Origin of the sequence: Niallia taxi (assembly GCF_032818155.1) — a bacterium.
GTDB classification, from domain to species: domain Bacteria; phylum Bacillota; class Bacilli; order Bacillales; family Cytobacillaceae; genus Niallia; species Niallia taxi_A.
Map to the genome: position 1 here is coordinate 633,533 of NZ_CP102590.1, position 57,671 is coordinate 691,203.

Sequence of the window (57,671 nt, forward strand, 5' to 3'; positions counted from 1 at the left end):
ACAATTGTATATACATTAGTATCTGTTTTCGGTAATATCGGGAAAGGTGTCGCCATCATCTTCCTTGTATTACAGTTATCAGGGGCAGGTGGGACATTCCCAATCCAAGTTGCTCCACCATTCTTTCAAGCGATAAATCCATTCCTTCCGTTTACGTATGCGATTAACCTATTACGTGAAACAGTTGGTGGAATGGTAAATGAAGCAGTTTATCATGCAGTGAGCATGCTGCTGTTATTCGGTGTGATTGCGATAATAGCAGCCGTATTCCTTAAAAAACCACTAGCTAATGCCACGAGAAAAACGGCAGAAAAAGCTAGATCAAGCGAGATTATTCATTAAATAAAGGAAAGTAGCATACTGGACTGTAGATGAAACATTAATTAATGTTTCATCTACAGTTTTTTATTTTAAGTAATCCCCCTATTCTTATTTTATAGTCATGGTAATTGGACGAGCCTATATCACTTCTTTTTTTTCCTTTACTTTGCCTCTTTCACCAAAATAGTTGGTTCCAACAACACCGATGACAATCATAATTGCACCTGCTAAATGGTATAAATGAAATTCCTCTTTTAAGAAAATAACACCTGCTAAAATCGTGATAAGTGTAGCTACATTACTGAAAACACTCATTTTTGATGCAGCTATTTTTGATAAGGCATAGTTGGAAAGATAGGATGATCCTAATGAAGACAATATCCCTAAATAAAGGATGGCTAGAACAAAATCACCATGTTTAAAAGGTTCCGCAAATTGCCTGACTGTTCCATCCAATAGGTGGTTTGTCAGTGCGATGCCGTTAAAGGCTATAAATCCAAACAATGTCATGAAATAAGTGATTGTGAATATGGAATAGCGTTGAGTTAGCTTCCTGGCAAATACGTTGTAGAGTGAAGACGTTATGGCTGAAATTAAAATAAGGCCAGTTCCAAGAAAACTTGTATTTGTGCTCCCTGAGCTGTTCATTAACATAATAAAAATCACACCGGCTACAGATAAACCTATTGCTATTTTTTGACTATTTGTGGAAGTTTCCTTTAAAATGATACTTGCAAAAACCAACGTAAAGATAGGGATTGTTGCTTGAATAATACCAGCCTCCGAAGAGGAAGTATGCACTAACCCAAACACTTGAAAAGCAAAGAAGCATGTCGGATAAAGTATAGCTAACAATGAAATCCGCAGTACATCTTTTTTTGTTATTTTAATTGCTTCTTTTCTTATCACCAACAACACGGTGGCAACAAGCCAAGCAGTGGTAAAGCGATGCGCTAATGTATCTAACGGTGTAGCAGCAGTTAATGTAATTTTCACAAACATAAATGACAACCCAATGATGAATGCATAAATAGTTGCTGCAATATATGCCTTTCGTTTTTCAATCATGTTTATTCCCCCATAAATTAATCCGGCCGGTATACTTTAATCTTAAGAGATAATAGTACCTAGCACGATCTAAAAATCACAGATCTGTACCGATACAGATTTGAAAGGAGGTTTATGATGCTTAAATATGAATCAATTTATCAATCACTATTAATGCAAATTCAATCTGGTATTTTTGCAACAGGTGCGAAGCTACCTTCTATTCGAAATTTAACAGAGCAATACCATTGTAGTAAGAGTACGGTATTAACAGCATTAAAAAAACTGGAGGAACAACATATTATTTACGCCTTACCTAAAAGTGGATATTATGTTGTCGATAATTATGTGTTCAAACCCTCAATGTCCACAGATATTATTGATTTTGCAAGCTCTTCTCCCACTTGGCATGCATTTCCTTATAAAGAATTTCAGCACTGTATAAACAAAGCAATTGATACCTATCAAGAAGAACTATTTCGTTATGGAACGCCAAAAGGTTGGCCGCCACTGATTGCAGAAGCGAAAAAATTACTAGAATCCTACCAAGTATTTACGCAAGAGAAACAGATTTTCATAACTACAGGTGTACAACAGGCTCTTTCCTTACTGAGTATAATGCCCTTTCCAAACAACCGATCTACCATTCTAGTTGAACAACCTAGTTATCATTTATACATGGATATGCTGAAAACCTTTCAGCTTCCAGCAATCGGAATTCAACGTACTGCCAATGGTATTGATTTAGCCCTGTTAGAGCAACTATTCCAGGAGAAAAATATTAAATTTTTTTATACAATGCCACGCTTTCATAATCCTTTAGGAGCTTCATACAATAAAAAGGAAAAAGAGGCCATTTTACAATTAGCTGAAAAATATAATGTATACATAATAGAGGATGATTATATAGCTGATTTTGAAACCAACTCGAAAAATGACCCGCTTTTCACCGAGGATTACCACGAAAAGGTGATCTATTTAAAAAGTTTTTCAAAAGTACTATTCCCTGGATTACGGGTTGGATTGGCGGTTCTTCCTCCTGCACTTATCGACGTTTTCCAAAAATACAAAATGACAACTGACATCGACAGCTCGATGATTTCACAAGCTGCCTTATATCTTTATTTGAAAAATGGGATGTTTGAACATAATAAAACAAAAGTTAGAGACATCTACCAAGCACGTGCGAAGGTTTTGCATCAATCCATACAGGATCATTTATCTATGTGCGAATCTTCAGATGAAATCGTCATGCATAGTCATATTTTATTGCCCAAGCGTGTAAATTTACCATCATTTATTTCTAATTTACATAAAGATGGTATCCTTCTAGATCCAGTTAACAGAAATTATTTAGACAACTTTTACAATGAACGAATTTTGAAGTTGAATGTTTCCAATGTTGATGTCCAACGGATTGACGAAGGAGTTAGGAAAGTGGCCAGCGCACTGAAAAATCCGCAGCACTACTTTTTGTAGCTGCTTTCGTCACGACAAGCCTATCCTTATTTGACAGCATAATGGTGAGAAAGTTAAACTTCACCATTATGTATTCGACTTAAAATTGTTGTTCCCTAAGAGTCCAATAATTCTCCTAAAAAAAAACCAACCTCAGAAAATGAGGTTGACCTCTATGTATTCATGGATTAGCTTGGTTCAAAGTCCTTTGCGATTGCATCTACATATAACTTATTTAATGCCTGCTCTGCCAAATCGGCAAAATAATAGGCTGCTGGCAATATTGCCTCTTCATTAAGCGTATACTTCGGATGATGCAGACCGTATTCTCCGGAAACGCCGATATTAACAAATGCACCTCGTATGCTCTGTTGATAAAAGGCGAAATCTTCTCCTCCTGATGTTGGTTCCACTTCAACTACTTTATAGCCATTGTTTTCGGCAATATGTCTGGCAAAGTTGGTCCAATCTGAATCATTATTAACAGATGGCGGTCCTGCATGCCAAACTAATTCGCCTTCTGCTCCATAGGTATCTGTTATCCCTTTAATTACCCGTTCAATTTTCCCTTGTATCGTTTGCCGGATTTCTTCCTTTAATGTTCTGACAGTTCCTTCTAAATAAGCTGTTTCAGGAATGACATTCCATGTGTTGCCACCATGCATTTGTGTAACACTGATTACGACACTTTCACTTGGTTTTGTTTGCCTGCTTACAATCGACTGTAATCTTGAAATGATTTCAGCAGAAATAACGATAGGGTCTATTCCTTCTTGCGGTCGTGCCGCATGGCTGCCTTTGCCCTTGATGTTAATCTCGAAGCGGTCAACACCTGCTGTTAGGACACCTTCCTTTACTCCGAAGACGCCTACTTCGCTTAAAGGGTCATTATGAAGACCAAATATAGCCTCGACTCCTTCCAATCCCCCTGAAGCAATGATAGATTTAGCACCATGACCAGTCTCTTCTGCTGGTTGAAATACAAGTCTGACTGTCCCCTTTATCCTGTTTTGTCTGTTTTTCAACAAATAAGCAGCACCAATAATGACGGCAGTATGGAAATCATGACCACATGCATGCATAACACCAGGAATGCTTGATTGAAAAGGACTCACCGCTTCTTCATGAATTGGCAAGGCATCAATATCTGCTCTGATCGCGATGACAGGCCCATCAGGCTCACCAATCACCTCTCCAATAACACCTGTAGCTAATGGCACATCAAGAATGGCAATCCCTGCATTCTCAAGCCACTGTCTGATTTTCTTTGTTGTTTCTACTTCTTGGTTGGATAATTCAGGCTCATTATGGAGATTCCTTCGTACATCAATCAAATGATTTTCTAATTCATTCTTATTATCTGTCACAATATTTAAGCCCAAAGCTATCCTTCCCTTCCTCTAATTCAACTTACAAAATCGAATTTGTCTCTGCAAGAAATTCATTTAAGGATTTAACTAGCCCGCCGCTTCCAAATTTCACGTATTTACTATCTGTTTGGAACTGATCTTGTGTCAACAGATATTCTAGATACGCAATCACATGGATACGTCTGCTGATGATATTGTTAATTCCATTTGTATAGAACCATTCATCAATTGTATGGTAAATCCCTTTATTTATTTTATATTTTTCGTTGCACCATTGAAAAAAACGAACCTCTGGAAAATGAAGATATTCACATTGAGCAAATGCTTCCTTTTTCTTCATCCGAAAAACTTTTTTTGAGACGACAAGCCCGTAGTCAATCAGCATGTGAAACACTTCCTCCCCATTTTTATTAATTAGTACTTAGTTTTGATTAAGCGGCTGTTTTTCGTATTGACTGTGCTTGTATGCTAAGCCTAAATTCTCCCTGAGTGTAGCACCAGTATATGCTTTATTGTAATAACCCTTGTTTTCCAAAATAGGCAAAACATGTTCGATCCAATCAGATAATCCGTTACCAAGTACAGGTGCACCGTAAATGAAGCCATCTGCCGCTCCGCCGTCTATCCATTCAATCAACTGGTCTGCCACTTGTTCATATGTTCCAAAGAACGCACTTTTCGGTGTTGTCACCTGCAGTGCAACCTCTCTTAAAGTCAGGTTGTTTTCTTTCGCCAATTTTTTGATGCTGTCTGTTGTGGAACGGAAGCTGTTCGCTCCAACATCCCCGATTTCTGGAAAAGGCTCATCAAGTGGAAAAGCACTGAAATCAAAATGGTCAAAGAATCTTCCTAAATAGTTTAATGCATCTTCAATTGATACAAGGTTTTGAATTGCCGCATACTTTTCTTCTGCCTCTTCCATTGTTCTGCCTGCAATCGGGTGAATGCCAGGAAAAATTTTTATTTCATCCCTGCTTCTGCCGAGCTGGTCTGCGCGATTTTTCACATCATCGTAAAATGCCTTTGCTTGATCAAAGGAACTCGAATTTGTAAAAACAGCATCAGCATCCTTTGCGGCAAGGTTTTTTCCTGCTTCCGATGACCCAGCTTGGAAGATAACCGGCTGACCTTGTTTAGAGCGTTCAATATTTAACGGTCCTTTAACGGAGAAATGCTTGCCAGTATGGTTTAATGTATGCAGCTTTTCTGGATCGAAGAATTGCCCTGTTTTGCGGTTTCTTACAAATGCGTCATCGTCCCAAGAATCCCACAAGCCTTTTGCCACTTGCAGATACTCTTCGGCAATTTCATATCTCAACGCATGGTGTGGGTGATCTCCCTTACTATAATTTTCAGCAGAGCCTTCTAATGGAGATGTCACAACATTCCAGCCTGCTCTGCCACCGCTGAGCTTATCTAATGAAGCAAACTGGCGGGCAATCGTAAATGGTTCACTATAAGAAGTAGATACCGTCCCAACTAAACCAATATTTTTCGTAATTGTCGCAAGAGCCGATAATATGGTTAGCGGCTCAAATCTGTTTAAGAAATGAGGAATTGATTTTTCATTTATAAATAAACCGTCTGCCACAAATGCGAACGTAAAGCCTGCTTCCTCTGCCTGCTTTATGATCGATTGATAATATTCAATATTGACACTTGCATCTGCAGGTACAGATTCATCCTTCCATGCGTTCATATGTCCCCCAGGGCCGTGCAGCATAACACCAAATTCAATTTGTTTTTTCTTTGTCATGATTTTCATCCTCCATTTGCTTATTTTAAATACCAACAAAACTTGTAGGAATAGTTTAGATTATCATAAACCAAAGCTTTAAGAATGTATAATTAGTATTTTTAAAGTCACGCATTACTTTTATTAATACATTTAGCCAGGCGGGAATTAATTCCAAAAATCAGTATTATTAAATTAATCTATCAGTTTTTTTAATTTAACAAATCTTCTGGCAGATGTTAGCATAAGCACTAATCCTACAAAACAAAGTTAATTAGTAGGAATTAAATTACATACTTTGGGGGTATTACTTTGAAAAAAACAAAGTACAAATGGCTGTCACTATTACTTGTTCTATTCGTAATTGCAGGCTGCAGCAGCAATACCGGCACAACAAGCAGCTCTAGTAATACGAAGGATGCTGTTCAAGATGGAGGAACCTTAAATATCGCTTTTCAAAGTGAGCCTACAACACTTGATCCGCAAATAACAGGAAACTCTAGTGTTAAGGACGCAACTCGCAGCATTTATGAAAAGCTCGTCATTCTCGATGACAGTGGCAATGTTGTTCCTGACTTAGCGGAAAAGATTGATTTAAGCGATGACAAGAAGGTATATACATTCCAATTGCGAAAAGGCGTGAAGTTTCATAATGGCAAGGAAATGACTGCTGATGATGTGGAAGCCTCTATTAATAGATGGATTAAGCTTTCATCGCTTGGTAAAACAAACTTTATTGGCGCAGAAGTGAAAAAAACAGACGACTATTCAGTTGAACTCCATTTAAAAACACCTAATGTTAATACACTTGCACTGCTTGCAGACCCAATTCCAGCTGCTGCAGTAATGCCGAAAGAAATTATCGAAAAAGCTCCTGACGAGGGGGCAACAGAGTATGTCGGTACAGGACCATACAAGGTGAAGGAATGGAAGCAAAATCAATACTTAACTTTAGAGAAGTTTGCTGACTATTCCTCTGAAGGCCGTGAGCTCAAGAAAGAACCTCATGTAGATGAAATCAAAATCAGCTTTATTACAGATGAATCTACAAGAATATCCGGATTAACAACAGGCCAATTTGACATTGCATTAGGAATATCCAGTGATAATGCACAACAAGTGGAAGGAGCACAAACTGCCTCTATTAAAAAGGCTCCTGGTGGATTTCTTGGTCTTTTCTACAATTCCCAAAAAGGTTTCTTTAAGGAGTTGAATGCAAGAAAAGCTGTCAATGCGGTTATAAATTCTGAGGATATCCTTTCCAGCTCTTATGGCAGCGCTGATTTCTATGAGTTGACTTCTTCGATTGTTAATAAGCAATTCCCTAACTATTACAGTGAAGCAGGCAGCGCGGAATATAACCAGCATGATCCAGATAAAGCGAAGGAATATTTAAAGGAAGCCGGCTATAACGGACAAGAAATTAAAATTTTAACTTCCCGTGACTATCAGGATCAATACAATACTGCTGTTGTTGTTCAGCAAGAATTAGAGGATATCGGTGTCAAGGTGAAACTGGAAGTATATGATTGGGCTACATTTGGTGAAAAGTTAACCGACACAAGCAGTTGGGATCTTTATCCTGTAGACTGGGCAGCACGTTCGACAATCTTCCAAGGCTTCTGGACATCATACGGAGCGCCAGTTGAGGAATCTACTAAATACTTAGATGCTATTAAGGCCTCAGCTGATGTGGAGGATGCAAGACCTGCAATTGATGCTGCTCAGCAGTATGTGTGGGATACTCTTCCATTCACTTTAATTGGCCATAAGGTTGCACTAAATGCTGTTGCCAATAAAGTAGAAGGCTATGAATTCAACTTAGGACCAGTCTTCTATAATATCAGTCTTAAAAACAATTAATACACCTAAAGAAGCAAGGCTTGCAGTTTTCGCTGTCTTGCTTCTTTCATCCAAATTTTCAAATTCGAAAGGAAGATTTCATGGGCGGATATATTATAAGACGGCTTTTGTCGCTCATCCCCGTATTGTTAGTCGTTGCTGTAGTCGTTTTTCTAATCATTCATATTACGCCTGGTAACCCTGCCATGATTATCTTGGGCGAAGGGGCAACTCCTGAACAAATCGAAGAGCTTAATCAAAAACTTGGTCTTGATAAACCATTAATAGCGCAGTTTTTTATTTGGCTGGCTAATATCGCACAAGGTGACTTCGGCGATTCCTATTTTCTTGGAAAACCTGTCCTCATAGCCTTTTTGGAAAATGCAGGACCGACTCTTTCACTTGCTGTCCTTGCACAGCTAATCGGTGTCACAATTGCCCTTTTGTTCGGTATTGTTGCAGCAAAAAATCAAGGTCGTATGAAGGATGATCTTATTTCTGGAACAAGCTTAATCGGTATTTCGATTCCCAGCTTTTTATTAGGCTCCTTTCTCATCATGATTTTTGCTGTGCAACTGAAGGTTCTGCCAGTCTCAGGCTATGCTCCTCTTAGTCAAGGTATCTGGGAGCATTTAAAGTATCTTATTTTGCCTGCTATCACTCTCGGCACAATCCAAGCCGCTCTTATTACAAGGATGACAAGGTCCTCCCTGCTTGATACCCTTTCGGAAAATTTTATTAAAACAGCAAAGGCAAAAGGTGTTAGTGAAAGAGCAATTCTGCTCAAACATACATTAAGAGTTGCCTTCCTTCCAATTTTAACTGTTATTGGTGAGTCATTTGCAGGTCTTATCACTGGTGCGGCTGTGACGGAATCATTATTTAATATCCCTGGACTTGGCCAATTGATTGTTGCTTCCATTAATCGCCGTGATTACGCAGTCATTCAAGGAGCTGTTTTAATGATTACCGTTGTTTATGTGCTGATGAACCTGCTGGTTGATTTGTTATATGCAGTAATTGATCCGCGTGTTCGAAACTCATATCAAGCTTAAGAAAGGAGAAAACAATGTCAGAAAGCACGAAAGTACTTGTTAATAAACCAATAGACTTAAAAAAAACAATCAAAAAAAATAGCCGCTTTTTTTCGAACAGATTGCTGCTTACTGGTAGTATTTTATTAGTTATCACCACCTTTATAGGAGTGTTCGCCTCCTTTCTTTCTCCATATGAGATATTAGAAATTGACCCAAAAAACCGCTTGGCTGCACCATCTAATGCCCATTGGTTTGGTACAGACAACTTTGGGAGAGATGTATTTAGCAGAACGATGTACGGTGTTCGCATCTCCTTGCTGATTGGAGTTACTGTAACCTTAGTTGCATCTGTTATCGGGCTGACTGTTGGGCTGCTGGCTTCTTATTATAAATTGCTGGATCATATTTTTATGCGGATATGTGACGGCCTGTTCGCTTTTCCGTCGATTCTGCTGGCAATTGCGATTATGTCTGCACTTGGTCCAAAATCAATTAACGTTATCATCGCGCTAGTTCTTGTTTTCATTCCTTCTATAGCAAGAATTGTCCGTTCCGCTGCATTAGTTGTGAAAGAAAAGGTATTTATCGAGGCACTACAGGCACAAGGTGCGAGTTCATTCCGAATACTCTTTTTGCATATTGCCCCAAATATTCTTGCTCCGCTTATTGTCCAAGTGACATTTGTCTTTGCAGTCACCATTTTGACAGAAGCATCGCTCAGCTTTCTTGGAGCCGGCATCCCTGCTCCCCTTCCAAGCCTTGGGAATATGCTTTATGACGGGAAGCTTGCGATTTATAACGCTTGGTGGATGACCGTTTTTCCTGGCCTTTTCATCATTTTAATCGTGCTTGGACTTAACCTGTTCGGCGATGGCTTAAGAGATCATCTCGATCCGAAAAGCAAACTTTCAGTGAAAAGGAGAAAAAGAAGATGAGCCACGTTGTTCCATTACTTAAAATAGAAGATTTACAAGTAGACTTTGCCACACATAAGGGAACGGTTTCTGCTTTAGATGGGGTCTCCTTCGAACTGCAGGAAGGCGAGATATTAGGTGTTGTTGGAGAATCCGGCTGTGGAAAAAGCGTTACAGCAGAAGCAATCCTGCAATTGCTCGATGAAGATAGCACCTTTTATGATGGAAAGATTATGTTTAATGGGGAAAATCTTTTGGAGTATAACAAGAAAAAGCTGGAGAAATTACGCGGCAATGATATTGCCATGATCTTTCAAGATCCAATGTCTTCTCTCAATCCCGTTATGCCGATTGGCAAACAAATCGCAGAATCGATTCATATTCATCAATCGACATCAAAAAAAGAATCCATTAGGAAAGCAGTCGAGCTTCTTAGGCTTACCGGAATCCCTTCGCCTGAACAAAGGGCAAAGGAATATCCTCATGAGCTTTCCGGAGGGATGCGGCAGCGGGTTATGATCGCGATGGCTTTGTCGTGTCAGCCTAAGCTGCTGATTGCGGATGAACCAACAACTGCATTAGATGTGACAATCCAGGCGCAAATATTAGAATTAATTACCTCCTTTCAAAAGCAATTAAATATGGGGATTATCCTTATCACACACGACTTTGGCGTAATTGCTAATATGTGCACAAAAGTAGCTGTCATGTATTTAGGGCAAGTAATTGAAGAAACAGATGTCAAAACCCTCTTTAAACGGCCATTTCATCCATACACAATTGGTTTAATGAAGTCTGTGCCGCAAATAGAAGGCGAGCGTGTTGAGCAGTTACCAAGCATTGCAGGCACTGTTCCTTCCCTCTTTCAAATTCCAACCGGCTGCCGGTTCGCACCGAGATGTAAGTATGCAAGCAGCACATGTGAAAGTAGCATGCCTTCATTGGAAACAGTCGAAAACAACCATCGTGTTCGTTGCTGGCACTATGATGAAGTGTTGAAAGGAGAAACAATCTATGCAGACTGAACAAACTTTAAACAAAGGAAAACCGATTTTACAGGTGAAAAATCTGCAGAAATATTATCCTGTCAGAACATCACTAGGGAAAACAAAAGCCTATATTAAAGCAGTGGAGGACCTGTCCTTTGACATATATGAGGGCGAAACCTTTGGATTGGTTGGCGAGTCGGGCTGTGGAAAAAGTACTGCTGGAAGAACACTTTTAAAGCTTGTAGAGCCGACAAATGGCGAGGTCATTTATCGGGATGAAGATATTTTTAAGTTGAAGAAATCATCGCTAAAGCATGTTCGCAAGGAGCTGCAAATGATTTTTCAGGATCCTCATACATCATTGGACCCACGTAAAAAAGTCGGCTATTCGATTGAAGAATCACTTGCTATCCATAAAATAGGCTCTAAACAAAAACGCAAAAGCCTTGCATTAGACATTTTGAAAAAGGTCGGCTTTAACGAGGAACATTATTACCGGTATCCTCATGAATTTTCCGGCGGACAAAGGCAGCGGATCGGTATCGCCCGCTCTCTCGTTCTACAACCGAAACTGATTATTTGTGATGAACCTGTATCGGCACTTGATGTTTCCATCCAAGCACAAATTGTTAATCTGCTGAAAAGTCTGCAAAAGGAACTGAACTTGTCCTATGTTTTTATATCTCATGACCTAAGTGTTGTCAGACATATTGCGGATAAAGTTGGAGTCATGTATTTAGGCAATCTTGTCGAACAAGCTTCAACAGAGGATTTATTTTCAGACCCGTTGCATCCATATACGAAATCCTTAATTTCTGCAGTTCCATTGCTAAACCCCGAGAGCAAACGGGAAAAAATAGCGATACAAGGAGAAATCCCCTCTCCTCTTAACCCTCCATCAGGATGTGTATTTCACACTAGATGTCCGTTCGCCTTCGAGCGCTGCAAAACCGAAGTGCCAAAAAACAACCATATACATAATAAACGGACCGTTAAATGCCATTTATATGATGAATAAATTTCTGAATGTCTTGCTGCTTTTAGCAAGGCTTTTTTTTTGCACTTTAAATATTTTTAATTATAAGTTGACAGGTAGGAATTATATGTTTTATAATCATCTTAATTTAGAAAATTGAAAAATTGGCAAGCTGATCGGAACACCGAAGGCGTAACCCTTACTGCATTTACTGCATATAAAGGATTACGCCTTTTTTCTATACTTTTATACTTTTATTAAGACTAAGGGGTATTGTACATGAAAAAATTAATCATCTTTGCATTTATCGGACTGTTAGCACAATTAATCGATGGATCCTTAGGAATGGCCTATGGCGTAACATCTTCTTCGCTCTTGCTTACATTTGGAATTGCCCCTGCTGTAGCATCTGCTTCTGTTCATTTGGCTGAAGTCGTCACTACTGCCGCATCTGGTGCATCTCATATTAAGTTTGGCAATGTTGATAAGCAAACAGTCTATCGTTTGATTATTCCAGGTTCAATCGGAGCATTCTTAGGGGCAACTTTTTTAAGCAATCTTCCAGGTGATATAGCAAAGCCTTATATCTCCATGTTCCTATTAATATTAGGACTATATGTGTTAGTGCGCTTTTTGTTCAACTTCCGTCCATCAGAAGAGAAAAAGAGTCTGTCATTAAGCCGTAAACAATCTATTCCTTTAGGACTAATTGCCGGATTTGCCGACGCCACAGGAGGCGGCGGCTGGGGACCGATTGCAACTCCGGTTTTGTTATCAAAAAAAGGCATTAGCCCGCGAAAAGTCGTTGGTACTGTTGATACAAGTGAGTTCGCAATTGCAGTATCTGCAACGCTGGGTTTCTTTATATCACTTGGTTGGGAACAGGTAAACTGGCTGTGGGTTGGCGCGTTGATGATCGGCGGCATTATCGCAGCACCTATTGCAGCATGGCTTGTCCGAAAGCTGCATGCACAGCTAATGGGTGTGCTGGTCGGCGGATTTATTATCTTAGTGAATGCTCGCACACTTGTGACTTCATGGATAGATAATGAAGCAGCATATCCATATGTTTATGCAATCATCATTGTCGTTTGGATTATCTCCATTATCTATGCTGTTAATAAAGTTAAGTCTTATAAGAAACAAAGCAATCCTAATATTTCTGCATAACTTGAAAAACCTTTGCAGGAAAAACACCCCCTGAATCGTATTAATATAATATGATTTCTAGGAGGGTGTTTTTTTAGTTTTTTTCAAACGTCTATTGTGAACGTTAACATTTTTATTCTATTTCTTTTTCTTTTTTTAATACATGTAATGCATTGGACCTTGAGATAAATCCTAGCTGTTCAAATGCGTTGTCTGTGGACCATGGTTTTTGCGGATTATCAGAAACCCCATAGTAAGTCCCGTACCTTACTGTTGACTCAAGAGCAAGGTCAAAAAGCTGAACCGTATCCTCATGTGTCAGCAATGTTCTATGCAAACGGTCGTCTTCCTTTACAGCCTCCATTTCGTTCGGGTGAACACTTCCAATTCGCAAATTTATTAGCGATAGATTGTTTTCGGTTTGATGGGAAAGAATATGGCCGATATTTTCGGAAGCAAGCTTTAACACACCATATAAGCCGTTAGAGTAAGGATAATCCTCTGTCGTAACTTCTCTTCCTAACGTCGAAAAACCATCTTTCTCGTAATAATCAGTAGTATGATTGCTGCTCGCATAGACAATCTTAGGAATTCCTAACGTAATGGCGGCATGCATTGCATAAAATGAAGCCATAAAATGAAGCTGTGTCATGTTTTGAAATTCTTGTATATCCTGTAAGTCGTTATGAGATTTCATTGTTAGTAAATTAATTAATGCATCTGAATCTTTTGGGATGCTGTGGCGGAGCGAGTCATAATCTGTTGCATTTACCTCTATAAATTCTTCAGCCTGTTCAGGGGCTTTTTTATCAAGGATAACAATATGGTATTTACTGCTGAGACCCTGATATAAAATTGATCCAATCGTGCCGGCACCGCCAATAATGGTAACTTTCTTTTTCATTATTTCCTCCATTAAGTAAGCTTTGTAACGTTTTTAAGTAGTTACTCTTATTTAAAAAGATAACCATCAAGCGGAATATTAAACCTTGTAATTAAAAAAAGAGGCTGAGACAAGTCAAAATATAATCTATCTGAACACAAACATAAATAATTTCATCTAATATGGAAACAATGGAGCTTCAGATTATCAATAGAAAAGGACTTCAGAATTTATCACTTCGGTCACTCCCTTCCGCCTACTCGTCTTCACCTTGAGGGGTCTCATCCTTTCCTCAGTTGCGAGTACCCTATTCTTGTTTTAAACAGAAAGCACCAAATGAAAAAAAACTGAACTATTAATCGGTAATCGATAAAATAGTTCAGTTTCAATCTAGACTTAAATACTATTGTGCCAACCTTATTTCTATTATCTATTATCAAATCCATAATACTCAAAGTAATCAAAATCTGCATACGAATTAGCTTTTTTGTCCAAATCATGGACAGCAATTCCAACAAAGTTACCTGTAAATCCTCCAGATAGGAACATGACATCCTGAGCATACCCAATTTCTTGCCAAGCAGTGCTATCTCCCGTTTGATAATAAAAATTCGCAACAGGGCCATTGACTTCTACCTTAAACTTCACCTCTCCTTCTCCCATCTTTATACATACTGGACTTAATGTAAATTCCCCTTCCGCGCATTTCATTAGGCGTATGACACGTCCAGCTTCTTCATCATAGGTTAAGTAGGCATAAAGATAGTTATTATCGTTGAGATATAGTAGTAAACCAGCCATTTGGTTGAATGTTTTTGGTGTGTAGTCTAGCTTTGTTTCAGCAATGAAATGGAAATCCTTTTGGCGGACTGCAAGAAGATGGTGCTCAAATAAAGATTGGATGGATTCACCTGAGTGCATGCGTAAATAGCTGTTACGACTCTTTAAATCGCACCATGCCTCATCTGCTAAAATCCGTAATGTATTCCACTCTTTTTCAAGAGCATCGTTAAAATCATCTTTAAAATCGGTATGTTTTCTTTGCTCTGTCTTGTTGGTAGTGATAATGTCTGTTTCTAACAATGGACCATTGCCGCCCAATACTAATCGCAGCCAGCCGTCTTCTGTCCAATATACCTCCTGAATGGCGGTTTCTCGTCCTAAAATAGCAGCATTTCCTTGCAATGGCCGTGTACATAAATACACCATATACCAATGTCCTGTTGATGTTTGCACAATGCTGCCGTGACCAGAGCATTGTAAAGGAGAAGCTGGTTTATCCTTTGCAGTCAGCATCGGATAATGGGGGTCCAGCTCATATGGACCTGTTATCTCTTTTGACCTGCATACTGTCACAGCATGACCCGACCCAGTACCACCTTCTGCCGTAATTAAATAGTAATAATCACCGTGGCGGTAAAGATGAGGCGCTTCTGTTTTGGCTAATTCTGTGCCATCGAAAATCTTGTAGACAGGTCCGATTAAAGCTTCGTTCTCTCCGTCAAATTCTTGCATAACAATTCCTGCTGATTTATTACCGGTTGTCAGCCGATAATCCCAAATTTCATTTAACAACCACTTGCGTCCGTCCGCATCATGGAATAAAGATGGATCAAAACCACTGCTATTTAAATAGACCGGTTTTGACCAAGGACCATTAATACTTGGTGCTGTAATTAAGTAATTGTGTGAATCCTTAAACGGTCGTTTCGTACTTTTCACATCTGTGTAGATTAGATAAAACAGCCCATTAGAATAACTAATTTGCGGAGCCCAAATACTGCCATTCTGTGGATTTCCCCGTAAATCTACTTGATCTGTTAGGATATCTGTTTCATGCTCCCAATTGACTAAATCGTTTGATTGATAGATTCGTACTCCTGGCAGCCATTCAAAGGAAGAAACAGCAATATAATAAGTCTCCTCTACCTTCAGGACATTAGGATCTGGATTAAATCCGGGCAATATTGGATTTTTGACTTTTGTTCGATACATAATTTGCTCCTTCCCTTTTCGTTATTTTTCTAAATAAACATAAGCTTCCAGTAATAAAAAAGAAAAAAGCTAATGGGAAAGCAAGCATTTGGGTGCCAATTAAAGTAGTCAGACCTGCAGCTAAATAAAGAAAAGCCGCCCATTTAGGATATCTGTTTCTCCAGATGCATACTGTCGCTGGTAAAGTGAGGCTAAGCACAATCAACAAGGTAACACCGAACCATACAGCCAGTGCTTTCACTGCTAAGAAACTTTCAGAAACATAGTCTTTTGAAACATCCTCCTGCAGAATCGGAAAAACAGTTTCTGCAAAAGTTTTTTCCTCCATTGTGGTGATGGTTAACGAAAATCCTCCCAATAGCACTACACAGAGAATGACACCTACAAATCCAATGATTACTTCCCTTTTTCGCTTCATTCTCGTAATTCCTTTCTATTCAATGAAAGTGATCCAATCCAACATAACTAGCTCATTTTTAGCGTGATAGCTATTTTTATATTCCTTATACGTGGCTGTTTTTCTATTGTGCTGATTATCCCAATCATCCCATCTTGCAGGATGAATATGCTTGCCAATTCGACAATTGGCAAAGGTCGTTTTTGCAAACGAACGCCACGGTCTTCCTAAATAAACATTCGTAACGTCTTTTTCTGCTGTTAAATAACAATGTACAAAATACAAGCCATTTTTGCCTTCAGGAGTGGAGGCTGCCGTTATATATCCTTCGTCATTGTTTGGCCTTTTTAATGATTTGATTTCACAGCCTTGAAAGACTGCTTCTCCACCTCCGAAAATAAAATCGACCGTGCCCTCAATGTAGCAATAACTAAAATGACAGCTGTGCTCTTTAAAAGAGGTTTTTAGTTCAGGAGTAGAAAATAACTGACCGTTCTTTTGCAATTCTGGTAATGGTCCAAGACAAATTGTGTCCTGATAACCTTTAAAGGAACAATTCTTGAACGTAATATTGGTTCCTTCATTATAAAGAGCTACTGCCTGACCTACCTTCTCGCCTGGTCCAGCATTATTAATAATCTCAATATTTTCGATTGCTATATTTGATCCATTGATAAAAAATGTAGCTGTTTGAAATGTCCCGATTTCTTGCTGCTGCTCATTTTTCTGAAGTGCATACCGATTGCCTATTATCTGTACTGTCCCAACACCAATTATGGAAATGTCCGATTGATACAAAAGTATGTTTTCATGATATTCCCCACTCAAAATTGTTAGCTTTAATGGACCTCTTTCATTCTGCCAATAGTCTAATGCAGCTTGAATACTTGAAAAATCACATATTTCGTCTCTACCAACAATTAAACTCTTTAAAGATGTTTTACTAAGAATTTTTTCCATAGCGCCCGCATCTCCCTTGTTTCTTGATGCCCTCCTGTAAGCACAAAGCCTTCAAAGTTTTGAGGAGCATGTTGGTTCGTGTATGTTTTTTGCAATTGCGTGTTCAAGTATTGAACCCCTTCAATCGGGCACATCCTGTCATCCTTTCCTGCCAAGCTAAGGCGCGGCTTTGGCGCTATCAGTTCCTGAACCGCTAAAGTAGAGAAGTGTTTTAAAAATCCTGGCACATAATAGTAGAAACCGTGATGGTCCAAGCCGCGTTTTTTTATCAGTGACTCAATATGAACTTGACCAGCTATATCAACAGACACTTTAATCCGCTCATCTAGTGCCGCTAACCACCAGCTCATCAATCCGCCCATTGACATACCGATTGTTGCTAGTCTGGTAGAATCTACATCAGGGCGTGTTTCTAGATAATCCGACAGCGACAAGCTATCGAATAATCGCATTCCCCAAAGCGTCTGCCCATTTAAAAGCATTTCTTTAACAAGTTCACTTTCCTGTTTTCCTTTACGTTCATTAAAGCCCCACATATCTATAGAGCAAACAGCATAGCCAAGCCCTGTAAGCTCTTCTACAAATGAGGGATTTTGTAAATAAGAACTGCTAAGTAGGAGTTCTTCTTTTCCTTGCTCAAAATTGCCGCCATGGGAGTGATTAAAGATTACTGTTGGCAGTGCGCCATCTGCGTCTAGCGGTTTAGCAAAATAAGCTGGCACCTTTTCCAGACCATTTAAATCCAATAATAAACTTTCTAGTAAATAACCATTTTGTTTCTCTCTGCTAATTACCTGTGCAGATAAGGTTTTTGGTTTTGAACGATCTCCTAGGAGAGCAAATAATTGCCTTAGTCGTTTGTCTTTCATTTCACCTCTACTTCTTTAAGCAGTGCTTCTGCGGCTTTTGTATTCTTGGACTTGCAGTGAGTTACCTCGATGTCCTCTGAATATTCAATATGGAAGGCCGGTCCTTCATGGTTTTCAACTGTTACACGATTAAACAGGACGTCTTTGGCAAAGCCAACATAAAAGCCTCGATTATTCATATCCTCGATTCCGGCCATCATTGCTGGCTTTCCAGGAATAGCATTTTCAGCCATTGAGATATCAATGTGATTAAAGCTAATTTCCGACACATACTGTTCTGCTAAGCCATAAATAAATCCTGCTGCTGCATGAACATTGCGGGCAGTAATATGAGAGAAGTGGATGCGTCTGAACATCGGTGTCTCCGCTGTTATTGGGTAAGGATTTTTATCCCACACATATTTATCCTTGCCGCGAGGTCCACAGAAATAATATAGATTTAAGATAAATGGACATATGACACGTTCCATCACAATATTATCAACGCGAATGTCCTCTACTACTCCGCCACGTCCTCGCCTTGATTTGAGGCGAATTCCTCTATCTGTATCTTGGAAAACACAGTTACTTATTGTCACATTTCGAATATCGCCACTCATTTCACTGCCAAATACAACAGCTCCATGCCCATGAATCATTGTACAATTTGAAATCGTGATATTTTCACAAGCAACACGTTCAGCTGTATCTTCTGTTCCGGATTTAATGGCGATACAGTCATCGCCTACATCAATGTGGCAATTGCTGATCCTTACATTTGAACAGGATTCCGGATCAATTCCGTCTGTATTCGGTGAGTCAGCCGGATTGAAAATCGCCACATTATCAATGGTCACATTGTTGCAACAAATGGGATTAACGGTCCAGCTCGGCGAGTTAATTAGTGTCACATCTTTAATCGTGATATTTTCACAACTATCAAAACTGATTAGCTTTGGACGCGGGTAAGCGAGCTTCTCCTGGTGATTTCGGAATATATCCCACCATTGCTTTCCATTTCCATCAATCGTGCCAAATCCAGTTACGGAAATGTTATTTGCATTTTCTGCATACAAGCAAGAGGCATAAACCTCTCTTTTCACACCCTCCCACCGAGATGTAACCACAGGGTAATCATGCTGAGAATTGGAAAATTTCAAAACAGCTCCTCTAGACAAATTCAGTTCAATATTATCTTTTAAAAATAACGCTCCAGTTAAGAATTCACCTGCTGGAATAATAATCGTGCCACCGCCGTTTTCATAGGCTTCATCAATGGCTTTTTGGATAGATTCCGTACATAATTCACCATCATTAAGAGCTTCCAGATCTCGAATTAAATAGGCTGTCATTTCAACACCTCTTTCATTACTTCTTCAAATTCTGCTAAAGCCTGCAAAAATGCTCCCAATCCCTTTTGGTCATTACAAATAATTGGTTCACTTATATAATAAGTATAGGAACCATCCCTATTATCAGCACCGCCCAGTCCAGCAACCTGACAAGTTTTATTTAAATTTACAAAGCCTTCCTTCGTTAACAAAACAAATTCATCCAGTAAGCCTTGATATGATTTCGTTAACTGTGCTTCCCATAATTCTCGATCCAAAACACCCAAACGGATTCCTTTTGCTATCGCACACACATACATGCTGCTGCATGAAGCCTCTAAGTAATTTCCCTTTTCATGGCCTTTATCCGTTACTTGATACCAAACACCGTTCTTTTCATCTTGGTACGACTTTAGTGCTTGCAATGTTTGCTCTAAAATTTGAATAAGAAAATCACGACCTGAAGTTTCTTCTGGTAAAATTTCTAACGTGTCGACAACTGCTAGCAAATACCAGCCAATAGAACGTCCCCAGAAATTCGGGGACAATCCTGTTTCTTTATCAGCCCATGGCTGGTGCTTTTTCTCATCCCAGGCATGATACAACAGCCCTGTCTCCTGATCTAATAAATGTTTGTAGCTTAGCTTAAACTGAAGAATGATATCCTCTAACCCTTTGCCATTAGCAAAGGTTGTTTGATATTCCGCATAAAAAGGGGATCCCATATACAGTCCATCCAGCCAGATTTGGTATGGATAAATTTGTTTATGCCAAAATGCACCTTCAGATGTTCTTGGATGTGTTTCGAACTGTTTCCGTAATAAGTCACAAGCCTTTTTATACTTTTCTTCCCGTGTTTCCTTGTAAAGGACAAACAAAAGCTTGCCGTTGTTAATATGATCAATATTATATTCCTCTAAGTGATACCCTCTAATGGAACCATCTTTTTGAATAAAATAATCCATATTATCCTTTATATAATTGAAATACTTCTGACTTTCTGTTTGTCTCCACACTTTTTCAAAGCCTTTTAATATGACTCCATAATCATAGGACCATTTTCCATTGTATCCTCTGTCTTCATATAAACGGGGCAGTCTCTCCATAATCGAGTTTGCTGTTTTCACAGACCAGTTCAATTCTTTCATCTTCTACTCCTTTTCTTTCAGAAGTTAGCTTTTTGAACAAACATCCAAGAGAATAACCAATTAATTCGTAGCTTTATAGGCTTCCTTATATTCTTCTTTTATTGTATTACCGCCTTGGTCATTCCAATTCTTAACGGCTTTCTTAAAGTCAGCTAAGGAGATATCACCTAAAATATATTGATAAGTAGCGTCTGTAATAATCTTTTGTAATTCAGACCCTTGTGTTGTAAAGGTTGGAGATTCTAATGGAACGGCAGGATTCATAACAGCGTATTCTGCATTTTCTGCTATTTTTTCATCAGCTTCTGCCTTAATTGGATTTGGATCCTTCAAATTGTATCCGGTTTCATTAGGACGTGAAGAGGCAAATGGCTGAACTTCCTGCTGCCATAAATCTTGATTGATAATTTCATAGGCACCTTCGTCATTCAGCTTATAGTGTGTTCCTTCAATTCCATAAGTCATTAATGTATAGTTCTCTGTATCTATTAAGTCATTAACGAATTTTAATAACCTTTTCAATTCCTTTTCATCTTTTACTTCTGAACGTGGAAATGCTAATAGTCCACCAATCCCATTACCTCCAGACCAAATTGCTCTTTCAGAATTAGACGCTGACGTCATATCATTAACAAGGGCAAGCTCCATATTATCCTGAATACCTGCTGCCATTGTTTCTAAATTTTTCGCGTCAAATAAGGCACCAACATAAATACCACCTTTTCCTTGAGCAAAGTTTTGCTGCTGATCTGTCTTAGCAGTTACAGCAAAATCTTTATTTATCCAGCCATTATCATATAATTTTTTCATATAATCCATTGTTTTGATATAACCCTGTGTTTCAAATTCAGGTACAAATTCTCCCTTAGAATCTACTTCCCAAGTATTTGGTGTTCCATAATAAGAACTTACCGTTTTGAATACTCCATAGATTAAATCACTGCGATCCATGAAACCAGTTGTATCATTTTTACCGTTGCCATCTGGGTCGTTTTCCGTAAATGCTTTCGCTACCTCCATTAATTCTTCTGTTGTTTTAGGAACCTCCAGACCAAGCTTATCTAACCAATCTTTACGAAGAACAACACCATTTCTTGCCAAATCCTTTTGGAATGGTACGCCATAGAGCTTTCCTTCAGTCGATGCTGATTTCAGCATTTCTTCAGGAATTGCTTTTAAATTAGGAAATTCATCTAAATAATCTTCAATATTCCAAAACATACCAGACTTCAGTGAGTTTCTAACCGAAGAATTTTCTAATATCGTTAAAGTAACAATATCTGCCAAGGAGTCTGAGGCTAACGCTGTATTGATACGTTCCTCTTTTGAAGCATCAGGAATCCACGAGAATTTAATTTCCGTATTTGTTTTCTTTTCAAGTTCATTTATGATAGTATCTGTCGGTGGAGAAGCGGTATGGAGAATATTTAGCCAGGATATTTCTGTTTTGCCATTATCCTTTTCACCATCTCCTGAATTATTGCTAGTTTTTTCACTGCATCCTGCAAGCAACAGCATGCTTGCAAGACTTACGCTAGCTAACTTTGATACCATTGTTTTTTTCATTACAATTCTCCTTTACATGTTCATTTATATTTATTTCTTTAGAATCCTCCATTTCCATTCTTGTAAACACTTGATTCGCTGTCCAAGTGATTAAGAAGAACAGGAAACTAACTCCAAAGAAGGTTAAAACTCCTGGAAAAAACGTTACAGCTGCCCAATAAAGTACACCTGCCACAAGAAAAAACAGGAGTGAATATTGCAGGCAGGCTATTCCAAATAGCAAGGACATCTTCATTTTCAGTATAATACCATTCCAATTGTAGTGGGCCATGATTGGAAAGATATATACAAGCGATAACAAATAAATGAATCCTACTATTAACAGAGCCACCCTTAAATACCAATTTGTAACGGTTAATAAGTCGACAGCTATAACAAAGCCAACAAAGAGATAAATCCAACTAATTAAGACAGATTCCTTAAAGTTTTCTTTGTAATATTTCCAATAGGTTTCAAAAACAGGTATTCTGTTTCCGCGAATCCATTGTCGGCAAATACTGACTAAGGCATAAGTAGAAGGGCCGATACCAAACACACCTAATCCTAATAAAGTAAACAAAACCCACAATGCATTTACATATACTAAGTTTAGAATACTGGTAAAAATGGAATTTAACTTTTCTACCGATTTGAGCATCGTAGCACCCTCCCTCTGAATAATTAGTACACGCCATCTTCTCCAAATTTCTTAGCGAGTTTATTAGCTAAAATAACTAATATCAACCCAACAATCCCTTTAAATAATCCCACTGCTGTACTAAAGCTTAACTGACCATTCTTCAACCCAGCTGTGTAAATATAGGTGTCGAAAATTTCAGCAACACTTCTGTTTAATGAATTAAGCAGAAGATACATATGCTCAAAGCCTAGATCCAAGGTGCTTCCGATTTTTAAGATTAATAGTGTAATAATAACTGGACGAATGGCTGGTAAAGTAACATGCCAGGTTTTTCTTAGGATGCCCGCGCCATCCATTTCCGCTGCTTCATATAATTGTGTATCAACAGCAGTAATAGCAGCAAGGTAGATAATCGTTGACCATCCTAATTCCTTCCATATTATTTGACTGATGTAAACCGTTCGAGTCCAATCAGGTGATGTTAAAAAGCTAATCTTTCCTAAACCTATTGTCGCTAAAAACTCATTAATAATCCCGCCATCTACATTTAAGAAAACATAAGTGATGGAAACAATGATAACCCATGACATAAAGTGCGGGATATAAATCAAGGTTTGAATTCCTGATTTAAAGTATTTGTTTTTCACTTCATTTAGCATGAGTGACAGGATAATCGGTAATGGAAAAAAGATAATAATATTTAAGGCAAACAATATTAACGTGTTATTCAATAACATGAAGAATGTCGGTTCAGTAAATAAACGAATGAAATGTTTAAGACCTACCCATGGACTGTCAAGAATACCTAAGTATGGTTGATAGTCCTGAAACGCAATGATAAGTCCCGCCATCGGTAAGTATTTAAAGATTAGAAAATACAGCACTCCTGGAAATATCATTAAATATAGAAGCTTATTCGTTTTTATTCCTGCCAGGATCTTTTGTCTCCGAATTCCTTTTTCTTGCTTAACAGACAAGGTTGGTAAAGTATGATTTGGCTTCACAGCACCTCCCATTTTACTCCTCCTTTAATAGTGAATTAACTTTCTGGATTAAGCATACTAAGTCTAAATAATTACGTACATAATCATTTTATGATTACGCTTACAAACCTTGTTAAAACAAGGTTTTTAAAGAAAATACTACGTTTTGATTACCGGTCATTCCCTAAATGATTATCATGTTTTATCATCTATAACCTCTCAAGAAAGCGGTTTCTGCAGCGATCTTTTCCCATGTAGGATAGTGATTATATACGTAATAAACTCTTGGATGATAAGGTAAGTGTATCTTTTATACTGTAATTGAAGGAGGCTTTATATGTTGACGATGAAAAAGAATAAAATGACTAAAGGAGGTCGTGCTTTTTCAATAATTAATGGAACCATATTAGTTATTATTGCACTCATTTGTTTCCTTCCTTTTGTGAATGTAATCGCCAGTTCCTTTGCATCCACTCAGGAAGTGGTGGAGAAAAAGTTTATCTTATTTCCACAAACCTTTTCTCTCGACGCGTACCGGTATATCCTATCGACCCCAACATTATTTAAATCCTTAGCTGTTTCCATCGGGGTTACTGGTATAGGCACACTGGTAAGTATGGTTCTCACTGCTTTAATGGCATATGGTTTATCACGTAAATATTTATTTGGAAGAAATTTCGTGAATTTTATTGTTGTTTTTTCCATGCTGTTCAGCGGCGGCATGATTCCAACCTTCCTGGTCGTTAAAGCGGTCGGATTGATTGACTCCTATTGGTCCTTAATCCTACCAGTTGCAATTAATGCCTTTAACCTGATTATTATGAGAAACTTTTTTCAGGCTCTGCCTGATAGTTTGGAAGAGTCAGCAAAAATGGATGGCTGCACCGATTTTGGCGTGTTTTTGAAAATCATGCTTCCTCTTGCATTACCGTCCATTGCAACTATTTCATTGTTTTATGCGGTGACCTACTGGAATACGTATATGACAGCAATTTTATACATCAATGATTCCTCTAAGTGGCCGATTCAAGTATTATTACGCCAGATTGTCATTGTATCGAGCGGAATGCAGGCTGAAGGATCCTCTGTAGATGTGGTTCCTCCTGCACAAACAATTAAAATGGCTGTCATTGTAATTGCAACAGTTCCAATGCTTATTGCTTACCCATTTGTCCAAAAATACTTAGTAAAAGGTGCTTTGGTTGGATCTGTCAAAGGATAATCACATATAAGAAAAAGCTTCTGGAGTGCAGAAGCTTTTTTTTATGCTCTTTTTTGCCATTTAGGAGTGCCGATATTCTTTTCGGTAGTCTCCTGGCGTGATGCCCAGCTTCTTTTTAAAAAAGCGGATAAAATTTTGAGGGTTTCGATATTTCAAACGCTCAGCGATATCCTTTATCGCCAAATCAGTGTCTTTAAGCCAGGTTTGTGCCATCTGTAAACGATAATTCATTAAATAATCTACGAAGGTTTGGCCATATTCTTTTTTGAATACATTGCTTAAATAGTTTGGATTATAATGCAATCTGTCCGCAATCAAGTCCAGGGAAATTTCTTCATCAAATTCAGTTTGGATAATATAAACCATTTTTTCTGACAGTGATTTAAACCCGCGCTCCGTCTTATCCTGCGTACTGATTATTACTGGTTTTATTAAGTCATTGATAAGCATTTGTTTAATTTTTTCCGGATGATAAGCAGTTATCGCCGCTTGGTACATTTTCTTAATATTTTCAAAGATTTTTGATTCTGCACCTAATAGCTGGCCTAGCTGTACAAGCTCATTAATGACTCTTACTAGAGTAACTCCTAAACTTATCGGGTTTTTATTTAAGCGGAAAATTTCGTCCACTAAAACTCCAACCATGCTCATGACAACCGCTTCCTCTCCTGACCGAATAGCATTCATTAACTCATTCTGCAGCTCGACAGGGAATTTTGAAATCGACGCATCATTTAGCATGGAGGCGATATCATTATAGAAAATAATTGATTCTGAGCCAACATTCACCCGGTAATGCAGGGATTCTTTGGCTAAATCCACTGCCTGTTTACTTTCTATTAAAGTATCATAAACAGGGCTGATTCCAGCGCTAATCACTATATTCAAATATTTCTTCACAGCTGTTTGAATTTCTGTGTAATACGTCATAATGCTCCGTTCCGCATCTTGGTCATCTTTATCAAGGACAAAGATGACTGCTTGCATCTCATCATTTAACACAATTGGAATTAAGCGTTCAGTTTTAGGGATCATTTCCTCCACAATATTATTAATGCCCAATAAAAATATACTTCTATCTTCCATTAGCTTATCATCTAAGTGATCAATTTGGATTAACCCAGTATAAAACACCTTATTTTCTGCTAAATGGTAACCAAACTGTTCCAAACGGTGAATAACTTCGTTTTCAGTTATGCGTTTCCTAAATAAACTCAAAACAAATAAAGTCTCTAATTGTGGTTTTTGCATCATTAAATTAGCTGTTAAAACCTCTTTTTGGCCAACGACCTTTTCAACAGATTCAGCTAACAGAGAGAGTTCGTTTTGCTTTGGATTTGCCCGTTGAATATCAAGCTTTTCTTGGATTCTTTTTATTGGACGTGAAAAGCTTTCAGCCAGCAGATACGAAATAAAGCCAATAAGCAGAATTAAAATAGCAGAAGCAATAAAAAGCCCGATTCTCGTGTTATGGATGATGCTTCCAATTTCTCCTTCATTTATCTCTACTAAATAAAGCCAATTATTATAATCTGAGCGGGTAAAAACATACTTTTTTCCGTTATTTGTAGTGATTACACTTGAATTTGCGCCATTTTCGACAGCAGCTGCTTTTAAGGAATCAAAGCTTTCCTCAGGTAGTTTTGTATCATTACCTGAAGTTGTATATATCAGCTTGTCTTTTCGATCATAAATTTGCACAAGCTGGTTATTCTCCCCAACAATGGTATCAATGCTTAATTTAGGGATATTAGCTATTCCTACTGCAAACTTTTCACTTTGGTAAATGGGTAGTGTCATAACCATTTGGATGCCGTTATTGATTGGTTCCCAAAAAAGACTTCTGCTTGTATCTGAAACATAGTCTTTTTGATAATTTTTTACTTCATCCATTGGTAAGGTTTTTAAAGAACCTTCGATAATTCCCCATTTCTGTGTTAAGCTAATCAAACTATAGTGACTGCCTTCTATTCCCATTAATTCGATATAACTCATTTCTTTTTTTATATCTCGATAAGTTGTGAAATCTTTATCAGACAGTGGATTATTAAACACTTTTTCAAAATTGGCAGTTGAACTGTATGCCGTAAATCCGTACTCGATTGTTCTTACCTTTTGTTCCACGTTTTGGAGGATTTGGTTTGTATAATTTTTCTTATCTGTTAAAAAGCTTTTCTCCACTGATTCATAGGTAGAGTTATAAATAAAGATACTGAATCCTACAACAAGACCGACTCCTACTAAGAGAAACGGAATAAAAAGACTGTGAAACACGCGCGTTTTTTGAAACAATATCATCACTCCTTCATTTGAATTTTGTTTTCTACTTGTAAGCGTTATCATTTTTTTAGTATCTTATTTCTCTGCGAAGTAGGATTTTTCCATGCACACTATGAATCCAGTATACACCTTAATGTTTAGATGCATTTCATGAATTAAGTATCTAAAATTCCATTTGTAATTCTTTACGGTAATTGACATATAAACCTATAAATTATATTATGTAAGCGTTAACACATCATTCGTATTTAGCAAAAACAATAGTCCTAATATGATTATACATAATAGTGTTAACGTGTGCATATACCTAATTGAAAAAAATGGATAATTACTATAAAGGAGTTGTTTTATATGAGGGTAAATATTACTATTTTTATCGCTGGAGATTCAACAGCTGCGATTAAAATACCCGAAAAGCGTCCAGAAACAGGCTGGGGTGAAGCTTTCCAAGCATATCTTTCAGACACCGTCATACTTGATAACAGGGCAATCAATGGCAAAAGCACGAAATCCTTCATAAAAGAAGGTCATTTAAGAGCAATTGAGAAGAGCATTAAACCAGGGGATTACCTGATTATTCAATTTGGCCATAATGATCAAAAGCTGGAGGATCCTGAAAGAGGCACACAGCCATATGGGGAGTATCAGCAAAACCTATTAAAATATGTTCAGGTTGCACAAAGTGTAAATGCCTATCCCCTATTATTAACATCTGTTTCGCGCCGTAATTTCACTGGAACTAAGATTGACGAACAATCTGTTGGAGACTATCCACGGGCAATGCTTGAATTTGCTAAACATAATAATGTACCTGTACTTGATATTCATAAAATAACAAGAGAGTTTTTGAATGAAGCAGGTGAAGAAAAATCAAAGGATTATTTTTTACATTTAGCTCCAGGCCAATCTGAAAACTATCCAGACGGTATTACGGACAATACCCATTTTAATGAAAAAGGAGCCGCAATTGTCGCTAAATTAATTGCCATGGAAATGAAAGAAAGTAATTTATCTATAAAGGACTTTATTGAACTACCCAGATAATTGACAGAAGCGATAACTATAACTAGGAATTCACCTTGCATTTCTCATACTCTCTGTTAAATTATTTGATAAAATACCTTTAAGGAATAAAAACTATTCTTAAAAAATATTTAAGGTGACAAACATGAATATAACCCAGCTTCAATATTTAGTTGATGTCGGAGAACTAGGCTCCTTTACAGATGCTGCAAAAAAGAATTTAATGACAGTCCCAGCGATCAGCCTGTCCATAACGCAATTAGAGGCAGAATTAGATGTACTGCTTTTTACTCGGTCACGCAAAGGGGTAACCCCAACAGCTGAAGGGAAAAAAGTTATCCAGCATGCCGTAACCGTTTTGAAAACAATTGACATGCTGAAATATGATATTGCTGTTTCCAAAAACAATCTGTATGGAAATATTGTTATTGCCACGATTCCTGGACTAGTGTCACAAATCATTAATAATACCCTCGAATTCCGTGAAAGCTACCCTTATATTAATGTGCAGGTGATGGAGGAAGATACGGCTGCAGTGCTGGAACAAGTAAAAAACGGCCATGCTGATATGGGCTTTGTTTCACTAGGTTCAAACAATCATGATGTGGCATTGGACTGGGAACCTATTAAAAGGGTCGAGGTCGTGCTTGCCGTTAATAAAAGCTCTGTCTTAAGATTCAACAATAAAATCTCCCTTGACCAAATCATAAACGAGATGAATGAATCAATTGTCCTGTACAATGACCCTTACTTAAAGAAAATTGCTGAGGATTTGTTTCCAGATAACTTGAGGAACAGAATTGCCTTGACAACAAATAACGGAGATGTCCTTTTGCAAATGGTGCTGCAAAGGAATGCTATTACGATTACTAACGACTATATCATTCAAGCATTACCGCCACATCTAAAGGATGAAGTCGTGACGATTTCCATTAATGAGTATCTCACCCTTTCCAATTATTTATGGCGTGTGACGCGAAAAAATGAAAAATGCCCAGAAATGATTAATCAGTTTACAGAGCACCTTTTGCGGGATTTAAAATAGCAAAAAAAGCCTTCCGAATTCGGAAGGCTTTCTCTTATGTTAATTTCCCAAGAAATCAGGGTCCATAAAACGAGGATTTGGATACTTATAGAAGCCCTCTCCTGTTGCAGCCCCGAGTTTTCCTTTGTCAATATACTCTGTTTTCAAGAGCTCTGCCAGCTTTTTGAACTCTGGATTTCCTGTCGCTTCGGCTTTTGCCTGCACGATATTGTAGGAAGTAGTGATGCCGACAACGTCAAGTATCGCAAATGGACCTTTTGGCGCTCCAGTTGCAATCATCCATGTTTTATCAATTGTCTCAACATCAGCAACCTCTTTTGATAATAATAGCTCTGCTGCGTCTAAAAGCGGTACAAGCAAGGAATTCAGTATATATCCGGGCTGCTCCTTATGAAGAGGAAGTGCCACCATTCCAATTGCTTTTGCAAATTCGACAACTTGATCAAACACGTTTATGTCTGTGCCAGGGTGCTTCATTATCTCTGCTGTATTGTTAATCCAAATTTCATTAGCAAAGTGAAGTGCCAGGAATTTCTCTGGACGTCCAGTTGCTTCGGCAAACTGGCTAGGCAATAATGTTGATGAGTTTGTGGCAAAAACTGTTTTTTCTGGTGCTACTTTGCTAAGATTTTGATAAAATTCTGTTTTAATCGGCACAATTTCTGGTATAGCTTCAATCAGCAAGTCTGCATCAGCAGCAGCTTTTGCTAAATCACTGTTATACGAAATGCGGTCAGATGCTGCTTCTACTTGTTCTTGACTCGCATTTAAATCCTTCTGATAACGTCCTTTTAATAGATTAATTTTTTCCTTTGCTGATTCAAGTACTTCATCATTAATGTCATAAACGGTTACGTTAAAACCGTGGAAGGCTGATTGGAAAGCGATTTGACTTCCTAAAACCCCGCTGCCTGCTACTGTGATATGTTTAAATTTCATGATTTATACCATCCCTTTGTATAAAACTATTTAGTTCGACAATATTATTTTAAAATAGATTAGATATAAAATAAAGTTAATAAAACTTAATTTAATTTAAGTTTTATTTAAGGATGATTACTGTCCGGTTTCTTTACGGACACCTTTGGGGTAGAAAATCTTAATATATGTATAAGCTGTTTCCCCATATATTCGGGCTCTTCTCGAAAATCACTGTGAATCCACTGCATTAGTATGCCGATAATACCATGAATTCTATAGGTGGAAAATAGATTAATATCAATATCTGCATCAACATCATCTGTGAAAAACTCGAATTCCGCTCTAAAAAGCTTATCTAGCCTGTTAATCATTTTTTCCTGAAAGGAATAATTCGTTTCTGGTGACAGCATCAGTTTATAGAACTCTTTATGGTCTAGAAAATGATCAAACAATACAATGGCATTAGCAGACAGCTCATGAAAATCAATGACAGATAAATCTTCATATGGCTTTCTATATGCTTCTTCCATCTGCTCAAACATATCATCTATTATTTCATCCAATAGCTCCTCCTTGCATTTATAGTGTGCATAAAAAGTGCCTCTATTATAATCTGCAGCATGAACAATTTCAGTAATGGTAATATCTTGAAATCTCTTCTTTTTCATTAGCTCCAACAATGCTGTCTTAAAATTCTCAACAGTTCTTTTAACCCGCTTATCTGGATAAATAGTAGACAATAAAAGGACCCCTTTAAAAATTTTACTAGACAAATGATTATCATTTGTATGTTTTCGTACATATTCATTATTATTGCATATTGAAGCCCTTTCATAAATAAACTAAGCTTTAATTGCAGATAAACATTACAATTCTAAAGATGAAGGGATCGATATAAGATGACATTTCCAGTATTAGACGGAAAAGTTGCTATAGTAACAGGAGCTGCAATGGGGATGGGCCTTGCAACGGCAAAACTATTTGCAGAAGCAAAGGCTAAAGTTGTAGTAGCAGACTTTAATGAAGAAAAAGGACAAGCAGCTGTAGCGGAGATTGAAGCTGCCGGCGGTACTGCTTACTTTGTAAAGGTTGATATTTCCAAATCAGAGCAGGTGCAAAACCTTGTAGCAAAAACAGTCGAAAAATTCGGCCGTCTTGATGTTGCTGTTAATAATGCAGCATTAACACCTGACAATGCCCCAGCGGCAGAATTCGATGAAGCATATTGGGACAGATTAATTTCTGTTGATTTGACTGGAACAGCTCTTTGCATGAAGTATGAATTACAGCAAATGATTAAGCAAGGCGAAGGCGGCAGCATCATTAACATTTCTTCTGTCAGTGGGTTCCGTCCACAGCCGAACAATATAGCATACGTTGCTGCAAAGCATGGCGTTGTTGGGATGACAAAGGTTGCTGCATTAGAAAACGGCCCTCTAAATATCCGTGTTAACACAGTCGCTCCTGGAGCGATTGACACACCAATGCTAAGAGGTTCATTAGAAGAAACAGGACAAACAGAAGAAGAATTTGCTCCACAGCTTAGCTTGTTAGGCAGATTTGGCCAACCAATCGAAATCGCCCAAGCAAGCTTGTGGTTAGCCTCAGACCAATCATCTTATGTAACGGGGACAACTATCCACGCAGATGCTGGTTATACAAGCAGATAATGACACAAAAGCAGCAGCTCCGTTCGGGCTGCTGCTTTTCCTTCATCAAAGAACATTCTTAACCTGCTTTGTATAAAAGAAGCGGACAATCGCAAAGTAAATTATTTGGATTAATGTAAATATACCTAGTACTGATAGGGATATTTTTGTTAAGTCATAATAAAAGAAATGGGACAACGCTGTTAATGCAACTGCTCCATGAATCAGTGCCACTAGGATTGGTGTAAAGAATAGAATCGCTGTTTGTCTTGTAAGAACATTCTTTAATTCCTTCTCCGTTAAGCCCATTTTAGAAATAGACCGAAACTTCTGTTTGTCTTCCTCTAAGTCTGCGTACAGCCGGAAATAAAGGAAGCTTCCTGCCGAAACAAAAAAGACAATTCCGATAAATAATCCTACAAATAATACTAAACCATATGCCTTATTTAGCTGATAGATACTATAATCCTTAGCATAAAATTCATAAGGAGGAACTACTTTTTCTATCTTTTCAGAAGCTGCGATGATATTGTCTTTCCCTTTTATTACTTGCCAAGCATGATAGCTCTCTTCACTTATTGGCGCTGGCAGTTCTTTATAGTCCTGATCAGAAACTACATAATAAGAGTCTGTTGCAGGGAGGGCTCTTGAATAGATTACTTCCTTTGGAATTAAGGATGTTCCTGAATTCAGGTTAAGCTTTTGTTTAAGTAATTCTTCTGTTTGCCCATATTCATTGCCGGTAAATTCAACTACTTTAACCTCGCCAGTTTGGATATCAATTGTATCCTCTCCCAAAAAAGCCGCAAATCTATTAAAATCCGTTTCACTAGTTATAACAATATTATCTTGACCTATCTCATAATGCGCCAGCTTCGTTTGCTTATGCTTCGCTTCCATCTGCTCTTGCTCAATTGTTTCATTTATAAAAGCTACATCATCTTTATCCTGATCAACCGTTATATAGGAAAACGTATGGGGATTATTATTTTTCAGCCCTTCCGTCAAGAAGGTTTGAAACCCAAACAATGTACCGATTGCACTAAAAGCTACTGTCGATATAATCGCAACCATAAAAAAGGTTCGTGCATTATCCTTCATCCGAAAGGATAGATCAGAAAAAAGAATCATATTTGTTTTCCACCAGAAAATGTTGTTATTCTGTTTCAATTTACGGATTATATAAACACTGAGCTGTGTAAACAACAGATATGTGCCGACAATCACGACAACCACTACGGGCAGCATCGCGACAATCACGACCGCACCCTCTACAATTAATGCAGCTGCATAGCCAACACCAATTAGTAATACGGCAGAAACCGTTAAAAAGATATTTGCCTTCGGTTCGCCTTTTGACTTCTTATTTCCTTTGATTAAATCAATCAGCTTACGGCTGCGTAAAATATAGGAAACAAATAACGAAATAATAAAAAACAACAAGATAAAAGAAAGAAATGTTACGATAATTGCTTGGATAGGAAGATAAAAGTTTAGCGCGTCATCCAAAACAAGCACATTTTCTGCAATTAATAAAATTACTTTGGAAAATATTAATCCCAATATGATACCGCCTAATGTTGCAAAAAAGCCGATTACCATGTTCTCCAAGAAAATCATAAGACGAACTTGCCTAACAGACATCCCTTGCATCATCAATAACCCTAACTCTTTCTTCCGAGTCGTCAAGAAGGAACTCATAGAATATAGGATAAAAAAGAAAGAAAAAACATAAATAATGCCTCCTGCAATATTCATCCCTTGTTGGACAGAGGAATTCATGTCATTTCCCGAAATAGCCTCGTGGAAGGCAAATATCGCAAATGTAAAAAACACCATTACTGTAAACATACTGCTTAGGAAGTAGGCAGCATACAGTCGTTTATTGCGAATTACATTATTAAACGCGAATCTGCGAAAGGTCATGGCCGTCTCCTCCTAGTAAAGAAAGTGTATCAATTATTCTTTGGAAGAAGGCTTGGCGGTTATCACCGCGATGAATTTCCGAATAAAAATTTCCGTCACGAATAAATATCACTCGATTACAGTAACTCGCTGCTTGCGGATCATGCGTCACGAGTAGCATCGTTGTGCGCTCGTGCTTATTTATCGTTTCCAGCATTTCCATAACATCTTTGGAAGACTTCGAATCAAGATTTCCCGTTGGTTCATCAGCAAGCAGCAGCTTAGGCACATGAATCATCGCCCTTGCCACGGCTGCCCTTTGCGCCTGACCGCCAGAAATCTCATATGTGCGCTTATTCATTATTGAGGTAATCCCCAATTTTCCCGCGATTTCCTGTGCCTTTTGTTTCATCTCTTTTACCTTTTTTCCATCAAGTGTTAATGGAAGGACAATATTTTCTTCTACCGTTAACGTATGCAGTAAATTAAAATCCTGAAAAACAAAGCCGAGTTCACGTCTGCGGAATTTTGCCAATTCCTCTTTTTTTAGCTGATGAGGATTTTTACCGTTTATCAATATCTCGCCAGTTGTTGGTTCATCAATTGTAGCTATCATATTCAAAAGAGTTGTTTTTCCACTGCCAGAAGGCCCCATAATTCCAACAAACTCGCCCTCTTCAACGGATAAATTAATATTGTTTAATGCTTTATAAGCAATTTTACCTTCATAAATTTTACTAACCTGGTTCACTTCTAACATCACAAGATCTCCTTTTCTGCTTTTGATCTGTGATTAGTATACCTTCCTGAAGGATTACTTAACTATCGATTCTTCTTACACTTTCCTTACAGGCTTGTAAGGTTTTGTGTTGCAGAAAAAACGATGCGGAAAGTTGTACCCTTCCCGTAAACGGATTCCATCTCAATCTGGTGACTCAAATGTTGCAGCGTCTCCTTTGTTAAATAAAGACCCATCCCTGTGGATTCCCGAAACTTCCTGCCATTTTCTCCGGTAAAAAAGGGATCAAAAATTCGCCGTTTATCACTTTCAGGTATGCCAATCCCAAAATCCTTTACTTCCAGAACGGCTTCCTTCTCTCTTTCGTAAATGGAAATAACAATCCGATTACTAATTCCGGACGAATATTTAACCGCATTACTAATAAGCTGGGAGAGAATAAAAAACAGCCATTTCTCATCGGTCTCGACCGTCAACCCTGCCTTTTTCACCTCTAGCTTAGGATAGACTTTGTTTCGAATATAAAAGCGTTTATTCTCGCCGTTTACTTCATCTATCAATTTCACTAGATTTACCGGTTTAATATGAAAATCTTGTTCAATCGTTTTTAACCTGGCAATATACAAAACAGTGTTCAAACCAGTTTTCATCACTTCCGTTTCTTCACGGATGCTGGAGGACTCTGGTTCATCTAGATTTTGGGCAGTGAGCTCAATCACCGACAAAGGTGTTTTCATCTGATGCACCCATTGATCCATGAACTTACGGTGCTCCTCCTGTTCTTTTTCAACTGATTTCAATTGATTCTGAAAAAGCTTGTATTGAGTACGCAGCACCTCATCAAAGGCTTTAGAAATCGGGGCATCATCTGTTTTTTGGTAGCTGTCATCAAGCGATTCCAGCGGCTGATTTAAGCGCTTGTACATTTTCTGACGAGATAAATAATAGAAGGTGAGATAACCGCCGAGAATAAAAAAGTTTAGAAAAACAGCATAACAAAACAGCTTAATATCTCGATAGCCATCAAACCAGAAGATAGAAAGGAAAAGGAGCATTTGCACAACTTGAACGAACATCAGCAAGGCATGCTCTTTTATAAATAATTTCATCTTTTATCTGCTACCGTCCAAGATACATTTAACCGATATCCTGCCCCTCTTACTGTTTCCACTGCGTCTTGTAAGCCAATTTCCTGAAACTTTTTTCGGACTCTCGTAATATTGACATTCAATGTATTTTCATCCACATAGCTTTGGTCATCCCAAAGCTTCTCAAGTAAATCCTCACGTCCAGCCACCCGAGGATATCGTTCCATTAAACTTTCTATAATGTCCGCTTCTTTTTTTGTTAAGGAAATATTCTTATCTTTATAGGTAAGCTCCAATCTCTCCGGAAAGAATTTTAGACCAGCGTTTTCTATTATCCGATTCTCTGGAATGCTTGCATATTCCCCGTAGGCACGACGTAGCTGACTGCGGATTTTTGCGATAACAATTTCCGCACTAAACGGCTTTGTTATATAGTCATCGCCACCATTCTCCAATGCCATCACCTGATCCATCTCTCCTATTCTTGCAGAAAGAAAAATCACCGGACACACCGATTCCTTTCGAATTTGCCTGCACCAATAATAGCCATCAAAGCTTGGTAAATTAATATCTAAAAGTACTAGATTTGGATTTACTTCATAAAACGTATTCATAACATGTTCAAAATCAAGAACACATGTCACATCATATCCATATTTTTCAATATGATTTTTTAAATGGGTCGCTATTTTAGGATCATCTTCAACAATCAGTATTTTTTGCATATTTGATCACTCCTTATTTCAGATACCATTATGGCATAGAATGGAAGCAGCGACAAAGAAATCTATAAAAAAACCGAGCATCCTAAAAAGATGCCCGGCTGTCTATGAAACCATTATTGACGCAATGTTTTTAAAGCACCGCTCCATGCATGTACTTGATCAAGCATTGCATTTACATTTGTAAGATGGAGATCAGCAGGCTTAAATACTGTGCCATTCTCAAAATCTGTAAACAAGGATAAAGTTGGATGAACACGGACATCTGCAATCAGCAGCTCCCCAAGAATTCCTCTTAAGTGCTCTGCTGCACGTGCTCCTCCAGTTGATCCATAGCTTACGATTCCGGCTGCTTTGTTGTTCCACGCATCTCTTGCCGAATCAAGGGCATTTTTTAATGCGCCCGTAATACTATGGTTGTATTCTTGGACGATAAAGACAAATCCATCAAGGCTGTCGAGCTTTTCATTCCATTTGGCAACACCTTGTTCCTGGCCATCTGTAGTGCCAAGAAACGGTAGACTGTAATCGGCAATATCGACTATTTCATAGTTGGCATCACCACGTTGTTCAGCGATTTCTTTCACCCATGCTCCAACTTGCGGACTAACTCTTCCCTGTCTAGTACTTCCTAAAATAATCCCGATATTTAACTTTTCCGTTGCCATTTTCCCAGCCTCCTCTTTTTGTTTACCAAAAATCCTTTTGAAAAAACTCATCTTATCAGCCCCTTGTCACACAATCTGGAGAGTCATCTACATTAGTTAGAGCTGCCTTTGACTATTTGTGCTAAGCCTTCACGTAATGATGTTACTGGACGTCCAAGCAGCTTTTCAAAATCATTGCTTTCGATTTCCAATGTTCCTTCGCGAATATCCTTTTGAATATTAACTAGCATTGGCAGCAAAAATTCTGGCACACCTGCATCTTTCATGATGTCTGCATATGCAGCGTCCTCAACATGCTGTACGATTACTTCCTTGCCAAGAACAGCACTAAGTTCTGCGGCAATTTCGTTTTGTGTTAATAATTTACCGGAAAGCTCATAAATCGTGTTTTCGTGATCAGTGCCTGTAAGTACTGTCGCTGCCGCTTGTGCATAATCCTGCTGCACTGCCCAGCCAACCTTGCCATTTCCTGCTGATGTTACCCAAGGTGCTCCTGCTAGAACTCCTTGAATACTTGAACTTTCATTTTCTAAGTACCAGTTGTTGCGCAGGAAGGAATAAGGGATGCCAGTTTTTTGAATTGCTGCCTCTGTTGCCTTATGTGTTGGTGCAAGGAAATTACTGCTTTCTTGTGCATTGCCAATACTTGTGTATGCGATGAATTTCACACCGGCGCGCACTGCTGCGGCAACTGCATCTGAATGCTGACGAATTCTTGTTTCATTATCGCCATCTGCAGAAATAAGCAGCAAACGATCAATTCCCGAAAATGCTGTAGCCAATGTTTCTGGTCTGTCAAAATCTCCGTGGCGCACATCTACACCACGAGCGCGGAGATGCTCTGCTTTCTCAGGGTTTCGAACACTAACTGCTAATTGTTCTGCGGGAACTGTTTTAAGTAATTCCTCGACCACTTTACCGCCTAATTTGCCTGTAGCTCCTGTTACTAATAGCTTCATTTTTATTCCTCCAAGTAAATTATTCATGACAAGTTGTTAACATGCATAATATTGATGTACTTATTTCGAATACCTGTATTCATAATAGATACATCTTAAAGTTTTGTCAATTAGAATGGTTTTTATTTTTTGGGGAATATCATGTATAATACTTTTTATTGTATTTCAATCGTAAAAGCAGGTGAGTTTAATTGCAAATTAGCAGCCGATTTAGTGTTGGTGTCCATATACTAGCATTATTGGATATAAATAAAGACGGGATAAGCTCCTCCGAATTTTTGGCGGGCAGTGTCAATACTAACCCAACTTTAATAAGAAAAATCATGGGTATGTTAAAAAAGAATGGTCTAATAGAAGTGCAGCCGGGCATTGCTGGAGCTAGACTTGCAAAAGCTCCATCCGACATTCGTTTAGTAGATGTATACAAAGCTGTCGAAGTTGTGAAAGACCAGGAATTATTCAGTGTGCACGAAAACCCACTTCGTGAATGCCTTGTTGGCAGAAATATTCAGGAATCAATTACGCCTGTCTTGTCAGCAGCCCAAATAGCGTTGGAAAAAGAACTGGAAAACGTGACAATCGAAGATATTATTAAAGATATTAAGAAAAAAGAAAAAGACATGAATAACTAAAAAGTATAAATAGTACTTACCCACTAGCCATGCAGTCTCACAGGGATTATAGTGGGTAAGGCTATTACCGGTTTATTATGGTTTAAGGACAACCTTAATACAGTTGTCTGTTCGTGTATCAAAGTATTCATACCCTTTTTCTGCCTCACTAAGTGGCATTATATGTGTAATTACATCACCCACATCTACCTTTCCCTGTGATACAAGGTCGTATAAATAAGGCATATAATGGATGACAGGAGCTTGTCCAGAACGGATATTGACGTTTCTTTGAAAAATGTCCCCAAAAGGGAATGCATTGTATCTTCCGCCATATACCCCTGTAACCTGAATTGTACCGCCCTTGCGGACAGCCTGGCTTGCAATAACAAGTGCGCTCAATGTTCCACCATGCAGCTTCAACCCTGTCGCAAGATATTCCATCGGTGTCATTTTCCCGTCCATACCTACTGCATCAATAACTACATCTGCTCCGCCTTTTGTGATTTCCTTTAAGTATTCACCTGTATTAGGGTTATGCTCAAAATTAACGATTTCTACTTTGTTTGTCTTTTTCGCATGCTGTAAACGGTATTCGAGGTTATCGACAGCAATTACTCTTTTTGCTCCTTTTAGCCATGCGAACTTCTGAGCTAATAAGCCTACAGGACCACATCCCAGAATTACAACTGTATCTCCAGCCTTAACCCCAGCATTATCGACAGACCAAAAAGCAGTTGATGCTGCATCCGCCAGTAGCACTAGCTGTTCATCTGGTACTTCACAATTTTCCGGGATTTTAAATGGAGTAAAGTTTGCATATGGCACGCGTAAATATTCAGCTTGTCCACCTGGATATCCCCCAGTAAGATCCGAATAGCCAAAGAAACCGCCAATCTCCCCATTATCATTGGAATTATCACATTGGCTTTCTAATTGATTCTTACAAAAGAAGCATTCTCCACAGGCAACATTAAAAGGAATAATAACCCTGTCTCCTTTTTTTAGCTTTGTTACGTCAGGACCCACTTCCTCCACAATCCCCATCGGCTCATGTCCAATTATATAATCCTCTGGAAAGTTCGGAATCATGCCATGTATTAAGTGCAAATCTGAACCACAAATTGCCGATGTTGTTACTTTTATAACAATATCATCAGCCTTTTCAATTTTTGGACTTGGTACTTCTTTCACCTTTACATCTTTAATGCCTTGGAAAGTAACAGCCTTCATTTTTTACATCCTTTCTTATTCATCATCATCTATTTGCGCCATCATTCCTAGGCGGGAAGTATCTCCAGGGAACAAGTCCATCTTTCCAATCATTAAAGCACCTTCAATAGACTTTAAATCCATCTTGTATTGATCCTGCAGATTATAAGGATGCAGCCAGCCTTTTTTTATCATAAAATTAGAAACTTCTTCATGAAGCGCTAACCCTACCTCAAGCTGAACGCGAAAAGCTTCTCGTAAATCAGGAGTTGCCGTTTCAGATAAGGCTGTCGCTGCATTTCGGACACCGGTTTTAATGCTCATTAAAAATTCAAGTGCCAAGGCAGAATCCGCCATTTCCGGCATTCCTTCCGCATTTTCTACTTCCAAATAATCCTTAATCATTGTAATTCACCTCCACAGCTGGATTCGGCATTTTATAAAAGTTCTGTAAATACTCCAGTGCTTGGATGGATTGCTGCACATCCTTTTCCATTAATGCTTTTAATTCTTGATCAAAAACGACCCCTGACATCATTTTCGATTTAATAACACAGGTAGTCTTGAAATTCAGCATTTCATGCAGTTCTAATGTCTCATGGTTGGCTAAGCCATTAGTCTCCATATACTCACCTCCAAAAATTCACTAATGTATTTTTCGTTTTCTTTCCTTTCTTTATGCGGTCTCGACAAGACTTCCCATTATATACAAATTACTTCAACAATTTAAACTGTTGAAGTCAGGAGTTTTTACTTATTTTTTGGTTTTTGCTGTTTGAATTCATTTTTGCTCGGTCTTTCTTGCACTTTCCTGTTAGGATCAAAAGATTCAGGGTTTGCATAGCCATGTGTTCCTCTACCATTAGGCATTTTTTCCACCTCATTTCACTTATTTGGTATTATGTGAAATTCCGTCAGAAAAATAAGTGGAATTGGCAGGGAATACAAATCGCATCGTCTTGAGAGGTATGCATAATGATATGCATTCGTGAGAATATAACAGAGATTATTGTTATGTGTAATGAAGGAGGATTTTCAATATGCCAAAAAATTTAGGAATACATGAAAGCCTTGAGCTTCATGAACTTCTTACATTTAAAAATGCGTGTCTTACTAAATCAACAACAATGGGAACATTAGCAAAAGATGCCCTTCTACAAGATATACTTAATGAAGACGCAGCACAGTCTCGTGAAGCAGTGCAAGCACTCAGAAGCTTGCTGGCACAGCAAGGAGGAACTTTAATATGAATGGATTTATGCAGAATCTTGTCGGCTTAGGCGATATAACAGATCAAGTAATCGCAACAGATTTATTGATATCTGCAAAGTCTGGCATCAAAAACTATGCATTTGCTATAACAGAAGCAGCAACACCAGAGGTCCGTCAGGTGTTAAACAAGCAATTAAATGATGCTATTAACCTGCATAGCAAAATAAGTGACTATATGGTTACAAACGGCTACTATTATCCTGCCGATGTGAACGAACAGCTGCAAGTTGATTTACAAACAGCTGACACCGCCTTAAGCCTTCCTAATAAACAGAGCTAGTAAACCAAATGAAACAAACAACAAAAGCTAAACAATAACTATTTAGCTTTTGTTGTTAGCTCTAGAAAATTTTCAATAAGGTTAGAAACAGACTACTCCTAATACCCTCTTTACCAAAAATCAAAATTTTCTATACATATGTCATTTAATTAACCCTCTCTTCACTTTTCAATAAACTATCCGATATAAAAATAGTAATATATGCTTATAGAATAAGTGAGGTCGAAGAATGAAAATTAAAACACAATTAATCTTAATACTGACCGTTTTGCTTCTGTCTTTAGTTAGTATAGGTGTTTACAGTAATTACAGTCTACATAACGCTGAAGATAATTATGTAAATTTAAATGAGGCGAAAGAAATGCAGCGTCTCGTTACACATGTCCAATATCGTTTAGCAGGAATGTCCAATGATGAAAGAGGCTTTTTGCTGACTGGAGACAACCAATATACAGATGGAATTAACGAAAAGGCAGCAGATATAGAAGACACACTTACTTCTATGGAAAAGCTTGCGAATTATCAAGAATATAAAAAAAGTATTCAACAATTAGCAACAAGCATTCAATCCTATACAACAATGAGCGACAAAGTAGTCAATACCTTTAGCGATAACCCTTCTAACGCAGAGGCATTACATTTTGGTGACTTAAGAGATTTAAGAAAAGAAGTACTTGACCCTGCAGTCAATACGCTTGTAGAACAAATTAACACAGATGTTATACAAATTGAAGCAGATAACGAAAAGAACACTGATATTGCTAGAACTACATTGATTACGATTATTATTGCAGCAGCAGCTTTAAGCATCGTATTAGGTTTCGTTCTCCTACGTTCTATTTTGCGTCCATTAAATATGATGAATAAGCAGATGGTAGAAATTGCTTCTGGTGATGGAGATTTGACAAAAAAAGTCAAGGTTAGTGGTAGGAATGAATTTGCTAGCCTGGCATCTTCTTTTAATGAATTTGTACAATCATTAAAAGACATGATTACGAAAGTTGGCCAAACATCCAAGGATGTTGCGCAATCCTCTGATGAGCTTGCAGCTAGCATGGAGCAATCAAGGGTGACAGCAGAACAAGTTGCAGATGCTGTTCAAATCATTACCGAAATCAGCAATGACCAAAATACTGCTGCACAGCATAGTTTAAACAGAGTAAATAACTCCCTGCAAAATGTTCAAAATGTGTCAACGAAAGCTAATCATGTTGCACAAGAGTCAGATCGGATTAAAGGCAAAGCAAACGATGGTGAACAAGCGATGTCAGAAATGCTTGGGCAAATGGATACCATTCACCATTCCGTTGGATTAGCAGAAAATGGTCTTCACTCATTAGTGTCGAGCATAAATGAAATTAAAGAATCGCTAAGCAATATTCAGGAAATTTCTGGACAAACGAATTTACTTGCATTAAATGCTGCCATTGAGGCTGCAAGAGCAGGTGAGCATGGCAAAGGGTTTGCCATCGTTGCAGATGAAGTACGAAAGCTGGCAGATATGACAAGCAATTCTGCCAACCATATCGACACACTAGTAAACTCTATTCAGAACCATTCTTCAGAAACCGTCGGGAATATGATTCTAGTTAAGGAAAATGTGGATTCTGGTATTAAGCTATCTGAACGAACAAATTCGCATATTAAAGAAATACTTGAAAGCATTGAAGTGGTTGCTGGCCATATTAAGGATGTTGCCACAACATCTGACCAGATTACAACAGAGGTTCAAGGTGTTCAGCAATCGATGGAAGAAATCGCACACAGCTCAAACAAAACGTTGGCTAACACAGAAGAGGTTGCAGCTGCTACAGAAGAACAAACTGCATCATTCCAAGAAGTTTCGTCTTCAGCAACAGCCTTATCCCAACTGTCCGATCAGCTTGAAAAATTGGTTCATCGCTTTAAGGTTACGGAAGAAAATAATAGGTAAATTACAATGCCCAAGGGTACTTCTGCCTTGGGCATTTTTTATCATTTGGTTCTCTGAAGCTTACTATTTTATCCATAATTTAAATAAGCCATCTGTTATTCCAATAGAGTACATATAGTAGACACCAAATGCAAAGCTGACAGATCCGGCAAATCTTACCAAAAGCTTATTTGTAGTAATGCTTTTACTGCTGTATACAAATGGAATACCAATTATTGTGGTAAAAATAAGCATACCGATTATTGTTCCTACACCAAAAACTAATATGTACAAGGCACATTGCCAAACAGTTGAAACTGTGGACATAGTTAATAACACCATTGCTGCACTTCCTGCAAGTCCGTGAATTATTCCTATTAACGTAACTTTAATAAGTGATGTTCGTTCAGTCGGCTGTTTTAGATTTTTGTTTGTATAAAACAGCAAATTTTTGCTTCCTAAATAGACAAGCATAATTCCTACTATGAATTCGAGGGTCATCACCCATTTATCAGCTAATTCCCCTTTCAGCAATACAATTAAGATGCCAAATACAAATAATGTAGCTGTATGACCGATTCCCCAAAAGGCACCTGCCAATGTTGACCTAGAAAGTCTTTTATCCTTACTGACAATGGTAGATACTGCAATAATATGGTCTGGTTCTAATGAATGCTTTATGCCAAGAATTAATCCTAATAATAATACGGAAATGAATTGAATAATCATCACAGGCTCTCCTTTAGTTACTGACTTCCCCATTTCTCCACACTTGTTCATATACCTTTTTCAGTGGGACTTGGTGCTGCATCGCTATTTTTTTACAATCTTCATACTCTGGTGCCGATTGTACAATCTGTCCTTGCAGGATACCTTCTTTCACTTTTACTACCCCCCACTCTGTTTCGACCTCTCGAAACTTTCGTTCAAGGCGATGGACGGTCAATGGGTAATAACGTATACCCAGTGTTGTCGTTTCCCTAAAAAGAATTTCCTTCATTACTCCTAATTTCTGCAGTGAACACAGGATTTGCAGCAAGATTCCCGGCCGATTTTTCTTCATATAAATCGGTGAATAATAGACATCGTTAGCGCCACTTTCAAACAATAAATCCATCACATAACCAAGGACTTCTCCAGAAATATCATCCAAGTTAACCTCTACTTTCAGCATATCTTCATCGATATGCTCTTCATAGGGAGGAAGAGCTTTCATTTGTTTAGTCTCCTCTCTAAAATGGTCAAACTTGCTCTCCAATAATTACACGCAGCACATTTGGATGTTCGGCAAAGGTCTTTGTGCCAGCACCATAGCCAATCGCTTGCACCTTTAAAGATGGAAACGCACAAAACTCATCTGCCATAGCGGCAACAATTGCAGCTCCAGTCGGAGTCGTTAATTCACCACGGATATTTGTATGTTCAAGTGGAATCCCCTTTAAAATTTCAAGAGTAGCAGGCGCAGGAACAGGATAAATACCGTGATCTATCTTAATTCTACCTGTGCCAACAGGTATCGCTGAAGCCTTAATTACAGAGACTTCCAGGTGATGAAAAAGTATCGCTGCCCCAACAATATCAATGATTGAATCTACTGCACCAACCTCATGAAAATGAACTTGTTCAAGGGGCATACCGTGGATATGGCCTTCTGCCCGACCGATTTTTTCAAAAATATTTAAAGCTGTATTTTTGACATTATCCGATAAGTCAGCTTCTAGAATAAGCTTCATAATATCTTTATAAGAGCGGTGATGATGACTGTGCGAATGGCTATGGTCATGACTGCGGTCATGACTATGCCCATGCCCATGGCTATGATCATGACTGTGGTCGTGATTATGCATATGCTCATGGCTGTGGTCATGACTGTGGTCGTGACTATGCGTATGCTCATGGCTGTGGTCATGACTGTGGTCGTGACTATGCGTATGCTCATGGCTGTGGTCATCAGCATTATTCACGCTGATACTATCCAACAAAATCACATCGAATTTTGTACTTGTGATACCGTTTTTCACAACCTTCTTCCATCCAAGCTCGTATTCATCGTCAATCTTAAGCTTTTTCAGTTCTTCAGCTAAGAATTCTGGGTCAGCTCCTGCGTCAATTAATGCGCCAATTACCATGTCACCGCTAATTCCAGAAAAACAATCAAAGTATAACGTTTTCATTTTGTCGTGCTCCTTTTTGTGCAAGTTGATTGATTAAAACAGCGTTATAGCCGCCGCCGAAGCCATTATCAATATTTACAACACTTATTCCTGATGCACAGGAATTCAACATTGTCAGTAATGCGGATAAGCCGTTGAAATTAGCTCCGTAGCCAACGCTTGTCGGCACAGCAATGACTGGGTGAGACACAAGTCCGCCAACGACGCTTGGCAACGCCCCCTCCATACCAGCAATCACAACGGAAACGGTCGCATTTTGAATTTCCTCAAGATGATTAAAGAGGCGGTGAATTCCTGCAACACCCACATCATATATGCGACGCACCTCGCTCCCGAGCACTTCTGCTGTGACAGCCGCTTCCTCTGCTACTTTTAAGTCAGAGGTGCCAGCACAAATGATGGCAATATAGCCATTATCACTCGGTTGCTTCTCCGTCCCCTTTTTCCAATATAAAATCCGAGCAGTTTCATTGTAGATAAATTCCGGACAAACTGCTTGAATCTTTTCCGCTTTTTCTTTAGAAACTCTCGTCACGAGCACTTGATTGTTCCGATTTCTTAACGATTGAATGATGGAAATAATATGCTCAGGTTCCTTCCCTTCTCCATAAACAATTTCTGAGAAGCCTTGACGTTTGTTTCGATGATGATCTACCTTGGCAAATCCTAAATTTTCATATGTTGCTAGCTTCTGTTTGGCTTCACTCACGCTTAACTCACCACTTTGAACTTGGGACAAAATTTGCTCCAGCATATGGCTCCCCCTAAAATATCCAGTCTATAACCTTCATCAATTATCTTGCCAGCGCTTTTCCATGTTTAGTAGCTTTGCTCTGTTATGCTTGTATTTGTACTCTATAGTAATTAGATTGTTGCGTTATCCTTCTTTAACAAGTGACTTATTCATACTGCCACTCTGGTAGCCTATTAAATCTAACGTAATATATTTGTAGCCGAAATCCTGTAACGCACTCACAATATAACTGTTTTTTTCGAGAATGATTTTCATATCATCCGGCTCTACCTCAATTCTGGCGATGTCCTGATGTGTTCGAACTCGCACTTGACGAATATGAAGTGATTTCAGAAATGCTTCTGCTTTTTCGACCTTTGTAAGCTTTTCCTTTGTGATTTTATCGCCATAAGCAATTCTTGAGGACAGGCATGCAAAGGATGGTTTATTCCACGTTGGCAGTCCTTGCTCAAACGAAAGCTCGCGAATTTCCTCTTTGAACAAATTAGCTTCTTGAAGCGGACCTCGAATCCCTTTTTCCTTTGCGGCCTTCATGCCTGGTCTAAATTCATTCATATCATCAGCAATGACTCCATAAATAACATTGTTATAGCCCGCCTCTTCCATAACCGGTATCAGATGATCAAACAAGCTGCTTTTGCAAAAATAGCATCTGTTTTTCGTATTTTCCGAGTAACCGGGAATTGCTAATTCCGAAGTTTCAATAACGATATGCTTTACCCCGATATGTAACGCCAGTGATTTTGCCTCTTCTAATTCGCTGGAAGGGTATGTTTCTGAGTCTGCCGTAACTGCAAGCACATTCCCAGCTCCAAGGGCATCCACTGCCGCTTTTAATAAAAATGTACTGTCCACTCCCCCTGAGAAAGCAACAACAACTGTCTCCATTTTCTGAAGGATCGACACTAGCTGTTCATATTTTTTCGCAATCATTGTTTCAGCATCCTTTCTCCCGTTCTATTTTTTACGTTGGTTATGAAAATTAAATCGTCATACTTCCAAATCCGCCATCTACCCTTATCAAAGCACCTGTTACAAAGCTGGACGCTTTATCTGATGCCAGCCACACTGTTGTACCTTTTAACTCTTCCGCACTTCCAAATCGTTTCATCGGCGTATGCCTCATTATGTCTTCTATTCTCTCTTGATCAAGAATTTTCTTATTTTGCTCTGCCGGGAAAAAGCCGGGAATAATGGCATTAACACGAATTGCGTGTGGAGCAAATTCACGTGCCAAGAATTGTGTAACGCTATTGATTCCTGCCTTTGATACAGAGTAAGTAAACACTCTTGAAAGCGGCGTTGTGGAAGAAACAGACGAAATATTAATAATGCTTCCTTTTTTCCCATGCTTTATCATTCTCTCCGCAAAAATCTGACAGGTTAAAACTATGCCTTTTAAGTTAACATCCATAATTCGATCCCATTCATCCATCCCAATTTCAAAAAAAGGTGTTGCACTATTCGTGCCAGGTGCGTTAAGAACAATATCCCAGCAGCCAGCCCATTGTTCGATTTCATCTGCTGCTTTAAGTAACGAATCCTTTGTTAAGACATCAGCAAAAAATGCCTTCGCAATCCCGCCGTTTTCGGTTATTTCTTGGACAATCTCTGCTGCTTTATCTAAATTCCGGCCAACAATGGCTACCTTCGCACCATGCTCTGCCAAGCCCATTGCCATCGAGGAGCCTAACACCCCGTTTCCTCCAACTGCAACTGCAACCTTACCGTTTAAATCAAATAATGTAGACATCTATCTTCTCTCCGTTTCCTCTAAAATAAATTGCCTTGCTCATTGAAAGGAATTTCTTTAAGATCCGTAATTTGCTCCATATTTGGATGGGAGCAAACATAATCTAGTAAGCTTTCAGAAACTTCAATCTCACTCAGGACTAACGTGTTTTTTATGCGCACAAGTTTGACATCGTTAAAATTCAAGATATTGCAAGTTTTAACTGCTGCTTGAAAAGTCATTCTATCATTAGGCAGCGTCGTGGCAATTTTTGTTGGTGCTACAACAGTGGAAGTCAACCCGTTAGCATAAGTTCCTTCTCTGTCCATCTTGTCTAGTAACCGTTGTGTGGTGAAATCAGCCGTTCCAACACCATTCGCATTTCCCTCTGATTGTGGTGTCACATCTAACACGACCATCTTGTTAACATCTGGTCCTCCTGATGCATATGGGGTAGGATAGCGGCCAGTAATATTAGGGTCCATGCCGTCACCGCTAATATTTTTACCGATTTCATCAATTACAAGGACATCGAGCTGGTCAAAAAAAAGCTTTGGCAATAATGACTTTGCTTTTTTCTGTAAGTCCGGCTCCTTAGCAATGACTTCATCAGGTGTCAGAACTTCAACGATTGCAATCTTATCGAAGGCATTTTCGACTGTCGCCACACCGAAAAGGAAGGGAGTTTTTTCCATTATCACCTTTGCCATTGCTGGAACATTTTCTGCCATATGCTTAAATCCCATTTGATGACAAGCCTCAGCACCCTTTTGCTTACCTAAACCGATGCTAATCATCTTCATAATGCCGCTTTCGACTGGACCACGAAATGCTGTATGAGGTTTGACACGGTTAATTACGACGATGCCATCTGCCTGCAAAGCGTATTTATCTACATAAACAGGCAGCCCATTAGCAAGTCTGCCAACTTCAACCACTTCCATAGAGGACCGAATCTCTGCTCCTACTGCTTCCTGCGTTATTCCAAGATGCTCTAAAACAGCCCGCTGTCCTTCAGCCGTTGCACCACCATGACTGCCCATGCTCGGGACAATAAAAGGCTTTGCACCTAAATCTTTTAGAAACTTCACAGTTACAGCTGTTAGCTCGATAATTCGATCAAGTCCCCTGCTTCCAACTGCAACGGCAATTTCCATGCTTGGCTTAATAGTTTTTCCTATTTTCTCTCTTTGCAATTTTTCCATTAAGATTGACGTAAGATCATCTATTTTGGCATCATCAAAGTTAACCTTAACTTTTGCCATTTTTGGAACTGGAATGTCTTGTAATAATACTTGAAGAATTCCCATCCGTTTTTTCCCTCCTTTAATCACCTGATTTGTTTGTAACCCCTTTCATTTATGCTGAAAAAAATATCCATTTATTCTCTAATTCTACATTTTATTAATTTGTTTAGCAAACTAACTAATTAATATAATCTTAACACTATAGGTAATTTGCGTCAATTATTAATTAACTAAGTAAACATAGGAATGACCTACAAGCAAAGAAAGAAGTCCCACTATTTTAGGACCTCTCCCTTATAAAGCTTAACATTTACAACCTATCTATCAGAACAATTCAGCATATCCTAATTGTTTAAGATAATCTCCTGACTCTCTCAGACAATCAAATGGATTTCTGCCATATGTGTCGTCTTGTTCAATCAGAAAATATTGCACGCCGCTGTTCATCCCGGCTTCCATAATCCCTTTAATGTCAAGATTACCCTGTCCGAGCTCTGCAAATTCGATATTACCTGTAAATTTGTTCATAAAATTGGACATATCCTTTAAATCACCTAAGTCAATCTGGCCAACTCTGTAATCCTTTAAATGAATGAGTGCAACACGTCCTGCGAATCGATTAATAACATCAATCGGATTTGCTCCGCCTCTTTGTGCCCAATGTACATCAAGCTCAAAGCCTAGGTTTGAAGTTTGCTCCTTCATAATATCCAGCAGTGCTTGCCCGTCATATTTCTCAAACTCAATATGATGGTTATGGTAATACAGCTCTATATTGTGCTGTTTGAGCCGTTCTGCCATCTTCTCTGCTTCAGCAATATATGCCATAGCCTTGCTCTTATTTCCCATCAGATTAACAGGCATCATGCCAATTCTTATAAAATTGCAATCTAATGTTTTACAGTCACTGACAATCTTATCAAAGTCTGTTGATAAAGATTCACCTTGGCTGCCAGGCATGGAATCTAGGGGGGCACTGATAGCTGCAACCTTAATATTAAAGTCTAAGCCTGCTCTGCGTATTTCGGCAACATTTTCAGGTGTCATTTGAATTTGTGTCACCTCCACAAAGTGGTAACCAAGCTCATGGATAGTTCTCATAGTTTCATAAACACCTATTTCTTCTATCTTACTTTTCAAATTGAACATTTGAACTCCAATTTTCGCGTTGTTCATCCTTTAGCTCCTCCATCCTGACACGTCTTTTTTCTTCTGACGATTGCCTGATTGCATCAATCATTTTCATCGACATAAGGGCATCCTTCACATGGGTATATTCGTCGCTGTTTGCAGCAATACAACGATAGAACCGATTAATCAACTTAGCGTGGCTTGCTCCATAATAGAATTTCGTCCCAGGAAGCTTGTCATCTGTCACTAATTCTATCTTTTTGTCCTCGTCATCAGCTCTTGTTAACATACTGTCCTTAATCGTAAACTTTTCGTCCTTGAATGTTACTTGCAGCTCTACACTTGAGTTTCGTTCATTCGTAATTGTCGCAAAAAACAACCCTGTTGCTCCATTGGAAAACTGAATATGAGCACTTGCTGTATCCTCTACTTCAATCCCGTAATCAAGTAATTGATCAATAGATCCTCTTATTGATTCGATTTCTCCGCCAAGCAGCTGCATTATATCCAAAGTATGAATCGATTGGTTAATCATCACACCACCGCCGGCATAATCCATCTTGCCACGCCAAGGCTTTGCGTCGTAATAAGCCTTAGGCCTGTTCCACGTCACCAGACCCTTAATTCCTAAAATCGGTCCATAATTGCCGTTTTTAATCATGTCGTTCAGGACTTCAAATGTTTTATTGTACCGATTCTGTAAACACACACAAATCTTGACATGCTCATGCTCTTCTTCTAGCTGTACTAACGAATAACCCTCTTTATTATTTAAGGCGACAGGTTTTTCAAGAAAGACATTAATCCCCTTTTCTACACAGGCTTTTGTAGCAGGATAGTGAAGATAGTGCGGCAAGCATATATGGACACAATCCAGCATTTCCTCTGCTATCAACGCTTCATAGTCATTGTAAAAGTTCACATTTGGGAACATGCTTCGATGTGCTGAATCTATATCACACACTGCCGTTAATTCCACATCCGGGTTAGCTTGGATGGCAGCTAGGTGGATTTTTGAAATATCGCCAAGACCGATTACAGCTGCTTTCAGCATTTAAATCCTCCCTTCACGTTTTAGCTTTTAATTGGGTTTCGTTTTTCAGCTTCAATCTTTTTATTTAACTCAGCTAGATACACCTCTTCATCAATCGGAAGCTCTACTTCCTTGTCTAACCAGCTTGAAAGATGGATAGCATTTGCCAGTGCAACCCCATTTATTCCATCAGCACCATTGGCAATAAGTGGCGTTCCGTCTATAATATTAGCTGCAAAGTTTTCTAAAACAGCGATATGCTGCTCTCCCCAAACGCTCTCGAATTCTAGAACTTCCTCTGTAAAGAGTTCTTCGGTATTGCCGCCCATAAATATTTTCGCCACATCCTGCATACTCATCGTTGCACTCATTTCCGACTCTGGTTTAGCAAGCCGTTTAATCGTAATTTTCTTGCTGTCATCAACAACGATTTTTCCGTTATCACCCAATATTTCAAAACGGTCTGTACCAATGAGATCATGTGTACATGTTATAAATACACCTGTTGCGCCATTGCCATAATCAAGCAATGCCGTCACTTCATCTTCTACAGCAATATTGCGCTGGAAGCCATATTTCACATTAGAATACACTTTCTTAGGCATACCGCAAATCCATTGAAGCAAATCAATCTGATGTGGTGCCTGATTGACAAGAACACCGCCGCCTTCTCCTTCCCAAGTCGCTCTCCATGCTCCTTGATCATAATATCCTTGCGGCCTCCACCATGTTGTGATCATCCAGTTTGTACGACGAATACTGCCAATTTCTCCACTATCTATTAAACTTTTTAGTTTTTGGTAAAGTGGATTTGTCCTTTGATTAAACATAATCCCAAATGTTAATTCAGGCTTTGTTGCTGCAAAATCGTTCATTTCTTTAACTTGTTTTGTATACACACCTGCTGGCTTTTCAACAAGTGCATGAATCTCTCTTTTCATTGCTTCAATCGCCATTTCAGGATGCAAATAATGAGGAACACAAGTGACAATTGCGTCTACCGCACCGCTTTCAAGCATTTCAATATAGTTATCATAAAAAGGAATACTAGGAAACTTCTCAGACGCTACCGACTTTTTCACTGAATCAATATCACAAATTGCTCCAAGCACCATATTCGTTACTTTTCCCTCTGCCAAATAGTCAGCGTATGCTCCGCCCTGTGCTCCTAATCCGATCACACCTAATCTCACTTTGCTTCCCATCATACTTCCTCCCTGCTTGTAATTTTTTTAAGGATTTCCAACAACGCCTCATATTGCAGTTTATATGCATCAGCACCTGTGAGCGCTTTATTATTTTCGATAAAGTGAAGCGATTCTTCCAGCTCCAAGTCCTTTAACGACTCGAATAATACAAGATGCGGCTCAAGCGTCAAAAAGCCTTTATAGCCATTGTCAATTGCTAGTGCAAGAATCTCAGGAATCCTCCCTTGACCCGTGCCACACACTACATTCTGTCCAGTAGCAGAAACTGCATCCTTAATATGAATATAAATGATTTCGTCTTGCAAAAGATCGTAGCATACTTTTGGCTCCTCCCCACACTGTATGAAGTTAGCAAAATCAAATATCGCTTTAAAAGAAGGAGAGCCAACCTCATGCAGTATTTCTTTACAACGAATACCGATGTCTCCATATATATCCTTTTCATTTTCATGCAGCAAAATCACCTCATATTGATTGGCAATCTCGGCAAATTCCTTTAATTTACTTATAACAGTATCTCGATAGAAATTTGCTTCTTCCCCCTTCGGAATGTAAAAGCTGAAAATACGGATATAATTACATTCAAGCAAGCTACAAATCTTACAGATTGTGTGGAGCATTTGCTTTTGTTCCTCAAAGCCGCTTTCATCATCAATAAGAATTTTCCCAATCGGTGAGCCAATTGAAGAAACACCAATACCAGCCTTTTGTAAACGTGGTAAAACAGCTTCCTTTATTTCCTCAACCGAAAAGTCACCAATATTTCTGCCGTCAATTCCGCGCAATGATATGTATTGCATGCCAAGCTTCTTCACAACCTCAAGCTGTGTGTCAAAATCAGCTGAAATTTCATCTGAAAATCCTGAAATCAATAGCTCATTCATATTCGTTCATCCTCCTAAACTTTTTTTTCCCGTTTAAGTGCTCGATACTTTTTTGCCGTATTTCCTACCTTTTCCTTGAAATACCTGCTGAAATGGGAGATGTTCTCAAAGCCTGATTTGTGTGCGATTTCAGTTAATGTGAGCTGAGGCTCGACCTCCAGTAAATATTTAGCATGGTTAAGACGACACCCCATCAAGTATTCCATTACAGTAAACCCAGTAATTTCCTTAAAGACATGGGATGTATAATACTTGCTTAGATTGCGTTCCTTTGCTAATCTTTCCAAACTGATTTTTTCGGTAAAATGATTATCAATCCAAGCTGCTATCATTTCTGCATGGATTTCCTTTTCTGTTCTTTTTGCTGGAATCAGTTGCAAATCGTTTTGACTCATTTTATAAATTTCTACTAAAAGCTGAACAAGCTCCAGCTTAACTTGTGCCTCTTGAATGTCTGCTTGACAATACCCAGGTTTGTTATTATTTGCGAATAAACTGCCAATTTTGCTCATTTTCTCTTCGACGAGCTTTGCGGAACGATCGTAATTTGTTCTAAGGAGACAGTTGTTCAGCTTTCGAAAAGGGGCAAGCAGAATCTCCATGCCAAGGGCTTGCAAAATTTCTTGTAAATAAGCTGGTGAAAAGTGGACGACGCTTCTAACATAAGGAGTATTTAAGGATGGATTCGGTTTATGCAGGGTCAAACCGTCCATCAGTAAAATGTCTCCAGGCTGAAGTTCATAAATCCGGTTATTTATGAGGTATTTGCAGTCTCCAGAGTGAAAAAAATAAATTTCATATTCGCGATGTGAATGAAATTCAAAGCCTGCCGGCTCCATTCCTCGCATCCTGTAATTTGCCAATAACCATTGTTCCAGTAAAAACCACCTCTTTAAGGTAAGCGTTATCATTTTTTTAAAAATAAGTACCTGCTTCTATTGTATTGCTTTCTGAAGCATAATACATTCGCCAAAACTGCTGAGTTTTGCTGTTTTTTTTTCTGATATTGCTTTTTAGAAAGCAGTATCAGTAAAATTACTGAATCGCACTTTCTAGTAATTATCTAACTAGAAAGTATCGTTCTGCATTATGGAAGCCTATGTTCCGAATTATTTCCTCAAGCAGCTCGGAATCATGCGGGATCAATCCGTTCTCCGCCCAATTGCCGATAATATTACAAATGATTCTGCGGAAATAATCATGACGGGCATATGATAAAAAACTCCTTGAGTCTGTCAGCATACCAATAAAATGACTCAACATCCCTACATTTGCTAAGTCCTTCATTTGCCTTTCCATGCCATCGATATGGTCATTGAACCACCAGCCTGATCCAAATTGAATCTTTCCTGATACACCTTTTTCTGAATAGTTTCCAACCATGCCAGCAAGCACTGCATTGTCTTTCGGATTAAGATTGTATAAAACCGTTCTTGGCAAAGCATCCTCCATATCAAGACTATCAAGGAATGCAGCCAGTCCATGGGCATGATTTGCTTCTCCGACTGAATCAAAACCAGTATCTGTTCCAATAAGCTTTTTCATTTTTGTATTCGTGTTGCGCATTGCACCTATATGTAATTGCATGACCCATTGTTTTTCAGCATACATTTTCCCAAGCTCTTTCAACAAAAACGAACGATAGCATATTAGTTCATCTTCAGATAGCTGGTTTCCAATTAAACCTTTATCGAAGATGATGTCTATTTCTTCCTTAGTTATGGATACATACTCCATTTTAGGGATATCATGATCTGATGCACGTCCCCCATTTTCATGAAAGTAATCAACTCTGTCTTTAAGTGCAGCCACTAAATCGTCTATATTATGAATCTGCATACCAGATACGGCTGCTAATTTCTTCAACCATTCACTGAATGTTGGTCTTTCGATAAAGAGTGCTCCATCAGGTCGGAAGGTAGGAGCGATGATTGTCTTAAAGCTTTCATCTTTCGTTAATAATTGATGGTAATGTAATGGAGAAACAGGATCATCTGTTGTTCCGATGAATTTAACATTTGATTTTTCTATCAATGCCCTTGCCGTATATTGTGCAGTCTTTAGCATCTCATTGCATTGCTCATAAATGTCTTGTGCTGTTTTTGGACTAAGCAGTTTATCGATTCCAAAGTACATTTTCAGCTCCATATGTGTCCAGTGGTACAAAGGATTTCCAATCAAGTACGGCACGGTTTCAGCCCAAGCCTTAAATTTCTCCCAATCACTGGCATCTCCAGTAATATACTTTTCATCAACACCGTGTATACGCATCACTCGCCATTTATAATGGTCTCCACCAAGCCATAATGCTGTCAGATTTTCGTATGTTTTGTTCTCCCAAACTTCTTGCGGATCTAAATGACAATGAAAATCAAAGATTGGTAAACTGCTAGCAGCATTTTCATATAGCTGTTTTGCCGTATTGCTATCTAGCAAAAAATCAACATCGAGAAACTTTTTTTTCATATGCTCCCCTCTCCCTTACAGTAGTTTTTAAAATGAATTGTAAGCATTTACATTTTACTTTATATTAATTTGTTCACTAAACTAATTAATTACAACCATAATGTAACATGTTTATATTTGTTCGTCAATGACGATAACACAATTAACACACGTTTAATTAAGTTAAATGTTGCTGGTATAATACGGGTAGTCTAATATTAAATATATCAATATATAAAACACTGGAGGATTACATGATTACTGGTGATGCAGCATACATAAAAAAACTCAATCGCTCCTCAATAATAAGAAATATCATTAAGGAAGGAATGATATCACGAGCTGATTTATCTAAGGTTACAGACTTAACAAGAGCGACAATTTCTGTTCAGGTGGCAGATCTTCTCGCTGAAGGGTTAATTGTCGAGACACAGCTTGAGCATAATTCTGTTGGCCGAAAACCGATAATGCTGTCCTTGAATGGAAATGCTGGATACGCTCTTGGCATTGATCTCGACAGCGGTAAGATTTCTTTCATTCTGTCAGACCTTCTCGGCCAGCCAGTTTCCACTAAATCTGTTGAACTAAAGACAAATGATTACGATAAGATTTTACCTATCCTTATAGAGGCGATAAAAGAGTTTCTTAAGAGTACGCCTGAAAGCGAATATGGAATTGTCGGCATTGTCATCGCAATTCACGGATTAGTGTCAAAGGATGAAAATATCCATTTTGTTCCTCGTTTGGACTGGAGCAACATTCATTTGAAAGCAGATTTGGAGAAGGAAATAAACATTCCTATTTATATAGAGAACAATGCTAATCTTTGTTCCTTTGCAGAACGTGTATATCAGCACCATGAGACGGAGTATTTATTATGTACAACTCTTTACTCTGGTATTGGTATCGGCATGATGATGAATGATGAGTTTTTCCGTGGCCATGATGGTTTCGCCGGAGAAGCAGGTCATATGATCATTGTTCCTGGTGGTAAGCCTTGTAATTGTGGAAACAAAGGCTGTTGGGAAAAATATGCATCTGAAGCAAGTATATTTGACCATTTATCCTCAACAAGGAAGATAGAAAATCTGACTTATGACCAAATTCAAGCCTGGATTGAAAGTGGTGATGAAGAGGTAATTGACTTGATGGAACAGCTTCTTTATTATCTTTCCATCGGACTGAATAATTTAATTAACATGTACAATCCTGATACACTTGTGCTTGAGAGTGAATTGCTGCGAATTTATCCTGATTCGCTTGAAAAAATCAAAGCAAATTTGTCCTCTTCCACGAGCCATTATCAAGGGTTATTGATTTCTCCACTAGGGAAAGGTGCTGTCGTTTTAGGAGCTTGTGCTTTGGCTATCAAAAACTTTTTGGATGTACCTATGCTCAATTTCACGCTTGAAAACGATGCTTAAAATAAAAAGGATAGCTGCAACCAGCTATCCCTTCTTGGCTTATTTGCCTGAATTTCTTCTGTCAGCAAGATCTTGTGCAAGCTGGAGCGTTTTCTTTTTACTGAGCGGGTACAAGAACACTAGCAGCAAGAAAACCAAAAATAAAGAGCCTGCTGTCAAAAGGGTTGCAAGTGTATGAATACCCTGCAGAGTGCTTTCTGATTGCACATCTAAAGATGCATTATATCCAACTGCAGCAAGTGCTGTACCGCCTAAGCCCCCGGCAACTGCTTGCCCTACCTTTCGCGCAAATGAATAGATAGAGTAAATCGTTCCGTCTTCCTTCATGCCTGTTATAAATTCATGATAATCAATGACATCTGTGACAAATGCCCAAACGACAATACCAAAAAAAGAAAATCCAAACATTCCAACAGCAGATATCGCAAGGAATTGAATAGCACTAATGTCTGCTAAAAAATAGAGTAGTAGATAATCAATGACTGAAAGCAGTAAACCAGCTGCCGCCACCTCTTTTTTTCCAAATCTTGCGACGAGCGGTTTTGCGATCAATATTGCAATAA

At 38.5% G+C, this 57,671-nt stretch carries 57 protein-coding genes (2 of these 57 running past the window's edge); 17 read left to right on the forward strand and 40 right to left on the reverse strand.

The features are described from left to right. Nucleotides 1-342, forward strand: partial view of a YhgE/Pip domain-containing protein gene (locus tag NQZ71_RS22285; protein ID WP_275008905.1) — the final stretch only. The gene continues 2,304 nt to the left of window position 1, outside the view; only the last 342 of its 2,646 coding nucleotides appear in the window; its start codon lies off the left edge, out of view; its stop codon occupies nucleotides 340-342. A gap of 117 nt (nucleotides 343-459) precedes the next feature. On the opposite strand, the gene NQZ71_RS22290 is transcribed toward NQZ71_RS22285, so the two are convergent. Beyond that, the gene (locus NQZ71_RS22290) at nucleotides 460-1,389 is read right to left on the reverse strand and encodes a DMT family transporter (RefSeq protein WP_275008904.1); all 930 of its coding nucleotides are present in this window, start codon (nucleotides 1,387-1,389) and stop codon (nucleotides 460-462) included. A gap of 117 nt (nucleotides 1,390-1,506) precedes the next feature. Between NQZ71_RS22290 and NQZ71_RS22295 the strand changes: the two genes are divergently transcribed. Then, a complete protein-coding gene (locus NQZ71_RS22295; RefSeq protein ID WP_144458460.1) occupies nucleotides 1,507-2,847 on the forward strand; it encodes an aminotransferase-like domain-containing protein in 1,341 nt (446 codons plus the stop codon). Nucleotides 2,848-3,014: 167 nt separating this feature from the next. On the opposite strand, the gene NQZ71_RS22300 is transcribed toward NQZ71_RS22295, so the two are convergent. Genes NQZ71_RS22300 through NQZ71_RS22310 form a run of 3 tightly spaced genes read right to left on the reverse strand, consistent with a single transcriptional unit; the run spans nucleotide 3,015 to nucleotide 5,952 of the window. Then, complete coding sequence (locus NQZ71_RS22300) at nucleotides 3,015-4,208, reverse strand: amidohydrolase (RefSeq protein WP_317012459.1); 1,194 nt, start codon at nucleotides 4,206-4,208, stop codon at nucleotides 3,015-3,017. Between the two features lie 28 nt (nucleotides 4,209-4,236). Continuing rightward, a complete protein-coding gene (locus tag NQZ71_RS22305; protein WP_317012460.1) occupies nucleotides 4,237-4,581 on the reverse strand; it encodes a hypothetical protein in 345 nt (114 codons plus the stop codon). A 36-nt stretch (nucleotides 4,582-4,617) separates the two neighbouring features. After that, nucleotides 4,618-5,952, reverse strand: coding sequence for an LLM class flavin-dependent oxidoreductase (locus tag NQZ71_RS22310; protein ID WP_317012461.1), 1,335 nt, complete (start codon nucleotides 5,950-5,952; stop codon nucleotides 4,618-4,620). A 291-nt stretch (nucleotides 5,953-6,243) separates the two neighbouring features. Here NQZ71_RS22310 and NQZ71_RS22315 point away from each other — a divergent pair, with 291 nt between their 5' ends. The 6 genes from NQZ71_RS22315 (at nucleotide 6,244) to NQZ71_RS22340 (ending at nucleotide 12,859) form a co-directional block, all read left to right on the forward strand. Next, on the forward strand, nucleotides 6,244-7,794 hold the full coding sequence (locus tag NQZ71_RS22315; RefSeq protein WP_317012462.1) for an ABC transporter substrate-binding protein: 1,551 nt from the start codon (nucleotides 6,244-6,246) through the stop codon (nucleotides 7,792-7,794). An 80-nt stretch (nucleotides 7,795-7,874) separates the two neighbouring features. Then, entirely contained in the window at nucleotides 7,875-8,828 is a 954-nt protein-coding gene (locus NQZ71_RS22320; protein WP_260055790.1) for an ABC transporter permease, read from the forward strand. 14 nt (nucleotides 8,829-8,842) lie between these two features. Beyond that, the gene (locus NQZ71_RS22325) at nucleotides 8,843-9,745 is read left to right on the forward strand and encodes an ABC transporter permease (protein WP_317012463.1); all 903 of its coding nucleotides are present in this window, start codon (nucleotides 8,843-8,845) and stop codon (nucleotides 9,743-9,745) included. Continuing rightward, nucleotides 9,742-10,749, forward strand: coding sequence for an ABC transporter ATP-binding protein (locus NQZ71_RS22330; protein WP_144458455.1), 1,008 nt, complete (start codon nucleotides 9,742-9,744; stop codon nucleotides 10,747-10,749). The genes NQZ71_RS22325 and NQZ71_RS22330 overlap by 4 nt, the downstream gene beginning before the upstream one ends. Beyond that, the gene (locus NQZ71_RS22335; protein WP_144458454.1) at nucleotides 10,739-11,731 is read left to right on the forward strand and encodes an ABC transporter ATP-binding protein; all 993 of its coding nucleotides are present in this window, start codon (nucleotides 10,739-10,741) and stop codon (nucleotides 11,729-11,731) included. The genes NQZ71_RS22330 and NQZ71_RS22335 overlap by 11 nt, the downstream gene beginning before the upstream one ends. A 237-nt stretch (nucleotides 11,732-11,968) precedes the next feature. Beyond that, the gene (locus tag NQZ71_RS22340; protein WP_144458453.1) at nucleotides 11,969-12,859 is read left to right on the forward strand and encodes a sulfite exporter TauE/SafE family protein; all 891 of its coding nucleotides are present in this window, start codon (nucleotides 11,969-11,971) and stop codon (nucleotides 12,857-12,859) included. A gap of 112 nt (nucleotides 12,860-12,971) precedes the next feature. On the opposite strand, the gene NQZ71_RS22345 is transcribed toward NQZ71_RS22340, so the two are convergent. The 10 genes from NQZ71_RS22345 to NQZ71_RS22390 all read right to left on the reverse strand — a co-directional run bounded on the left by NQZ71_RS22345 (nucleotide 12,972) and on the right by NQZ71_RS22390 (nucleotide 23,601). Continuing rightward, on the reverse strand, nucleotides 12,972-13,742 hold the full coding sequence (locus NQZ71_RS22345) for an NAD-dependent epimerase/dehydratase family protein (RefSeq protein ID WP_317012464.1): 771 nt from the start codon (nucleotides 13,740-13,742) through the stop codon (nucleotides 12,972-12,974). A 405-nt stretch (nucleotides 13,743-14,147) separates the two neighbouring features. Next, nucleotides 14,148-15,716 carry a glycoside hydrolase family 43 protein gene (locus NQZ71_RS22350; RefSeq protein WP_317012465.1) on the reverse strand — a complete coding sequence of 523 codons (1,569 nt, stop codon included), beginning with the start codon at nucleotides 15,714-15,716 and terminating at the stop codon, nucleotides 14,148-14,150. Continuing rightward, nucleotides 15,673-16,134 carry a hypothetical protein gene (locus tag NQZ71_RS22355; protein WP_260055787.1) on the reverse strand — a complete coding sequence of 154 codons (462 nt, stop codon included), beginning with the start codon at nucleotides 16,132-16,134 and terminating at the stop codon, nucleotides 15,673-15,675. The genes NQZ71_RS22350 and NQZ71_RS22355 overlap by 44 nt, the downstream gene beginning before the upstream one ends. Before the next feature lie 15 nt (nucleotides 16,135-16,149). Continuing rightward, a complete protein-coding gene (locus tag NQZ71_RS22360; protein WP_275008894.1) occupies nucleotides 16,150-17,073 on the reverse strand; it encodes a pectinesterase family protein in 924 nt (307 codons plus the stop codon). Further along, on the reverse strand, nucleotides 17,043-17,942 hold the full coding sequence (locus NQZ71_RS22365) for a dienelactone hydrolase family protein (RefSeq protein ID WP_275008893.1): 900 nt from the start codon (nucleotides 17,940-17,942) through the stop codon (nucleotides 17,043-17,045). The genes NQZ71_RS22360 and NQZ71_RS22365 overlap by 31 nt, the downstream gene beginning before the upstream one ends. Further along, a complete protein-coding gene (locus tag NQZ71_RS22370) occupies nucleotides 17,939-19,273 on the reverse strand; it encodes a glycoside hydrolase family 28 protein (protein ID WP_275008891.1) in 1,335 nt (444 codons plus the stop codon). Before NQZ71_RS22370 ends, NQZ71_RS22365 begins: the two co-directional genes overlap by 4 nt. After that, nucleotides 19,270-20,400 (reverse strand): glycoside hydrolase family 88/105 protein, encoded by a 1,131-nt coding sequence (locus NQZ71_RS22375; RefSeq protein WP_275008890.1) that lies wholly within the window; start codon nucleotides 20,398-20,400, stop codon nucleotides 19,270-19,272. The genes NQZ71_RS22370 and NQZ71_RS22375 overlap by 4 nt, the downstream gene beginning before the upstream one ends. A 60-nt stretch (nucleotides 20,401-20,460) precedes the next feature. After that, complete coding sequence (locus tag NQZ71_RS22380; protein ID WP_275008889.1) at nucleotides 20,461-21,966, reverse strand: extracellular solute-binding protein; 1,506 nt, start codon at nucleotides 21,964-21,966, stop codon at nucleotides 20,461-20,463. Then, nucleotides 21,935-22,603, reverse strand: a complete 669-nt coding sequence (locus NQZ71_RS22385) for a YesL family protein (RefSeq protein ID WP_144458445.1) — start codon at nucleotides 22,601-22,603, stop codon at nucleotides 21,935-21,937. Before NQZ71_RS22385 ends, NQZ71_RS22380 begins: the two co-directional genes overlap by 32 nt. A gap of 23 nt (nucleotides 22,604-22,626) precedes the next feature. Next, entirely contained in the window at nucleotides 22,627-23,601 is a 975-nt protein-coding gene (locus NQZ71_RS22390; RefSeq protein WP_317012466.1) for an ABC transporter permease, read from the reverse strand. Between the two features lie 328 nt (nucleotides 23,602-23,929). Here NQZ71_RS22390 and NQZ71_RS22395 point away from each other — a divergent pair, with 328 nt between their 5' ends. Then, nucleotides 23,930-24,790, forward strand: a complete 861-nt coding sequence (locus NQZ71_RS22395) for a carbohydrate ABC transporter permease (RefSeq protein WP_394374161.1) — start codon at nucleotides 23,930-23,932, stop codon at nucleotides 24,788-24,790. Nucleotides 24,791-24,850: 60 nt separating this feature from the next. Here NQZ71_RS22395 and NQZ71_RS22400 read toward each other — a convergent pair whose 3' ends face one another. After that, nucleotides 24,851-27,082, reverse strand: coding sequence for a helix-turn-helix transcriptional regulator (locus NQZ71_RS22400; RefSeq protein ID WP_394374154.1), 2,232 nt, complete (start codon nucleotides 27,080-27,082; stop codon nucleotides 24,851-24,853). 339 nt (nucleotides 27,083-27,421) lie between these two features. On the opposite strand from NQZ71_RS22400, the gene NQZ71_RS22405 reads away from it, so the two are divergent. Beyond that, nucleotides 27,422-28,114 (forward strand): rhamnogalacturonan acetylesterase, encoded by a 693-nt coding sequence (locus tag NQZ71_RS22405; RefSeq protein WP_317012467.1) that lies wholly within the window; start codon nucleotides 27,422-27,424, stop codon nucleotides 28,112-28,114. Between the two features lie 124 nt (nucleotides 28,115-28,238). Then, nucleotides 28,239-29,138, forward strand: a complete 900-nt coding sequence (locus tag NQZ71_RS22410) for a LysR family transcriptional regulator (RefSeq protein ID WP_144458440.1) — start codon at nucleotides 28,239-28,241, stop codon at nucleotides 29,136-29,138. A gap of 39 nt (nucleotides 29,139-29,177) precedes the next feature. Here NQZ71_RS22410 and NQZ71_RS22415 read toward each other — a convergent pair whose 3' ends face one another. Beyond that, on the reverse strand, nucleotides 29,178-30,077 hold the full coding sequence (locus NQZ71_RS22415; protein ID WP_144457300.1) for a 3-hydroxyacyl-CoA dehydrogenase: 900 nt from the start codon (nucleotides 30,075-30,077) through the stop codon (nucleotides 29,178-29,180). Between the two features lie 107 nt (nucleotides 30,078-30,184). After that, complete coding sequence (locus NQZ71_RS22420) at nucleotides 30,185-30,799, reverse strand: TetR/AcrR family transcriptional regulator (protein WP_260055307.1); 615 nt, start codon at nucleotides 30,797-30,799, stop codon at nucleotides 30,185-30,187. Nucleotides 30,800-30,958: 159 nt separating this feature from the next. Here NQZ71_RS22420 and NQZ71_RS22425 point away from each other — a divergent pair, with 159 nt between their 5' ends. Then, nucleotides 30,959-31,729 (forward strand): SDR family NAD(P)-dependent oxidoreductase, encoded by a 771-nt coding sequence (locus NQZ71_RS22425; protein WP_144457296.1) that lies wholly within the window; start codon nucleotides 30,959-30,961, stop codon nucleotides 31,727-31,729. Nucleotides 31,730-31,774: 45 nt separating this feature from the next. Here NQZ71_RS22425 and NQZ71_RS22430 read toward each other — a convergent pair whose 3' ends face one another. The 6 genes from NQZ71_RS22430 to NQZ71_RS22455 all read right to left on the reverse strand — a co-directional run bounded on the left by NQZ71_RS22430 (nucleotide 31,775) and on the right by NQZ71_RS22455 (nucleotide 37,789). Continuing rightward, nucleotides 31,775-33,634, reverse strand: a complete 1,860-nt coding sequence (locus tag NQZ71_RS22430) for an ABC transporter permease (protein WP_317012468.1) — start codon at nucleotides 33,632-33,634, stop codon at nucleotides 31,775-31,777. Continuing rightward, a complete protein-coding gene (locus NQZ71_RS22435; RefSeq protein WP_260055305.1) occupies nucleotides 33,609-34,373 on the reverse strand; it encodes an ABC transporter ATP-binding protein in 765 nt (254 codons plus the stop codon). Before NQZ71_RS22435 ends, NQZ71_RS22430 begins: the two co-directional genes overlap by 26 nt. A gap of 86 nt (nucleotides 34,374-34,459) precedes the next feature. After that, the gene (locus NQZ71_RS22440; protein WP_144457290.1) at nucleotides 34,460-35,461 is read right to left on the reverse strand and encodes a sensor histidine kinase; all 1,002 of its coding nucleotides are present in this window, start codon (nucleotides 35,459-35,461) and stop codon (nucleotides 34,460-34,462) included. After that, on the reverse strand, nucleotides 35,458-36,165 hold the full coding sequence (locus NQZ71_RS22445; protein WP_144457288.1) for a response regulator transcription factor: 708 nt from the start codon (nucleotides 36,163-36,165) through the stop codon (nucleotides 35,458-35,460). Before NQZ71_RS22445 ends, NQZ71_RS22440 begins: the two co-directional genes overlap by 4 nt. A 113-nt stretch (nucleotides 36,166-36,278) precedes the next feature. Further along, nucleotides 36,279-36,830: an NADPH-dependent FMN reductase gene (locus tag NQZ71_RS22450; RefSeq protein WP_375545263.1), complete on the reverse strand. Its 552-nt coding sequence runs from the start codon at nucleotides 36,828-36,830 to the stop codon at nucleotides 36,279-36,281. Nucleotides 36,831-36,922: 92 nt separating this feature from the next. Next, nucleotides 36,923-37,789 carry an SDR family oxidoreductase gene (locus NQZ71_RS22455; protein WP_144457286.1) on the reverse strand — a complete coding sequence of 289 codons (867 nt, stop codon included), beginning with the start codon at nucleotides 37,787-37,789 and terminating at the stop codon, nucleotides 36,923-36,925. A 191-nt stretch (nucleotides 37,790-37,980) separates the two neighbouring features. Between NQZ71_RS22455 and NQZ71_RS22460 the strand changes: the two genes are divergently transcribed. Next, nucleotides 37,981-38,421, forward strand: coding sequence for an Rrf2 family transcriptional regulator (locus tag NQZ71_RS22460; RefSeq protein ID WP_144457284.1), 441 nt, complete (start codon nucleotides 37,981-37,983; stop codon nucleotides 38,419-38,421). A 75-nt stretch (nucleotides 38,422-38,496) separates the two neighbouring features. On the opposite strand, the gene NQZ71_RS22465 is transcribed toward NQZ71_RS22460, so the two are convergent. Genes NQZ71_RS22465 through NQZ71_RS22475 form a run of 3 tightly spaced genes read right to left on the reverse strand, consistent with a single transcriptional unit; the run spans nucleotide 38,497 to nucleotide 40,237 of the window. Continuing rightward, nucleotides 38,497-39,633 (reverse strand): zinc-dependent alcohol dehydrogenase, encoded by a 1,137-nt coding sequence (locus NQZ71_RS22465; protein WP_144457282.1) that lies wholly within the window; start codon nucleotides 39,631-39,633, stop codon nucleotides 38,497-38,499. Between the two features lie 15 nt (nucleotides 39,634-39,648). Then, a complete protein-coding gene (locus tag NQZ71_RS22470; RefSeq protein WP_144457280.1) occupies nucleotides 39,649-40,017 on the reverse strand; it encodes a spore coat protein in 369 nt (122 codons plus the stop codon). After that, nucleotides 40,010-40,237, reverse strand: coding sequence for a spore coat protein (locus NQZ71_RS22475; protein ID WP_144457278.1), 228 nt, complete (start codon nucleotides 40,235-40,237; stop codon nucleotides 40,010-40,012). The genes NQZ71_RS22470 and NQZ71_RS22475 overlap by 8 nt, the downstream gene beginning before the upstream one ends. Nucleotides 40,238-40,652: 415 nt before the next feature. Here NQZ71_RS22475 and NQZ71_RS22480 point away from each other — a divergent pair, with 415 nt between their 5' ends. The 3 genes from NQZ71_RS22480 (at nucleotide 40,653) to NQZ71_RS22490 (ending at nucleotide 43,097) form a co-directional block, all read left to right on the forward strand. Next, nucleotides 40,653-40,862 carry a hypothetical protein gene (locus NQZ71_RS22480; protein ID WP_127738667.1) on the forward strand — a complete coding sequence of 70 codons (210 nt, stop codon included), beginning with the start codon at nucleotides 40,653-40,655 and terminating at the stop codon, nucleotides 40,860-40,862. Beyond that, nucleotides 40,859-41,164 (forward strand): spore coat protein, encoded by a 306-nt coding sequence (locus NQZ71_RS22485; RefSeq protein WP_144457274.1) that lies wholly within the window; start codon nucleotides 40,859-40,861, stop codon nucleotides 41,162-41,164. The genes NQZ71_RS22480 and NQZ71_RS22485 overlap by 4 nt, the downstream gene beginning before the upstream one ends. Before the next feature lie 229 nt (nucleotides 41,165-41,393). Continuing rightward, the gene (locus NQZ71_RS22490) at nucleotides 41,394-43,097 is read left to right on the forward strand and encodes a methyl-accepting chemotaxis protein (RefSeq protein ID WP_317012469.1); all 1,704 of its coding nucleotides are present in this window, start codon (nucleotides 41,394-41,396) and stop codon (nucleotides 43,095-43,097) included. 63 nt (nucleotides 43,098-43,160) lie between these two features. On the opposite strand, the gene NQZ71_RS22495 is transcribed toward NQZ71_RS22490, so the two are convergent. The 13 genes from NQZ71_RS22495 to uxaC all read right to left on the reverse strand — a co-directional run bounded on the left by NQZ71_RS22495 (nucleotide 43,161) and on the right by uxaC (nucleotide 55,705). After that, nucleotides 43,161-43,805, reverse strand: coding sequence for an urease accessory protein UreH (locus NQZ71_RS22495; protein ID WP_317012470.1), 645 nt, complete (start codon nucleotides 43,803-43,805; stop codon nucleotides 43,161-43,163). A gap of 13 nt (nucleotides 43,806-43,818) precedes the next feature. After that, complete coding sequence (larC2, locus tag NQZ71_RS22500; protein ID WP_317012471.1) at nucleotides 43,819-44,292, reverse strand: nickel pincer cofactor biosynthesis protein LarC2; 474 nt, start codon at nucleotides 44,290-44,292, stop codon at nucleotides 43,819-43,821. A gap of 25 nt (nucleotides 44,293-44,317) precedes the next feature. Next, nucleotides 44,318-45,250 carry a nickel pincer cofactor biosynthesis protein LarC gene (larC, locus tag NQZ71_RS22505; RefSeq protein ID WP_317012472.1) on the reverse strand — a complete coding sequence of 311 codons (933 nt, stop codon included), beginning with the start codon at nucleotides 45,248-45,250 and terminating at the stop codon, nucleotides 44,318-44,320. Then, the gene (gene larB, locus NQZ71_RS22510; protein ID WP_144457264.1) at nucleotides 45,231-46,004 is read right to left on the reverse strand and encodes a nickel pincer cofactor biosynthesis protein LarB; all 774 of its coding nucleotides are present in this window, start codon (nucleotides 46,002-46,004) and stop codon (nucleotides 45,231-45,233) included. Before larB ends, larC begins: the two co-directional genes overlap by 20 nt. Before the next feature lie 123 nt (nucleotides 46,005-46,127). After that, the gene (gene larE / locus NQZ71_RS22515; RefSeq protein ID WP_144457262.1) at nucleotides 46,128-46,937 is read right to left on the reverse strand and encodes an ATP-dependent sacrificial sulfur transferase LarE; all 810 of its coding nucleotides are present in this window, start codon (nucleotides 46,935-46,937) and stop codon (nucleotides 46,128-46,130) included. Between the two features lie 49 nt (nucleotides 46,938-46,986). Further along, nucleotides 46,987-47,757, reverse strand: a complete 771-nt coding sequence (locus NQZ71_RS22520; protein ID WP_144457260.1) for an SDR family oxidoreductase — start codon at nucleotides 47,755-47,757, stop codon at nucleotides 46,987-46,989. Between the two features lie 20 nt (nucleotides 47,758-47,777). Next, a complete protein-coding gene (locus NQZ71_RS22525) occupies nucleotides 47,778-49,046 on the reverse strand; it encodes a nickel pincer cofactor-dependent isomerase, group 22 (protein ID WP_317012473.1) in 1,269 nt (422 codons plus the stop codon). A 261-nt stretch (nucleotides 49,047-49,307) separates the two neighbouring features. Then, a complete protein-coding gene (locus tag NQZ71_RS22530) occupies nucleotides 49,308-50,159 on the reverse strand; it encodes a sugar phosphate isomerase/epimerase family protein (protein WP_144457256.1) in 852 nt (283 codons plus the stop codon). Beyond that, a complete protein-coding gene (locus NQZ71_RS22535) occupies nucleotides 50,113-51,168 on the reverse strand; it encodes a Gfo/Idh/MocA family protein (protein ID WP_317012475.1) in 1,056 nt (351 codons plus the stop codon). Before NQZ71_RS22535 ends, NQZ71_RS22530 begins: the two co-directional genes overlap by 47 nt. A 20-nt stretch (nucleotides 51,169-51,188) precedes the next feature. Beyond that, nucleotides 51,189-52,352: a Gfo/Idh/MocA family protein gene (locus NQZ71_RS22540; RefSeq protein ID WP_317012513.1), complete on the reverse strand. Its 1,164-nt coding sequence runs from the start codon at nucleotides 52,350-52,352 to the stop codon at nucleotides 51,189-51,191. Next, nucleotides 52,352-53,239: a sugar phosphate isomerase/epimerase family protein gene (locus tag NQZ71_RS22545; protein WP_144457252.1), complete on the reverse strand. Its 888-nt coding sequence runs from the start codon at nucleotides 53,237-53,239 to the stop codon at nucleotides 52,352-52,354. The genes NQZ71_RS22540 and NQZ71_RS22545 overlap by 1 nt, the downstream gene beginning before the upstream one ends. A gap of 14 nt (nucleotides 53,240-53,253) precedes the next feature. Beyond that, on the reverse strand, nucleotides 53,254-54,078 hold the full coding sequence (locus tag NQZ71_RS22550; RefSeq protein ID WP_317012476.1) for an AraC family transcriptional regulator: 825 nt from the start codon (nucleotides 54,076-54,078) through the stop codon (nucleotides 53,254-53,256). A 220-nt stretch (nucleotides 54,079-54,298) separates the two neighbouring features. Then, nucleotides 54,299-55,705, reverse strand: coding sequence for a glucuronate isomerase (uxaC, locus tag NQZ71_RS22555; protein ID WP_317012477.1), 1,407 nt, complete (start codon nucleotides 55,703-55,705; stop codon nucleotides 54,299-54,301). A gap of 233 nt (nucleotides 55,706-55,938) precedes the next feature. Here uxaC and NQZ71_RS22560 point away from each other — a divergent pair, with 233 nt between their 5' ends. Continuing rightward, complete coding sequence (locus NQZ71_RS22560; protein WP_127738653.1) at nucleotides 55,939-57,108, forward strand: ROK family transcriptional regulator; 1,170 nt, start codon at nucleotides 55,939-55,941, stop codon at nucleotides 57,106-57,108. 39 nt (nucleotides 57,109-57,147) lie between these two features. Here NQZ71_RS22560 and NQZ71_RS22565 read toward each other — a convergent pair whose 3' ends face one another. Next, nucleotides 57,148-57,671: the end of an MFS transporter gene (locus tag NQZ71_RS22565; protein WP_186304140.1), read on the reverse strand. Its footprint extends 880 nt past the window's final position; the window shows 524 of its 1,404 coding nt (coding positions 881-1,404); its start codon lies beyond the right edge, outside the window; it ends in the stop codon at nucleotides 57,148-57,150.

Coding starts and splice junctions, on each gene's coding strand:
- NQZ71_RS22340 (WP_144458453.1), top strand. CDS start 11,969: ATGAAAAAATTAATCATCTTTGCATTTATCGGACTGTTAGCACAATTA.
- larB (WP_144457264.1), bottom strand. CDS start 46,004: ATGCTGGAGCAAATTTTGTCCCAAGTTCAAAGTGGTGAGTTAAGCGTG.
- NQZ71_RS22480 (WP_127738667.1), top strand. CDS start 40,653: ATGCCAAAAAATTTAGGAATACATGAAAGCCTTGAGCTTCATGAACTT.
- NQZ71_RS22375 (WP_275008890.1), bottom strand. CDS start 20,400: ATGAAAGAATTGAACTGGTCTGTGAAAACAGCAAACTCGATTATGGAG.
- NQZ71_RS22320 (WP_260055790.1), top strand. CDS start 7,875: ATGGGCGGATATATTATAAGACGGCTTTTGTCGCTCATCCCCGTATTG.
- NQZ71_RS22310 (WP_317012461.1), bottom strand. CDS start 5,952: ATGACAAAGAAAAAACAAATTGAATTTGGTGTTATGCTGCACGGCCCT.
- NQZ71_RS22305 (WP_317012460.1), bottom strand. CDS start 4,581: ATGCTGATTGACTACGGGCTTGTCGTCTCAAAAAAAGTTTTTCGGATG.
- NQZ71_RS22430 (WP_317012468.1), bottom strand. CDS start 33,634: ATGACCTTTCGCAGATTCGCGTTTAATAATGTAATTCGCAATAAACGA.
- NQZ71_RS22295 (WP_144458460.1), top strand. CDS start 1,507: ATGCTTAAATATGAATCAATTTATCAATCACTATTAATGCAAATTCAA.
- NQZ71_RS22350 (WP_317012465.1), bottom strand. CDS start 15,716: ATGTATCGAACAAAAGTCAAAAATCCAATATTGCCCGGATTTAATCCA.
- NQZ71_RS22405 (WP_317012467.1), top strand. CDS start 27,422: ATGAGGGTAAATATTACTATTTTTATCGCTGGAGATTCAACAGCTGCG.
- NQZ71_RS22530 (WP_144457256.1), bottom strand. CDS start 50,159: ATGAACAACGCGAAAATTGGAGTTCAAATGTTCAATTTGAAAAGTAAG.
- NQZ71_RS22360 (WP_275008894.1), bottom strand. CDS start 17,073: ATGGAAAAAATTCTTAGTAAAACATCTTTAAAGAGTTTAATTGTTGGT.
- NQZ71_RS22560 (WP_127738653.1), top strand. CDS start 55,939: ATGATTACTGGTGATGCAGCATACATAAAAAAACTCAATCGCTCCTCA.
- NQZ71_RS22475 (WP_144457278.1), bottom strand. CDS start 40,237: ATGGAGACTAATGGCTTAGCCAACCATGAGACATTAGAACTGCATGAA.
- NQZ71_RS22465 (WP_144457282.1), bottom strand. CDS start 39,633: ATGAAGGCTGTTACTTTCCAAGGCATTAAAGATGTAAAGGTGAAAGAA.
- larC (WP_317012472.1), bottom strand. CDS start 45,250: ATGAAAACGTTATACTTTGATTGTTTTTCTGGAATTAGCGGTGACATG.
- NQZ71_RS22380 (WP_275008889.1), bottom strand. CDS start 21,966: ATGAAAAAAACAATGGTATCAAAGTTAGCTAGCGTAAGTCTTGCAAGC.
- NQZ71_RS22355 (WP_260055787.1), bottom strand. CDS start 16,134: ATGAAGCGAAAAAGGGAAGTAATCATTGGATTTGTAGGTGTCATTCTC.
- NQZ71_RS22290 (WP_275008904.1), bottom strand. CDS start 1,389: ATGATTGAAAAACGAAAGGCATATATTGCAGCAACTATTTATGCATTC.
- NQZ71_RS22325 (WP_317012463.1), top strand. CDS start 8,843: ATGTCAGAAAGCACGAAAGTACTTGTTAATAAACCAATAGACTTAAAA.
- NQZ71_RS22520 (WP_144457260.1), bottom strand. CDS start 47,757: ATGTCTACATTATTTGATTTAAACGGTAAGGTTGCAGTTGCAGTTGGA.
- NQZ71_RS22490 (WP_317012469.1), top strand. CDS start 41,394: ATGAAAATTAAAACACAATTAATCTTAATACTGACCGTTTTGCTTCTG.
- NQZ71_RS22445 (WP_144457288.1), bottom strand. CDS start 36,165: ATGCAAAAAATACTGATTGTTGAAGATGATCCTAAAATAGCGACCCAT.
- larC2 (WP_317012471.1), bottom strand. CDS start 44,292: ATGAAAGCTCTTCCTCCCTATGAAGAGCATATCGATGAAGATATGCTG.
- NQZ71_RS22335 (WP_144458454.1), top strand. CDS start 10,739: ATGCAGACTGAACAAACTTTAAACAAAGGAAAACCGATTTTACAGGTG.
- NQZ71_RS22545 (WP_144457252.1), bottom strand. CDS start 53,239: ATGAATGAGCTATTGATTTCAGGATTTTCAGATGAAATTTCAGCTGAT.
- NQZ71_RS22550 (WP_317012476.1), bottom strand. CDS start 54,078: ATGGAGCCGGCAGGCTTTGAATTTCATTCACATCGCGAATATGAAATT.
- NQZ71_RS22525 (WP_317012473.1), bottom strand. CDS start 49,046: ATGGGAATTCTTCAAGTATTATTACAAGACATTCCAGTTCCAAAAATG.
- NQZ71_RS22540 (WP_317012513.1), bottom strand. CDS start 52,352: ATGGGAAGCAAAGTGAGATTAGGTGTGATCGGATTAGGAGCACAGGGC.
- NQZ71_RS22385 (WP_144458445.1), bottom strand. CDS start 22,603: ATGCTCAAATCGGTAGAAAAGTTAAATTCCATTTTTACCAGTATTCTA.
- NQZ71_RS22485 (WP_144457274.1), top strand. CDS start 40,859: ATGAATGGATTTATGCAGAATCTTGTCGGCTTAGGCGATATAACAGAT.
- NQZ71_RS22440 (WP_144457290.1), bottom strand. CDS start 35,461: ATGAAATTATTTATAAAAGAGCATGCCTTGCTGATGTTCGTTCAAGTT.
- NQZ71_RS22415 (WP_144457300.1), bottom strand. CDS start 30,077: ATGAAATTTAAACATATCACAGTAGCAGGCAGCGGGGTTTTAGGAAGT.
- NQZ71_RS22370 (WP_275008891.1), bottom strand. CDS start 19,273: ATGACAGCCTATTTAATTCGAGATCTGGAAGCTCTTAATGATGGTGAA.
- NQZ71_RS22425 (WP_144457296.1), top strand. CDS start 30,959: ATGACATTTCCAGTATTAGACGGAAAAGTTGCTATAGTAACAGGAGCT.
- NQZ71_RS22470 (WP_144457280.1), bottom strand. CDS start 40,017: ATGATTAAGGATTATTTGGAAGTAGAAAATGCGGAAGGAATGCCGGAA.
- NQZ71_RS22535 (WP_317012475.1), bottom strand. CDS start 51,168: ATGCTGAAAGCAGCTGTAATCGGTCTTGGCGATATTTCAAAAATCCAC.
- larE (WP_144457262.1), bottom strand. CDS start 46,937: ATGATTGCGAAAAAATATGAACAGCTAGTGTCGATCCTTCAGAAAATG.
- uxaC (WP_317012477.1), bottom strand. CDS start 55,705: ATGAAAAAAAAGTTTCTCGATGTTGATTTTTTGCTAGATAGCAATACG.
- NQZ71_RS22495 (WP_317012470.1), bottom strand. CDS start 43,805: ATGATTATTCAATTCATTTCCGTATTATTATTAGGATTAATTCTTGGC.
- NQZ71_RS22410 (WP_144458440.1), top strand. CDS start 28,239: ATGAATATAACCCAGCTTCAATATTTAGTTGATGTCGGAGAACTAGGC.
- NQZ71_RS22330 (WP_144458455.1), top strand. CDS start 9,742: ATGAGCCACGTTGTTCCATTACTTAAAATAGAAGATTTACAAGTAGAC.
- NQZ71_RS22435 (WP_260055305.1), bottom strand. CDS start 34,373: ATGTTAGAAGTGAACCAGGTTAGTAAAATTTATGAAGGTAAAATTGCT.
- NQZ71_RS22455 (WP_144457286.1), bottom strand. CDS start 37,789: ATGAAGCTATTAGTAACAGGAGCTACAGGCAAATTAGGCGGTAAAGTG.
- NQZ71_RS22365 (WP_275008893.1), bottom strand. CDS start 17,942: ATGAAAGACAAACGACTAAGGCAATTATTTGCTCTCCTAGGAGATCGT.
- NQZ71_RS22450 (WP_375545263.1), bottom strand. CDS start 36,830: ATGGCAACGGAAAAGTTAAATATCGGGATTATTTTAGGAAGTACTAGA.
- NQZ71_RS22395 (WP_394374161.1), top strand. CDS start 23,930: ATGACTAAAGGAGGTCGTGCTTTTTCAATAATTAATGGAACCATATTA.
- NQZ71_RS22390 (WP_317012466.1), bottom strand. CDS start 23,601: ATGGGAGGTGCTGTGAAGCCAAATCATACTTTACCAACCTTGTCTGTT.
- NQZ71_RS22345 (WP_317012464.1), bottom strand. CDS start 13,742: ATGAAAAAGAAAGTTACCATTATTGGCGGTGCCGGCACGATTGGATCA.